Origin of the sequence: Bradyrhizobium sp. Mp27, from assembly GCF_029953005.1 — a bacterium.
In the GTDB taxonomy this organism is placed as follows: Bacteria; Pseudomonadota; Alphaproteobacteria; order Rhizobiales; family Xanthobacteraceae; genus Bradyrhizobium; species Bradyrhizobium barranii.
In genome coordinates this window covers 1-56,093 of the sequence record NZ_JASAUS010000047.1, presented here as the reverse complement: position 1 = coordinate 56,093, position 56,093 = coordinate 1, and the positions used below count along the sequence as shown (strand labels likewise).

57 protein-coding genes and 1 pseudogene (1 of these 58 running past the window's edge) are annotated in these 56,093 nt (G+C 64.5%); 44 read left to right on the top strand and 14 right to left on the bottom strand.

What is annotated here, in order from left to right; genetic code table 11:
• Positions 1-486, bottom strand: the 5' portion of a protein-coding gene (locus QJT78_RS23525) for a glycine betaine ABC transporter substrate-binding protein (protein WP_028150411.1). The gene continues 1,074 nt to the left of window position 1, outside the view; 486 of the gene's 1,560 nt are visible here — the first part of the coding sequence; its start codon is at positions 484-486; its stop codon lies beyond the left edge, outside the window.
• Entirely contained in the window at positions 483-1,265 is a 783-nt protein-coding gene (locus QJT78_RS23520) for an ABC transporter ATP-binding protein (protein ID WP_028150410.1), read from the bottom strand. Before QJT78_RS23520 ends, QJT78_RS23525 begins: the two co-directional genes overlap by 4 nt.
• Positions 1,266-1,386: 121 nt before the next feature.
• Between QJT78_RS23520 and QJT78_RS23515 the strand changes: the two genes are divergently transcribed.
• The 6 genes from QJT78_RS23515 to QJT78_RS23490 all read left to right on the top strand — a co-directional run bounded on the left by QJT78_RS23515 (position 1,387) and on the right by QJT78_RS23490 (position 6,437).
• Positions 1,387-2,205, top strand: coding sequence for an ABC transporter ATP-binding protein (locus tag QJT78_RS23515; RefSeq protein ID WP_014493075.1), 819 nt, complete (start codon positions 1,387-1,389; stop codon positions 2,203-2,205).
• A complete protein-coding gene (locus QJT78_RS23510) occupies positions 2,205-2,990 on the top strand; it encodes an ABC transporter permease (RefSeq protein ID WP_014493076.1) in 786 nt (261 codons plus the stop codon). Before QJT78_RS23515 ends, QJT78_RS23510 begins: the two co-directional genes overlap by 1 nt.
• Positions 2,991-3,092: 102 nt before the next feature.
• On the top strand, positions 3,093-3,629 hold the full coding sequence (locus tag QJT78_RS23505) for a DUF305 domain-containing protein (RefSeq protein ID WP_049807449.1): 537 nt from the start codon (positions 3,093-3,095) through the stop codon (positions 3,627-3,629).
• A gap of 9 nt (positions 3,630-3,638) precedes the next feature.
• Entirely contained in the window at positions 3,639-5,108 is a 1,470-nt protein-coding gene (locus QJT78_RS23500) for a YncE family protein (RefSeq protein WP_028150408.1), read from the top strand.
• A gap of 49 nt (positions 5,109-5,157) precedes the next feature.
• Positions 5,158-5,667, top strand: a complete 510-nt coding sequence (locus tag QJT78_RS23495; RefSeq protein ID WP_038942280.1) for a sigma-70 family RNA polymerase sigma factor — start codon at positions 5,158-5,160, stop codon at positions 5,665-5,667.
• Positions 5,664-6,437 carry an anti-sigma factor gene (locus QJT78_RS23490; RefSeq protein WP_028150406.1) on the top strand — a complete coding sequence of 258 codons (774 nt, stop codon included), beginning with the start codon at positions 5,664-5,666 and terminating at the stop codon, positions 6,435-6,437. Before QJT78_RS23495 ends, QJT78_RS23490 begins: the two co-directional genes overlap by 4 nt.
• Before the next feature lie 73 nt (positions 6,438-6,510).
• Here the strand turns inward: QJT78_RS23490 and QJT78_RS23485 are convergent, their stop codons facing one another.
• The gene (locus QJT78_RS23485; protein ID WP_028150405.1) at positions 6,511-6,960 is read right to left on the bottom strand and encodes a cupin domain-containing protein; all 450 of its coding nucleotides are present in this window, start codon (positions 6,958-6,960) and stop codon (positions 6,511-6,513) included.
• A gap of 139 nt (positions 6,961-7,099) precedes the next feature.
• Here QJT78_RS23485 and QJT78_RS23480 point away from each other — a divergent pair, with 139 nt between their 5' ends.
• From QJT78_RS23480 to QJT78_RS23435, 10 genes are all read left to right on the top strand, one after another.
• Positions 7,100-8,125, top strand: coding sequence for an ABC transporter substrate-binding protein (locus QJT78_RS23480; RefSeq protein WP_028150404.1), 1,026 nt, complete (start codon positions 7,100-7,102; stop codon positions 8,123-8,125).
• Between the two features lie 29 nt (positions 8,126-8,154).
• The gene (locus QJT78_RS23475) at positions 8,155-8,859 is read left to right on the top strand and encodes a hypothetical protein (protein WP_028150403.1); all 705 of its coding nucleotides are present in this window, start codon (positions 8,155-8,157) and stop codon (positions 8,857-8,859) included.
• Between the two features lie 95 nt (positions 8,860-8,954).
• On the top strand, positions 8,955-10,265 hold the full coding sequence (locus QJT78_RS23470; RefSeq protein WP_038953302.1) for an ABC transporter substrate-binding protein: 1,311 nt from the start codon (positions 8,955-8,957) through the stop codon (positions 10,263-10,265).
• Positions 10,266-10,280: 15 nt separating this feature from the next.
• Entirely contained in the window at positions 10,281-11,048 is a 768-nt protein-coding gene (locus tag QJT78_RS23465) for an ABC transporter ATP-binding protein (RefSeq protein WP_028150401.1), read from the top strand.
• Between the two features lie 3 nt (positions 11,049-11,051).
• Positions 11,052-11,756, top strand: coding sequence for an ABC transporter ATP-binding protein (locus QJT78_RS23460; protein WP_028150400.1), 705 nt, complete (start codon positions 11,052-11,054; stop codon positions 11,754-11,756).
• 13 nt (positions 11,757-11,769) lie between these two features.
• Positions 11,770-12,651 carry a branched-chain amino acid ABC transporter permease gene (locus tag QJT78_RS23455; RefSeq protein ID WP_028150399.1) on the top strand — a complete coding sequence of 294 codons (882 nt, stop codon included), beginning with the start codon at positions 11,770-11,772 and terminating at the stop codon, positions 12,649-12,651.
• Positions 12,648-13,667: a branched-chain amino acid ABC transporter permease gene (locus QJT78_RS23450; protein WP_038942277.1), complete on the top strand. Its 1,020-nt coding sequence runs from the start codon at positions 12,648-12,650 to the stop codon at positions 13,665-13,667. The genes QJT78_RS23455 and QJT78_RS23450 overlap by 4 nt, the downstream gene beginning before the upstream one ends.
• Positions 13,627-14,556, top strand: coding sequence for a polyphosphate kinase 2 family protein (locus tag QJT78_RS23445; RefSeq protein ID WP_028150397.1), 930 nt, complete (start codon positions 13,627-13,629; stop codon positions 14,554-14,556). The genes QJT78_RS23450 and QJT78_RS23445 overlap by 41 nt, the downstream gene beginning before the upstream one ends.
• Complete coding sequence (locus QJT78_RS23440; protein WP_028150396.1) at positions 14,553-15,590, top strand: patatin-like phospholipase family protein; 1,038 nt, start codon at positions 14,553-14,555, stop codon at positions 15,588-15,590. The genes QJT78_RS23445 and QJT78_RS23440 overlap by 4 nt, the downstream gene beginning before the upstream one ends.
• Positions 15,591-15,603: 13 nt before the next feature.
• A complete protein-coding gene (locus QJT78_RS23435; RefSeq protein WP_063629858.1) occupies positions 15,604-15,858 on the top strand; it encodes a DUF3551 domain-containing protein in 255 nt (84 codons plus the stop codon).
• A gap of 143 nt (positions 15,859-16,001) precedes the next feature.
• Here the strand turns inward: QJT78_RS23435 and QJT78_RS23430 are convergent, their stop codons facing one another.
• Positions 16,002-16,886 (bottom strand): MBL fold metallo-hydrolase, encoded by an 885-nt coding sequence (locus QJT78_RS23430; protein WP_028150394.1) that lies wholly within the window; start codon positions 16,884-16,886, stop codon positions 16,002-16,004.
• Between the two features lie 720 nt (positions 16,887-17,606).
• Here QJT78_RS23430 and QJT78_RS23425 point away from each other — a divergent pair.
• The 13 genes and pseudogenes from QJT78_RS23425 to QJT78_RS23365 all read left to right on the top strand — a co-directional run bounded on the left by QJT78_RS23425 (position 17,607) and on the right by QJT78_RS23365 (position 32,275).
• Positions 17,607-19,268, top strand: a complete 1,662-nt coding sequence (locus QJT78_RS23425; protein ID WP_240537504.1) for a hypothetical protein — start codon at positions 17,607-17,609, stop codon at positions 19,266-19,268.
• Complete coding sequence (locus QJT78_RS23420) at positions 19,265-19,939, top strand: mechanosensitive ion channel domain-containing protein (protein ID WP_240537503.1); 675 nt, start codon at positions 19,265-19,267, stop codon at positions 19,937-19,939. The genes QJT78_RS23425 and QJT78_RS23420 overlap by 4 nt, the downstream gene beginning before the upstream one ends.
• 99 nt (positions 19,940-20,038) lie before the next feature.
• Entirely contained in the window at positions 20,039-21,037 is a 999-nt protein-coding gene (locus QJT78_RS23415; RefSeq protein ID WP_038942276.1) for a tripartite tricarboxylate transporter substrate-binding protein, read from the top strand.
• A 162-nt stretch (positions 21,038-21,199) separates the two neighbouring features.
• Positions 21,200-22,852 (top strand): NAD-dependent malic enzyme, encoded by a 1,653-nt coding sequence (locus QJT78_RS23410; RefSeq protein WP_080586496.1) that lies wholly within the window; start codon positions 21,200-21,202, stop codon positions 22,850-22,852.
• A gap of 229 nt (positions 22,853-23,081) precedes the next feature.
• Positions 23,082-23,474 (top strand): BlaI/MecI/CopY family transcriptional regulator, encoded by a 393-nt coding sequence (locus QJT78_RS23405; RefSeq protein ID WP_014493096.1) that lies wholly within the window; start codon positions 23,082-23,084, stop codon positions 23,472-23,474.
• Positions 23,471-25,984, top strand: coding sequence for a M56 family metallopeptidase (locus tag QJT78_RS23400; protein ID WP_028150392.1), 2,514 nt, complete (start codon positions 23,471-23,473; stop codon positions 25,982-25,984). The genes QJT78_RS23405 and QJT78_RS23400 overlap by 4 nt, the downstream gene beginning before the upstream one ends.
• A gap of 62 nt (positions 25,985-26,046) precedes the next feature.
• Positions 26,047-28,179, top strand: a complete 2,133-nt coding sequence (locus QJT78_RS23395; RefSeq protein ID WP_244433254.1) for a serine hydrolase — start codon at positions 26,047-26,049, stop codon at positions 28,177-28,179.
• Between the two features lie 42 nt (positions 28,180-28,221).
• Positions 28,222-29,700, top strand: coding sequence for a DUF1800 domain-containing protein (locus QJT78_RS23390; protein ID WP_028150390.1), 1,479 nt, complete (start codon positions 28,222-28,224; stop codon positions 29,698-29,700).
• A gap of 2 nt (positions 29,701-29,702) precedes the next feature.
• Positions 29,703-30,954: pseudogene (locus QJT78_RS23385) on the top strand (DUF1501 domain-containing protein).
• Between the two features lie 30 nt (positions 30,955-30,984).
• Positions 30,985-31,152: a hypothetical protein gene (locus QJT78_RS23380; RefSeq protein ID WP_157790242.1), complete on the top strand. Its 168-nt coding sequence runs from the start codon at positions 30,985-30,987 to the stop codon at positions 31,150-31,152.
• Between the two features lie 153 nt (positions 31,153-31,305).
• Positions 31,306-31,821: a septal ring lytic transglycosylase RlpA family protein gene (locus QJT78_RS23375; protein ID WP_028150388.1), complete on the top strand. Its 516-nt coding sequence runs from the start codon at positions 31,306-31,308 to the stop codon at positions 31,819-31,821.
• 115 nt (positions 31,822-31,936) lie between these two features.
• Entirely contained in the window at positions 31,937-32,092 is a 156-nt protein-coding gene (locus QJT78_RS23370) for a hypothetical protein (RefSeq protein ID WP_014493103.1), read from the top strand.
• A gap of 6 nt (positions 32,093-32,098) precedes the next feature.
• Entirely contained in the window at positions 32,099-32,275 is a 177-nt protein-coding gene (locus tag QJT78_RS23365) for a hypothetical protein (RefSeq protein WP_155257855.1), read from the top strand.
• Positions 32,276-32,413: 138 nt separating this feature from the next.
• Here the strand turns inward: QJT78_RS23365 and QJT78_RS23360 are convergent, their stop codons facing one another.
• The 3 genes from QJT78_RS23360 to QJT78_RS23350 form a co-directional block, all read right to left on the bottom strand.
• A complete protein-coding gene (locus QJT78_RS23360) occupies positions 32,414-32,719 on the bottom strand; it encodes a hypothetical protein (protein WP_038942273.1) in 306 nt (101 codons plus the stop codon).
• 111 nt (positions 32,720-32,830) lie between these two features.
• The gene (locus QJT78_RS53175; RefSeq protein ID WP_028150386.1) at positions 32,831-33,103 is read right to left on the bottom strand and encodes a hypothetical protein; all 273 of its coding nucleotides are present in this window, start codon (positions 33,101-33,103) and stop codon (positions 32,831-32,833) included.
• A gap of 133 nt (positions 33,104-33,236) precedes the next feature.
• Entirely contained in the window at positions 33,237-35,927 is a 2,691-nt protein-coding gene (locus tag QJT78_RS23350; protein ID WP_038953308.1) for an alpha/beta hydrolase fold domain-containing protein, read from the bottom strand.
• 191 nt (positions 35,928-36,118) lie between these two features.
• Between QJT78_RS23350 and QJT78_RS23345 the strand changes: the two genes are divergently transcribed.
• Both QJT78_RS23345 and QJT78_RS23340 read left to right on the top strand, forming a co-directional pair.
• Positions 36,119-36,367 carry a hypothetical protein gene (locus QJT78_RS23345; protein ID WP_014493107.1) on the top strand — a complete coding sequence of 83 codons (249 nt, stop codon included), beginning with the start codon at positions 36,119-36,121 and terminating at the stop codon, positions 36,365-36,367.
• An 81-nt stretch (positions 36,368-36,448) separates the two neighbouring features.
• A complete protein-coding gene (locus QJT78_RS23340) occupies positions 36,449-37,921 on the top strand; it encodes a carboxylesterase family protein (protein ID WP_028150384.1) in 1,473 nt (490 codons plus the stop codon).
• Between the two features lie 7 nt (positions 37,922-37,928).
• On the opposite strand, the gene QJT78_RS23335 is transcribed toward QJT78_RS23340, so the two are convergent.
• Positions 37,929-38,108, bottom strand: a complete 180-nt coding sequence (locus QJT78_RS23335) for a hypothetical protein (protein WP_014493109.1) — start codon at positions 38,106-38,108, stop codon at positions 37,929-37,931.
• A gap of 160 nt (positions 38,109-38,268) precedes the next feature.
• Here QJT78_RS23335 and QJT78_RS23330 point away from each other — a divergent pair, with 160 nt between their 5' ends.
• Genes QJT78_RS23330 through QJT78_RS23320 form a run of 3 tightly spaced genes read left to right on the top strand, consistent with a single transcriptional unit; the run spans position 38,269 to position 40,350 of the window.
• On the top strand, positions 38,269-39,063 hold the full coding sequence (locus QJT78_RS23330; RefSeq protein WP_028150383.1) for a class III extradiol ring-cleavage dioxygenase: 795 nt from the start codon (positions 38,269-38,271) through the stop codon (positions 39,061-39,063).
• 44 nt (positions 39,064-39,107) lie between these two features.
• The gene (locus QJT78_RS23325; protein WP_157790243.1) at positions 39,108-39,632 is read left to right on the top strand and encodes a hypothetical protein; all 525 of its coding nucleotides are present in this window, start codon (positions 39,108-39,110) and stop codon (positions 39,630-39,632) included.
• A complete protein-coding gene (locus QJT78_RS23320) occupies positions 39,580-40,350 on the top strand; it encodes a hypothetical protein (RefSeq protein ID WP_049807957.1) in 771 nt (256 codons plus the stop codon). Before QJT78_RS23325 ends, QJT78_RS23320 begins: the two co-directional genes overlap by 53 nt.
• On the opposite strand, the gene QJT78_RS23315 is transcribed toward QJT78_RS23320, so the two are convergent.
• From QJT78_RS23315 to glgC, 4 genes are all read right to left on the bottom strand, one after another.
• Positions 40,351-41,034 (bottom strand): nucleoside deaminase, encoded by a 684-nt coding sequence (locus QJT78_RS23315; RefSeq protein ID WP_049810347.1) that lies wholly within the window; start codon positions 41,032-41,034, stop codon positions 40,351-40,353.
• Between the two features lie 312 nt (positions 41,035-41,346).
• Positions 41,347-41,607, bottom strand: a complete 261-nt coding sequence (locus tag QJT78_RS23310; protein WP_028150382.1) for a SemiSWEET transporter — start codon at positions 41,605-41,607, stop codon at positions 41,347-41,349.
• A 136-nt stretch (positions 41,608-41,743) separates the two neighbouring features.
• Positions 41,744-43,201: a glycogen synthase GlgA gene (gene glgA / locus QJT78_RS23305; RefSeq protein ID WP_028150381.1), complete on the bottom strand. Its 1,458-nt coding sequence runs from the start codon at positions 43,199-43,201 to the stop codon at positions 41,744-41,746.
• Positions 43,198-44,460: a glucose-1-phosphate adenylyltransferase gene (gene glgC / locus QJT78_RS23300; RefSeq protein WP_028150380.1), complete on the bottom strand. Its 1,263-nt coding sequence runs from the start codon at positions 44,458-44,460 to the stop codon at positions 43,198-43,200. The genes glgA and glgC overlap by 4 nt, the downstream gene beginning before the upstream one ends.
• A gap of 337 nt (positions 44,461-44,797) precedes the next feature.
• On the opposite strand from glgC, the gene QJT78_RS23295 reads away from it, so the two are divergent.
• Positions 44,798-45,265, top strand: a complete 468-nt coding sequence (locus QJT78_RS23295) for a hypothetical protein (RefSeq protein ID WP_028150379.1) — start codon at positions 44,798-44,800, stop codon at positions 45,263-45,265.
• A 128-nt stretch (positions 45,266-45,393) separates the two neighbouring features.
• Here QJT78_RS23295 and QJT78_RS23290 read toward each other — a convergent pair whose 3' ends face one another.
• Together QJT78_RS23290 and QJT78_RS23285 are read right to left on the bottom strand one after the other, a co-directional pair.
• Complete coding sequence (locus QJT78_RS23290; protein WP_028150378.1) at positions 45,394-46,374, bottom strand: ABC transporter substrate-binding protein; 981 nt, start codon at positions 46,372-46,374, stop codon at positions 45,394-45,396.
• A 95-nt stretch (positions 46,375-46,469) separates the two neighbouring features.
• Entirely contained in the window at positions 46,470-46,715 is a 246-nt protein-coding gene (locus QJT78_RS23285; RefSeq protein WP_155257853.1) for a hypothetical protein, read from the bottom strand.
• A 134-nt stretch (positions 46,716-46,849) separates the two neighbouring features.
• Between QJT78_RS23285 and QJT78_RS23280 the strand changes: the two genes are divergently transcribed.
• The 9 genes from QJT78_RS23280 to QJT78_RS23240 all read left to right on the top strand — a co-directional run bounded on the left by QJT78_RS23280 (position 46,850) and on the right by QJT78_RS23240 (position 55,858).
• A complete protein-coding gene (locus QJT78_RS23280; RefSeq protein ID WP_028150377.1) occupies positions 46,850-47,953 on the top strand; it encodes an ABC transporter substrate-binding protein in 1,104 nt (367 codons plus the stop codon).
• Complete coding sequence (locus QJT78_RS23275; RefSeq protein WP_028150376.1) at positions 47,931-48,953, top strand: ABC transporter permease subunit; 1,023 nt, start codon at positions 47,931-47,933, stop codon at positions 48,951-48,953. Before QJT78_RS23280 ends, QJT78_RS23275 begins: the two co-directional genes overlap by 23 nt.
• Positions 48,947-49,747 (top strand): ABC transporter ATP-binding protein, encoded by an 801-nt coding sequence (locus QJT78_RS23270; RefSeq protein ID WP_028150375.1) that lies wholly within the window; start codon positions 48,947-48,949, stop codon positions 49,745-49,747. The genes QJT78_RS23275 and QJT78_RS23270 overlap by 7 nt, the downstream gene beginning before the upstream one ends.
• Complete coding sequence (locus tag QJT78_RS23265) at positions 49,741-50,913, top strand: acyl-CoA dehydrogenase family protein (RefSeq protein ID WP_028150374.1); 1,173 nt, start codon at positions 49,741-49,743, stop codon at positions 50,911-50,913. Before QJT78_RS23270 ends, QJT78_RS23265 begins: the two co-directional genes overlap by 7 nt.
• A 29-nt stretch (positions 50,914-50,942) precedes the next feature.
• The gene (locus tag QJT78_RS23260; protein ID WP_028150373.1) at positions 50,943-52,043 is read left to right on the top strand and encodes an LLM class flavin-dependent oxidoreductase; all 1,101 of its coding nucleotides are present in this window, start codon (positions 50,943-50,945) and stop codon (positions 52,041-52,043) included.
• The gene (locus QJT78_RS23255; protein ID WP_028150372.1) at positions 52,040-52,978 is read left to right on the top strand and encodes an ABC transporter substrate-binding protein; all 939 of its coding nucleotides are present in this window, start codon (positions 52,040-52,042) and stop codon (positions 52,976-52,978) included. Before QJT78_RS23260 ends, QJT78_RS23255 begins: the two co-directional genes overlap by 4 nt.
• Positions 52,979-53,375: 397 nt before the next feature.
• Positions 53,376-54,221, top strand: a complete 846-nt coding sequence (locus QJT78_RS23250; RefSeq protein WP_028154371.1) for a CmcJ/NvfI family oxidoreductase — start codon at positions 53,376-53,378, stop codon at positions 54,219-54,221.
• A 102-nt stretch (positions 54,222-54,323) separates the two neighbouring features.
• Positions 54,324-54,638, top strand: coding sequence for a septal ring lytic transglycosylase RlpA family protein (locus QJT78_RS23245; RefSeq protein ID WP_038944993.1), 315 nt, complete (start codon positions 54,324-54,326; stop codon positions 54,636-54,638).
• 50 nt (positions 54,639-54,688) lie between these two features.
• The gene (locus tag QJT78_RS23240; RefSeq protein WP_028154373.1) at positions 54,689-55,858 is read left to right on the top strand and encodes a Gfo/Idh/MocA family oxidoreductase; all 1,170 of its coding nucleotides are present in this window, start codon (positions 54,689-54,691) and stop codon (positions 55,856-55,858) included.
• Positions 55,859-56,093 lie beyond the last annotated feature (235 nt).

Genomic DNA, 56,093 nt, shown 5'->3' with positions numbered 1-56,093 from the left:
CGCGGTGCGGATGCCGGCCATCATCACCGGCAGCGCCAGCGGCAGCTCGACCATGATGAGCGACTGCCGCGCGGTCATGCCGACGCCTTTGGCGGCTTCGATCAGCGCGGGATCGATGCCGTTGAGGCCCGTGATGCCGTTGCGCAGCACTGGCAGCATCGAATAGAGCGCGAGCGCGAGCATCGCCGGCAGGAAGCCGAAAGCGGAGAAGGAGATTCCGAACCAGGCGAGTGTCACGGACGCGGCCAGCAATAGCAGCGGATAGAACAGCGCGAGCAGTGCCAGGCCGGGCACCGTCTGCACGATGCTTGCGAGCGCGAGCAGGACGGCGCGCGGCGCCGGGCGGTTGCGTGTCAGGATCGCCAGCGGCAGGCTGACGGCGAGGCCGAGCGCGAGCGCGGCGAGGCTGACCCGAACATGGTTGCCGAGATAGTCGGGCAGATGCGACAGCGCCTCGCCCCAGCGCGGATCGGCGAACAGGCTCATGCCGCACCGCTCTGTGGCAGTAGTGCGTTCAGCCGCTCGACCTGGCGCCGCGGCGTGCGCAGCAGCTCCAGCACATAGGCGTCGCCGCTGTTCGAGAGTTCCGCGGGCGTGCCCTGCGCCAGCAGCTGTCCGCTGCGCATCACCGCGATACGGTCGGCGAGGAGGATCGCCTCCGTCATGTCATGGGTGATCATGACCGTGGTCAGGCCGAGCTTGCGATGCAGTTCGCGAAAATCCTCGCCGAGCGCATCGCGGGTGAGGGGATCGAGCGCGCCGAACGGCTCGTCCATCAGCACGATGCGGGGTTTTGCCGCCAGCGCCCGCGCCACGCCGACGCGCTGGCGCTGGCCGCCGGAAAGCGCCTCGGGAAGACGGTCGCGATGCGCGCGACGGTCGAGTTGCACGAGCTCGAGCAACTCGTCGACCCGCGCGGTGATGTCCGCTGGCGGTGCGCCCAGCAGCCTTGGCGTGATCCCGATATTGTCGGCGACGCTCAGATGCGGAAACAGCCCGCCGCTCTGGAAGACGTAGCCGATCCGGCGCCGCAGCGCGACCGGATCGACGGTCTGCACATCCTCGCCCTCGACCGTGATCGTGCCGGCATCGGCCTCGATCAGCCGGTTGGCGAGCCGCAGCAGCGTGGTCTTGCCGGAGCCGGAGCCGCCGACGATGGCCAGAAATTCCCCCTCAGCGATGTCGAGCGATACGTCGTCCACGGCCTTCGTAGGACCGAAGCTCCTGGAGACGTGCTGGTAGCTGATCGCTGGCTGGGAAGGCATCGCGGGTGGGCTCAAGGGAGGGGCACGGGGCGGCAAGAGCCCATGCGTAGCACGCTTGGCCGGTCGATTGAACTTGGCCGCGCGAGCGGCTAAGGCATCGGGCCAAGTTCGGAGGGAACACATGACGACGCCCACGGCAGTGGCGCTGGAAGACGCCAAGGTCGCGTTCCGGCTGGGGGACGACCGGGTCTATACGGCGGTGGAGAAGGCGCATCTTTCGGTGGCGCAGGGCGAGTTCGTCGCCATCGTCGGGCCGACCGGCTGCGGGAAATCGACCCTGCTCAACGTCGCGGCCGGCCTGCTCAAGCCCGCCGCCGGCAGCATCAAGATATTCGACCGGCCGCTCGCGGGGCTGAACCGGGACGCCGGCTACCTGTTCCAGGCCGATGCGTTGTTCCCCTGGAAGACCGCGCTCGACAATGTCGCGATCGGGCTCGAGATCGCGGGCACGCCCCGCGCCGAGGCGCTGCAACGCGCGCAAAAATGGCTGACTTCCGTCGGCCTCGGGGCTTTCGCCAACCGCTATCCGCACATGCTCTCCGGCGGCCAGCGCAAGCGCGTGGCGCTGGCGCAGGTGCTGATCCGCGACCCGAAGATACTCCTGATGGACGAGCCGTTCGGGCCGCTCGATGCGCAGACCCGCCAGGTCATGGGCAATCTGCTGCTCGACCTCTGGAATGCCGACCGCAAGGCCGTGCTGTTCGTGACCCATGATCTCGAAGAGGCGATCGCGCTTGCCGATCGCGTCGTGATCATGTCGGCGGGGCCGTCCTCGCGCATCATCGGCGACTGGCGCGTGAGCTTGCCGCGCCCGCGCGATATTTTCGAGGTGCGGCTGGACAAGGAGTTCCATGCGCTCCACCGCGAGATCTGGAGCGTGCTCAAGGACGAAGTGATGAAGGGTTACGCGCAATCGACCCAAGCGGCGGAGGCGATCTGATGTCGCGCGTGACGCTGCTTGCGCTGCAGGTCCTGGTCGCCGTCGTCTGCCTCGTACTGTGGCAGCTCTTTGCGACCGTGCCGGTGTTCGGAAAAATCCTGTTGCCGCCGTTCTTCTTCTCCAACCCGGTCGACGTGTTCAGCCAGATCGTCAAATGGTTCTCGTCCGGCGTGATCTGGAAGCATCTCGGCATTACGTTGACGGAATCGATTCTGGCGTTCGTGATCGGATCGCTCGGCGGCGTGCTGGTCGGCTTCTGGTTCGCGCGCCAGCCCCTGGTTGCCGCAGTGTTCGACCCCTACGTCAAGATGGTCAACGCGCTGCCCCGCGTCGTGCTTGCGCCGATCTTCGCGCTGTGGCTGGGCCTTGGTATCTGGTCCAAGGTCGCGCTCGGCGTGACGCTGGTGTTCTTCATCGTGTTCTTCAACGTCTATCAGGGCGTCAAGGAAGTCAGCCGCACCGTGCTCGACAATGGCCGCATGCTCGGCATGAGCGAGCGGCAGCTGATGCAGCACGTCTATTGGCCGTCGGCGCTGTCGTGGATGTTCTCCTCGCTGCACACCTCGGTCGGCTTCGCCGTGGTCGGCGCGGTCGTCGGCGAATATCTGGGATCGGCGGCGGGGCTCGGCTATCTGATCCAGCAGGCCGAAGGCATCTTCGACGTCGCCGGCGTGTTCGCCGGCATGTTCGTGTTGTCGGCCTTCGTCATCCTGATCGATTTCGGGGTGACGCTGGTTGAGCGCAGGCTGCTGGTCTGGCGGCCGACCGTGGACGGGCGGGGGTAGTCCGCCTCGCTTGCCTGCTGACGTTTATGTGATTGACCGCCCGGAATAGAACGCGCGGCCATACGTCATACCCGCATGCAACCACCTGCATGGGAGTTCAGGATGCCCCCCTCACAGTTCCGCCGCGCCGTAGCGGTGTTCGCAGGCAGATGCCGATGGCTCAGGCCCGGCCTCGGCACGGCGTTCCTTGCCGCGCCAATTCTGCTCGCGTTTGCACTCCCGCCGCTCGTGTTCGCGCATGAATCCCATCCGGCCGCCCCGCCGGCCGCGGTGAGCACGGAGGAGCGTGCGTTTTTGGAAGAAAACGAAGCGGCGATGACCAAGATGATGAACGACATGGCGGCCAAGCCGACCGGCGACATCGATCGCGACTTCGTCGCAATGATGAGCCCGCATCATCAGGGCGCGATCGACATGGCGGTGATCGAGTTGCGTTACGGCAAGAACGAGCAGCTGCGGCGCATCGCCCAGGAAATCATCGTCGACCAGATGCAGGAGATCGCGGCCATGAAGCTCGCGATCGGCGAGCCGGCGACAGACACCACGCCCGCCCCGACCCAACCGCCCTCAGCTCCCAACACAACCGTTCATCATCATCCGGACATGCAGATGGATATGTCCACGGGAATGAAGAAGTAGGAGTCGCAGATGACCACGTCACGAAGCACTATGATGAAGAGCATTTTCCTGGCGGCCACGATGCTTGCGACCGGTTCGGTCGCGTGGGCAGGGCAGGCGCCGGGCGCGCTGTCCGCTCCCGATATTCCGGTGAGCCACCACGACCGCGTCTACGCCGCGGAGCAGTTCTCGAATACGGTCTCGGTCACCGATCCCGTCGACAACAAGCTGCTTGGCGTGATCCGGCTGGGCGACCCACAGCCCGGCAATTTCAGCCCGCTCTACAAGGGCCAGGTGCTCGTTCATGGCATGGGCTTCTCGCCCGATCACAAGACGCTCGCCGTGGTGTCGATCGGCTCGAATTCGGTGAGCTTCATCGACACCGCGACCAATGCGGTCAAGCATATCACTTACGTCGGACGATCGCCGCACGAGGCGTTCTTCACGCCGGACGGCAAGGAAGTGTGGGTCACCGTTCGCGGCGAGAACTACATCTCCGTCATCGATCCGATCAGCTTCAAGGAGAAGACCCGCATCACGACCCCGAACGGGCCGGGCATGCAGATTTTCTCACCCGACGGCAAATACGGCTACATCTGCTCGTCGTTCAATCCCGAGACCGACGTCGTCGCGGTGGCCGAGCACAAGATCATCGCCACGGTGAAGCAGGAGAGCCCGTTCTGTCCGAACATCGCGGCATCGCCGGATGGGGACCAGGTATGGTTCACGCTAAAGGACACTGGCCGGACACAGGTATTCAACGCCAGGCCACCTTTCAACGCGATCAAGACCATCGATACCGGGCCGATCACCAACCACGTCAATTTCGCGCACACCGCCAAGGGCACGTTCGCCTATGTCACCATCGGTGGCCTGAACGAAGTAAAGGTGTTCCGCACCGACGATTTCTCGCAAGTCGCGACGATCCCGGTCGGCAATCTGCCGCACGGCGTCTGGCCGTCCGGCGACGGCACACGCATCTATGTGGGGCTGGAGAACGCCGACGCGCTCGCGGCCATCGACACGGCGACCAATAAAGTGGTCGGGAACGTTCCGATCGGCCAGGCGCCGCAGGCAATCGCGTATGTTCCAAATGCTGCGCCTAACCCTGATGACCGCCAGAATTTGCAGGCGCTCGGCGTCGCCGGCCAGGTCGCTCATCTCACGCTTGCGTCGAAGGACGGTGCGAAGGACGGCACGGCGCCGACCAGCGTGTCGCTGTTCGATCAGGGCCTGATTCAGATCTTGCAGGCTTCGGTGACGGGACTTCAGCCCAAGCAGAAATATGTGCTTGCCCTGGCGGAGCATGGCGACGGCAGTGGCCCGTTGCAGCCGTTGGCGGCGTTCATGACCAATCCGGCTGGATCTGCCATCGTCAATGTGGCCGGTCCGATCCGGCAGATCGTCGACCAGTCTGCCGCTGAAGCAAGGCGGTACCTGGTGATTGCGGCCGGCGACGCGGCCATGCCCGGTGAGGCGGTCCAGATCGAGGCGCGATGACGGGCCGTCCGACGTCGGCAAGGGGCAGGTGGAGCGCCTCGTGAAGGACATGCTGGTTCAGGTCGAGCCGCTTATCCCCGCGCTCCGCCGCTACGCGCGCGCGCTTTTGCGCGATCGCGTGGCTGCCGATGATCTGGTTCAGGATTGCCTGGAGCGTGCCGTCAGCCATTGGCATCAGCGGCGCGACGGCAGCGTGCGCGCCTGGCTGTTCAGCATCCTTCACAATCTGGCGGTCACGCAATTCCGCCAGGCGACGGCGCGGGGCAGGCATATGCCGATCGACGATGCAGGCGAGCGTGAGCTTGCCAGTGCCGCCGCACAGGAGCACAGGCTGATCTATCAGGATGTCCTGAAAAAGCTTGCGAGACTGCCGGAAGAGCAGCGTGCCGTGTTGTTGCTTGTTGCGGTTGAGGATCTATCCTACGCGGACGCCGCGGGAGTGCTGAAGATTCCGGTCGGGACCGTGATGTCGCGCCTGTCGCGCGCGCGGGAGAGGCTATTGCAGGAGATGGAGGGCGTGGCTCCAGGGAACGTCGTGGCATTGCGGGGCGTGAAATGAACCGGCGGCCGATCACCGAGGACGATCTCCACGCCTATGTCGACCAGGCGCTCGAGCCTGAGCGGCGCGCGGAGGTCGCATCCTATCTGGACGATCATCAGGACGTCGCTGCGCGCGTTGCGGCCTTCGCCACCCAGCGCGAGCAGCTGCGCGGGGCGTTTGCGTCGATCGCCGACGAGCCGTTGCCGGCCGAGTTGAATCTGTCGCACATCATCGAGGGCCGGAGGCGGTCTCCCATGCGGGCGTGGTGGGCGATCGCTGCGATGTTGCTTCTCGGCATCGGCGGTCTTGGCGGGTGGACCATGCGCGGCGTCTTGCAGGAGGGCTCGAATGGATTGTCTGCGCTGGCACAGGAGGCGGCCTATTCGTATGGCGTTTACGCACCGGACCGCGTGCGGCCGGTCGAGATAAGGGCGTCCGACAGTGCCGAGCTCACGCGATGGGTATCGAATCGGCTGAAACAGCCGGTCAAGGTGCCGGATCTCTCCGTATCCGGCTATCGGCTGATGGGCGGTCGCCTGGTTGCGACGTCGCACGGCCCGGCCGCGATGTTCATGTACGATGACGATCACGGCGACCGGCTTGTCGTGCTGACGCGTCCGATGAGCAACCGCAATCTGGATACGCCGATGATGCCGCAATCGACCGGCGATGTCGCGGGCTTTGTGTGGGCGGATGGCGGCATGGGTTACACGCTCGTCGGCCAGCTTCCGGGAGACACCCTCAAGCCGATCGCGAACGAGATCCGAAAGCAGACGCGCCCGATCTAGCCTCGAAACTGAGGAAATGGGCCCGCATGGCAGTGCGAGCCCGAACGTTCAACCGGCCCGAGTTGCAGGGAGCCTAGTCCAGCAGCTTGGTGTCATCGGGCGCCTGCGGCGGCGTTTTGATCGCGATGGCCTTGACCTGACCGCTGATCGGCTTGGTGCCGCCATGCGGGGTGCCCTTGGGGATGATGACGAGGTCGCCGGGTTTCACCGTCACCTCCTTGTCGCCGAGCCAGATCGTCCCGGTTCCGTCCAGGATGTACTGGATCTCGTTGGTGTTGGGATGCATGTGCTTGGGCACATTGCCGACCTGGATCGAGATGGTGGCACCGTCGGCGCTGGCGAACATCTTGGAACGGTAGCCGACATTGTTGGCGGGGCCGAGTGCGTCGCCCTCCATCTCGCCGGTGTGGATGATCTGCGCGGTGACGTTCTCGGCAGCCAGCGCCGGCCGGAGCAGTTGGTTCGCGCCGCATCCGGCGGCAAAGGCGGCGGCGATCGACAGCCCGATTGTAAGGCGATTCATGGTTGATCCTCCCCATCAAGAATTGTTGTTGTGGACCCATGCTATTGCGCCGAAAGGCCGATGGCGAGTCGCACTTTGGCAGTGCTTCTCAAGCCAATCCTGCTGCTCTATGGTGCCGCCAGCCGAACGGAGGAAACCAATGAAGAACACGATTGCCAGGCTCGCCGGTGCGCTGCTCGCGCTGACGCTCACCACGGGTCTTGCCGCGGCGCAAAGCAAGGTGACCATCGCGGTCGGCGGCGGCGCCTGCCTGTGCTATCTGCCGACGGTGCTGGCCAAGCAGCTCGGCGAATACGAGAAGGCGGGCCTTAATGTCGAGCTCGTGGACCTCAAGGGCGGCTCGGACGCGCTCAAGGCCGTGCTCGGCGGCAGCGCCGACGTGGTCTCCGGCTATTTCGACCATTGCGTCAACCTCGCCGCCAAGAAGCAGGAGCTTCAGGCCTTCGTGGTCTATGACCGCTATCCCGGCCTCGTGCTGGTGGTCGCGCCCTCGCGCACCAATGACATCAAGTCGGTCAAGGATCTCGCCGGCAAGAAGGTCGGCGTCAGCGCGCCCGGCTCCTCCACGGACTTCTTCCTCAAATATCTCCTGAAAAAGAACGGGCTCGATCCCGCCGGCACCGCCGTGATCGGCGTCGGCCTCGGCGCCACCGCCGTGGCCGCGATGGAGCAGGGGCAGATTGACGCCGCCGTGATGCTCGATCCCTCCGTCACCGTGCTTCAGGGCAGCCACAAGGATCTGCGCATCCTCAGCGACACCCGCACCCAGAAGGACACGCTCGAGACGTTCGGCGGCGAATATCCGGGCGGCGCGCTGTACTCGACCGTGGCCTGGATCAACAAGCACGAGAAGGAAACGCAGGCGCTCACCAACGCAATGCTCGCCACGATCGGCTGGATCCATTCGCATTCGCCGGAGGAGATCATGGCGAAGATGCCGGACGAGATGGTCGGCAAGAACAAGGAGCTTTATCTCGCCGCGCTGAAGAACACGATCCCGATGTTCTCCGAAACCGGCAAGATGGACCCGAAGGGCGCGGACGCGGTGCTCGCGGTGTTCAGCGTCGGCTCGCCCGAGGTGGCCGCCGCCAAGATCGACGTCAGCAAGACCTTTACCAACAAGTACGTCGATCAGGCCAAGAAGACCACGGGGAACGCCAAATAACTGACGCGAAGGCATTGTAATCAGGTGTCATGACGTCCTTGGTCATTCATCGCGTCACGACGCTAGATCTTGCCGTGCGGCCGATCGCCTGGCCGTTCGCCGAAGAGCGCCGCGCCGAGATTGCGGCGCATTTCGCCGAGAAGCAGCGCGAGCGGCCGAAGATGTGGAACGGCCGCGTCCTGCTCGGGCGCGATGCCGTGTTCACGGACGGCCATCTCGCCGCGACCTATTTCGAAACGGATTTCGCGAGCTTCCTTGCCTGGCGCGACTGGGGCTTTCCCGACAAGGCGGTGTTCAACGGCTTCGGCATGGGCGCGCTGCGCGCCTCGGATGGTGCCTTCATCATGGGCGAGATGGCGCAGCACACCGCCAATGCAGGCCGCATCTATTTCCCCTCAGGCACGCCCGATCTGGACGACGTCAGTGACGGCGCGCTCGACATTCCCGGCAGCGTCATCCGCGAACTCGGGGAAGAGACCGGCTTGACCGCGGCCGACTACCGGACCCAGCCGGACTGGCACTGTGTCGTCACCGGTCCGTCGATTGCAATGATTCAAATTATCAACCTGGACATGCCGGGTGACGTGGCCCGGGCCCGGATCGAGGCCAATCTCGCCCGCGAAGCCGATCCGGAGTTGTCGGCCATTCATCTCGTGCGCGGGATGAGTGATCTCACGCCGACCATGCCGCGATTTGTCACGGCCTTTATCGAGCAGCAGTTCGCGTCGCGCTGACGCGCGAGGCTTGACATCGCTGCGCCCAGCCCATGTGATGGGCCAAAAAGCAAGAGCAACAAGAATGCAATGCACAATCGTCCAGGGAGGTTTTGATGCGCCTGCGCATGGCTGCCCGCTTGGTACGTGGGCTGTTGGTCGCGATATCAGCAACGGGCTTGATGGCTTCGGCTCAGGCTCAAGAGAAGAAGATCAAGATCGGCGTTGTTTTCGACCTGACCGGGCCTCTCGCGGGCGGTGGATCTGAGCTCGGCTATATCGGCGCAAAAATTATTCTCGACCATTTCGCCAAGACCGGCGTCGAGGGCTACAAGATCGAGGCGGTCTATGCCGACGCGCAGAGCAAGCCCGACATCGCCATCAACGAATCCGTCCGCCTGCTCGAGCAGGAGAAGGTGGACATGGTGCTCGGCTTCTTCTCCTCGGCGCAATGCGTGCCGGTCGCCGCCCGCGTCGAGCAGCTCAAGAAGTTCATGTGGATGACGACCTGCATCTCGTCGGCCGTGTTCAACGACAAGGGCTACAAATACGTGTTCCGCCCGCAGGCGAGCGGCGATCAGTTCGGCATGATGACGATGGATTTCATCGCGCAGAATGCCAAGGCGAAGTTCGACAAGGAGCCGAAGGACCTGCGCGTCGCCATCATCCACGAGGATGGTGCCTATGGCGTCGACGTCTCCAGGGGCAACGAGGCCGGCGCGAAGAAGGCGGGCTTCAACGTCGTGATGAAGGAAGGCTATTCGGCGACGGCGCCCGATCTCTCCGCGCTGGTGACCAAGCTGAAGCGTGCCAAGCCCGATGTCATTTTCCACACCGGCTACAACCCTGACATCACGCTGCTGCTGCGCCAGGCCCGCGAGCAGGGACTGAAGTTCGGCGCGCTGATGGGCCATGGTGCCGGCTACGGCGTCTATGAGAAGCTGAGAGAAGGGATGGGGGCTGACGCCACCTACATATTCAACACCGACCCGATCTCGATCTGGCTCGCCAACCAGAAGACCATGGATCCCAAGCTCCCGCCCGTCATCAAGATGGTCGGCGAGGAGTTCGACAAAATCAGGCCCGGCGTTGCCATCCGCTCCGCGCATGTCGGCATCGGCGCGTCCAACACTTACGTGTTCATGAGTGATGTGCTGCCGCGCGCGATTAAAAAATATGGCGGCGTCGATCCCGACGCGCTGCGCAAGGCCGCGCTCGACACCGACATCCCCGAAGGCGGCACGATGCTCGGCTTCGGCGTCAAGTTCTACGGCGAGGGCACGCCGATGGCCGGGCAGAACGAGCGGTCGTTCCCGGTCGTGATCCAGTACATCGACGACAAATCCTCTGTGGTGTGGCCCAAGAGTCAGGCGCAGCGCGAGGCCGTGCTGCCGCTGCCGAAGGGTACCACCTACAGCAACCAGTAGCGGCGGAGCAGGGCGGTGCTGGAAGTCAGCGGGCTGGTGAAGCGGTTTGGTGGCTTCACCGCCGTCAACAACGTGTCGTTTCGGGTCGATCAGGGCGAGATCCTCGGCCTGATCGGCCCCAACGGCTCGGGCAAGAGCACGATCTTCAACATGCTCTCCGGCACGCTGGCGCCGACATCCGGCTCGATCCTGTTCGGGGGCGCCGAGATCGCAGGCCTTGCGCCGCACCGGATCATCAACAGCGGCATCGGCCGCACCTTCCAGATCCCGCGGCCGTTCCGACGCCTGACAATCTTCGAGAATGTCGCACTGGCCGGCTTCTACGGCCAGGGCCGCCACAGTCGTGCCAGGGCGGAGGAGGCGGCCGAGCGGTCACTTGCGATGGTGGGCCTGCCGACCGATCGCCATGCCAGCGTCGATGGCCTGGGCGCAGCCGGCCTGAAGAAGCTCGAACTCGCGAAAGCGCTCGCCACCGCGCCAAAACTGCTGCTTGCCGACGAGAGCCTCGGCGGTCTCGACGAGACCGAGATGGACCAGGCGGCCGACATGCTGCGCAACATCCGCGACGAGCTCGGCATCACCATCATCTGGGTCGAGCACATCATGGGCGTGCTGATGCGCGTCGTCGACCGCGTCATGGTGCTCGATCACGGCGAGAAGATCTCGGAAGGGTTGCCGAGCGCGGTTGCCGGCGACCCGCGCGTCATCGAGGTCTATCTCGGCACCGATGCCGAGACCACGCAGGCCGCGGCGGCGGAAGCGCGCCGCCGCTCGGGGGGCTAGACGATGCTGGAGCTTCGTTCGGTCAGCGCGGGTTACGGCACGTTCCAGGCGCTGTTCGACGTCAATCTCGACGTGAAGGCCGGCGAGGCCGTCGGCGTCATCGGCCCGAACGGCGCCGGCAAGACCACTCTGATGCGCGTCATCTCCGGCCTGATCCGTCCCACGCGGGGGTCGATCAGGATGGAGGGCGTCGACGTCGTGGCGACGCCGCCGCACAAGATCGTCAGCCTCGGCATTGCGCATGTGCCGGAGAACCGGCGGCTGTTTCCGCAGCTCACGGTCGACGACAATCTCAAGATGGGCGCCTTCATGAAGGAAGCGCGCGGCCACTATGCCGAGCGGCTGGATGTTGTGTTCGACCTGTTTCCGCGCCTGAAGGAGCGCCGCCACCAGATGGCCGGCACCATGTCCGGCGGCGAGCAGCAGATGTGCGCGATCGGCCGCGCGCTGATGTCGAATCCAAAACTTCTGCTGCTCGACGAGCCGTCGGCGGGGCTGGCGCCGGTCGTGGTGCAGCAGGTGTTCGAGCTGGTGAAGCGGATCCGCGCCCGCGGCCTGACGGTGCTGATCGTCGAGCAGAACGTGCAGCAGGTGCTGAAAGTGGTTGATCGCGCCTATCTGATCGAGGCCGGCACGATCAGAGCGTCCGGCACCTCGGCCGAGATGCTGGCGAGCGACACGGTCAAGGAAGCGTATCTCGGGGTATGAGGTTCATGCAGGCATGCAAGCTTTTTTGAGCATTTTCGACATCTATCTGCTGGAGGCCGTGATCAACGGCATCCTGCTCGGCGGCGTGCTGGCACTGCTCGCGCTCGGGCTCAATTTGATCTTTGGCGTCATCGACGTGACCTGGATCTGCTACGCAGAGCTGGTGATGATCGGCATGTACGCCATGTATTTCATCGTGCAGTATTACGGCCTCAGCTACTTCATCGCAGCGCCGTTCACCATTTTGCTCGTCGCGATCCTCGGCGCCGCGCTGCACTACCTCGTGATCGCGCCGCTGCTCACCGCGCCGCCGATCAACCAGCTGCTTGCGACAGGCGGGGTGCTGTTCGTGCTCCAGAGCTTTGCCACCGTCGCCTTCGGCATCGACTTCCGCAATCTCGGCATCCGCCTGCCGGTGCTCGCCTTCGGCGACATGAATTTCAGCTACGCGCGGCTGTTGTCCTTTCTGGCCGCGCTGGTCGGCATGGTCGCAGTGTACCTGTTCATGACCCGCACCTTCACCGGCACCGCGATCCGCGCCATCTCCCAGGATCGGCAGATCATGGCGCTGATGGGCGTCGACACGAAGAGAATGTATCTCATCACCTCCGCGCTCGGCGGCGCGCTGGCTGGGCTCGCCGCTTGCCTGCTGGTGCTGCAATATGACGTGCATCCCTTCGTCGGCCTCTCCTTCGGACCGATCACCTTCCTGATCTGCGTGCTCGGGGGGCTCGGCAATTTCATCGGCGGCTTCATCGCCGCCTTTGTGTTCGCCGAGATCATATCGCTCGGCGGCCTGTTCTCCGATCTCGAATGGGGCTACGTGCTCGCCTTCGCCTTCTTCATCGTAATGATGTTCATCCGGCCCGCGGGCCTGCTTGCGAGGCGCCGATGATGGGGCAGGGCCGGCTTGCGGCGTGGGCGGTGGGGCTGGCGGCGCTGGTCGCGCTGCCCTTCCTCTATCGCGATCCCTATCACCTGCACATCCTGGTGCTGATCCTGATCTGGTCGTTCGCCTACACCTCCTGGTCGATGATGGGACGGTTCGGCCTCGTCTCGCTCGGCCATGGCGGCTTCATGGGCATCGGCGCTTATGTCACCGCGCTGCTGTGGAATCACCTGGGCTGGTCGCCCTGGATCGGCATTCCCATCAGCATGGTTGCGGCCGGCGCGCTGGCGCTGATCGTCGGTTATCCCTGCTTCCGCTTCCGCATCACCGGACATTATTTCGTGCTGGTGACGCTGGCGCTGTCAGGGATCGTGCTCCAGGTCATCACGGCGACGCGCAACTATACCGGCGGCTCGCTCGGCTATACGCCAAATCGGGCCTCGGGCAACAAGCTGCTGGCGCTGCAATTCGACGACAAGACGACCTGGTATCTGATCGCGCTCGGGGTCTGGCTTTTCGGCATCGTGGTCTGGCACTGGGTCGACCGCAGCATGGCTCGCTATGCGCTGGAGGCGATCTCGGAGGATGAGGATGCCGCGGCCGCGGCCGGCGTCAACGTCACCGCCGAGAAGCTGAAGATCACGCTGCTCAGCGCCGTGATGACGGCGCTCGCCGGCGCAATCTACTGCCAGTACCAGATGTTCATCACCCCCGACACCGTCAGCGGCATCGCTGTGTCGCTCCAGATGGTGTTCGCGGCCATCGTCGGCGGCCTGTTCGTCTCGCTCGGCCCGACCTTTGGCGCTGTCATCACCATTTTGCTGGCGGAAACCCTGCGTATCGGCTTCGGTACCAAGGCGGTCGGCTGGGACAACCTCGTCTATGGCGTGCTGCTCGTCCTTTTCATCATATTCCTTCCCAAGGGCATCCTTGGTAGCCTGCTCGACCGATTGAAGCCGCAACGCAAGGTGCCCCGCGCTCATGAGCAAGAAGCCGTCCAAATCGCTCGCCCAGGAACTTGACCGCTACATCACGCCGTTCCGTTACGACGGATCGGGCAAGTTTCACCTCAAGGATTACAAGACCAACGAGAAGGGCGATCTCGACAAGGAGAAGGCGCAGGAGATTCTCGACGCCAACAAGAAGCGGATGATCGAGTTTCAGGAGAAGCTCTACGCCCAGGACCGCTGGTCGGTGCTGATCGTGTTCCAGGCCATGGACGCCGGCGGCAAGGATTCTGCGATCAAGGCGATCTTCGAGGGCATCAATCCGCAGGGCTGCGAGGTCCATGCTTTCAAGGCGCCGAGCACCAAGGAGCTCGACCACGATTTCCTCTGGCGCCACGCGATCGCGCTGCCCGAGCGCGGCCATATCGGCATCTTCAACCGCTCGCATTACGAGGAGTGCCTGGTCACGCGGGTGCACCCGGAGATTCTCGCCAGGCAGAAGTTGCCGCAAAGGCTCGTCACCAAGAACATCTGGAAGGAGCGGTTCGAGGACATCTCCGCCTTCGAGCGCCATCTCAGCCGCAACGGCACGGTGGTCCTGAAATTCTTCCTCAATCTATCCAAGGAGGAGCAGCGCGAGCGCTTCCTTGAGCGGCTCGAGGAACCGGCCAAGCAATGGAAATTCTCGATGGACGACATCAAGGAGCGCGCGCTGTGGCCGCGCTACCAGGCGGTCTATCAGGACATCGTCCGGCATACGGCAACGTCGCACGCGCCATGGTATGTCGTGCCGGCCGACCACAAATGGTTCGCGCGCGTCGTGATCGGCTCGGCGATCGTCGCGGCGCTCGAAAAGCTGGACCTGCGCTTTCCCCGCGCCGACAAGGCCTCGCTTGGCGAATTCGACGAGGTGCGCAAGGCGCTGGAGCGCGAGGGGAAGGGAGGCAGGAAGCCCGCAAAGTGACCGCCCGTGAGACCAGCAACCAGAAGAACGTCAACTTCGCGCTTCAGGGCGGCGGCGCGCACGGCGCCTTCGTCTGGGGCGTGCTGGACCACGTGCTCGAGGACGGCAGGCTCGCCATCGAGGCGATCAGCGCTACAAGCGCGGGCGCGATGAATGCGGTGGTGCTGGCCTCAGGCATGGCCATCGGCGGAGCCGAGGGGGCGCGGCAGAACCTGCATGCGTTCTGGTACGAGGTCTCGCGGATGGATCAGGTCTATGACCTGTTCTCGCCACTCAACCAGTTGATCCAGGCCCTCAAGCTGCCGCCGGAATATCACCCTGTCCATGCTTTCATCCACACGCTGACGCACACGGTGCCGCCGAACCTGCTCAACCCCCTCCACTTCAATCCGCTCCGGTCGTTGCTGCTACGCGTGGTCGATTTCGATCGGCTCAATTCATCGCCGGACGCACCGCAGCTATTTCTCAACGCCACGAATGTCCGTACCGGCAAGATCAAGGTGTTCCAGACGCCGCTGCTCAGCGCGGAGACCGTGCTCGCCTCGGCCTGTCTGCCGCCATATTTCCAGGCGGTCGAGATCGACGGCGAGCATTATTGGGATGGCGGCTATCTCGGAAATCCCGCGATCTTTCCGCTGATCTATCGAAAAGGTAGCCAAGACGTCATCATCGTGCAGGTGACCGCGATCCGGCGTGACGAACTGCCGACGAGTGCCGCCGACGTTCTCCATCGCATCAACGAGATCAGCTTCAATTCGTCACTGATGCGTGAGATGCGCGCGATTGCCTTCACGACCCGGTTGATCGATAATGGCGAGCTCGATCGCAACACGCACAGCCGCATGTTCATGCACTGGATTGGAAACGACCAATTGATGTCGCAGCTCGGAACGGCCACGCAGTTCCATCCCGAATGGAGCCTCTTGTGCCGCCTGCGTGACGAGGGGCGTGAGGCCGCGCGAATCTGGCTGACGCAAAACTTTGACTGGATCGGCAGCTCGTCGACGGTTGATTTGACTGAAATGTTTCTCTGATTTCGAGTTTGTCGTGTACAAGCCTGCTGTCGTCGTTTCCCTGTTCGCTGCGCTCTTGATCGCCGGTTCCGCGCGCGCCCAGACCTATGGGGGCGATGCGCCGGTCTGCCTGCACGTCTTCGGCGAGTTGGAGGGCGAACGGATGGACTGCATTTTCTCCTCGTTCGCCCAGTGCCGGGCAAGCGCGCAGGGGCGTCCGGCGACATGTCTGACGAATCCGTATTTCGCGCAGGCGCCGTCGGCGAGGACAGGGCGCCGCGTTCGCTAGCGGCGATCCCGTAGGGTGGGCAAAGCAAAGCGTGCCCACCAATCTTCGTCCGGCGAGAGGTGGTGAGCACGGCGCAAGAGCGCCTTTGCCCACCCTACGATCTCAGCGCGAGCGAAGCTCGTCGCGTCTGAGCAAGCCGACCCTCAATACCCGCGGCCCCACCAGTAGCAGAAGCGCTCGACATTGGCGGGAAGGGCGGTCTCGTAATTCGCCCATTTCTCGTATTTCGGCAGCTTCACTTCCTTCATCGCGGTGTCGAAGCATTTGCCGGCATCGGCGGCCTTCTTCACCTCTGCAGATAGATCTTCCATGTAGGCGATGTCGTCCTCGACGTCCTTCTTGGTGCCGAAGCGGCCGCCGGCATAGGGATGGCCGGGGATCATTCGTTCCCAGTCGAGCGATGCGAGCTTCTTCAGCGAGGCGATATACTCGATCGGCGAGGCGTTATCGGGGATGTTGCGGAACTGCACGGACTCGATCGGTGCGAAATCGACGACGAAGACGATCTTCTCCTTCGGCAGCCGCATCACCAGCGAATTGTCGGAATGGTTGCGGCCGACATAGTTCAGCTCCAGCGTGGTGCCGCCGAGCGTGATGCTCTTCTTGTCGCCGATCACCTGGTCCGGCATCACGACATCGGCGAGCAGCGAATTCTGCTTCTTCAGCTCGAGCAGGCGCTCCTTGGTCCGCCGGTGTGCGATGAAGGTGGCACCGAGATCCTTGAAGGGCTGGCCGCCGGCGATGTGGTCGTAATGGTGGTGGCTGTAGATGACGTATTTGATCGGCTTGTCGGTGACGGCCTTGATGGCGTCGATATAGGGCTTTGCCGGACGCAAATACGAGATCGGGTCGGTCGCGATCACGCCCTGCGGTGTCACGATGAACATCGACTGATGACCGCCATAGCGGAAGACGTAGACGTTCTCGGTGCCGTCGACCTTCTTGGTCGAGGTCTGCGGCGGGGTCTGCGCGAAGGCCGATCCAGTCAGGAGGGCCGCGACAGCGGCGATGCAAAGCAATGCTTTCATGTCTGGCTTTCTGGAAATGGATGGAATGCGGAAGGCGAATGGACTCTCTGACACAAACGCGGCGGGAGGGAATTTATTCCCTGATCCACTGCGATCAATCTATCGCGGTGGAGGGAACACGTCCTCAAATGTGATACCGGCACCATTGATCCTGCTTGACAGTTTTATGTCACGGGAGGAGCATGCCGTTGGTCGCAAACAAGCGACGCGTCGTCCACCTCAGAGCAAGGGGAGGTCTATGACTCCACCTCCGCAGATCCAGCCGCGTTAAGTGCGATGGAGCTCGTTCGGACTATCGCATAGCGGCAGAAACCGCGAACGGCACGCCGGGTCAAGGTTTAGCGGGCTGCATCAGTGAGGCAAAGCCCCTACCTTCCCGGCGCTGTATTTTGCATCACACCGATCGTGTCGGATGGCCGTGATGCGGCCGCCGTGACAGGCGCTTTGACATCCTGCTTTCTCCTCCTCCTCGCCGTCATTCCGGGCCGACTCCCGGAATGACGGGAGGATTTTGTTGTGAGCATCGCACTCGGTTGATGTTCGGCCGCGCGGAGCCGACGGTTCCCGTTCCTGCATTGCGGCAAATGCCAAGAGAATGTCGCCTCGTTGGCCAACTTCCGACACAGCGCCGGGGCGAATAGCGTCGATACGACATGACGCAGTGCTTCGGCGGCGACAGTCCCGACTCCGCCGGCGCATGCGCTTTTCCAGGGAATCCTCGTGTCGCACAAGCTTGCCCCGGCGTTCCTCGCCGCTCTCTTCATCGCGATCTCGTCTCTTTCCACCGTCCGCGCCGAGCCGCCGGCCGCCAACAGGGCTGCCGCACTGTCGCCGGAGGACGCCAAGCGGGCGCTGGAGACGCTCCAGGACGACAAAAAACGTGCGCAGATGATCGATACGCTGCGCGTGATCGCGAATGTGCCCGGCCAGCAGCAGCCGGTGCCCGCGGCGCCCGAGCAGAAATCGCCGATCCCGCTCTCGGCCGACGGCCTTGGCGCACAGCTCCTGCTCACGGTGTCGGAAGAGATCGGCGAGATCTCGCGCGAGATCGCCGACGTGGCGCGGACGCTGACGCATTTCCCCGCATTCTATTACTGGATCGTACGGACCGCCAACGATCCCGCCGCCTACAACCTCCTGATCGAGATCGCCTGGAAGCTCGCGCTGGTGTTCGGCTGCGCCCTTGCGGCGGAATGGGTGATCTTCCGCGCGATCCGGCGACCGGTTGCCTTCCTGGAAGGACGCGTCCCGCAAACCGCGCGCCTGCCGGCGCAGGTGCTGCCCATCGCAGATCCACCGTCGTCGGTCGCCGATGTCACGCCCGCGCCCGAGCTGCACAAGCGCCGCCACAGTCTCGCACGTGTCTGGCAATTGCTGCTGCGGCTGCCCTTCGTGCTCGGGCGTCTCCTGCTCGAGCTGCTCCCCGTGTTCGTTTTCATCGGCGTCGCAACCGCTCTGCTCGGCACGGAGATCGGCGATCCCGCAACCGTGCGCCTCGTGATCCTCGCCGTCGTCAATGCCTACGCGTTCTCGCGCGGGCTCATCTGCGTCGTCCGCGCGCTGGCGGGGCCGTTTGGCCTCGTTCCGGTTCGGGCAGAAACCGCGGCCTATGTCGAGATCTGGGCGCGGCGCATCGTCGGCGTCGGCGTCTCCGGCATCGCCTTCGCCAATGTGGCGCTGCTGCTCGGCCTGCACCGCGCCGGCTATGCGGCGCTGCTGCGTATGGTGTTGTTGGTCGTGCATCTCTTCGTCGTCGTCATCATCCTGCAATGCCGCCGCCAGGTCGCCGATGCCATCCGCGCGCCGGCGGAGCGGCAGGGGATCGCGGCGCGACTGCGCAACCGCATTGCCGGCGGCTGGCACTATCTCGCCATCGCGCTCGACCTCGCGCTGTGGGCGGTCTGGGCGCTCAACATCCGCAATGGCTATTCGCTGCTGCTGCAATATTTCGTCGGCACCGTCGTGGTGGCGCTGATCACGCGCGTCGCCATCATGGTGACGCTGAGCCTGATCGACCGCGGCTTCCGCATCAAGCCGGAGATACTGCAGCGCTTTCCGGGCCTCGAGATCCGCGCCAACCGCTATCTGCCGCTGTTGCGCAAGATCGTATCCAGCGTGATCGCGTTCATCGGCTTCGTGGCCGTGCTCGAAGTCTGGGGCGTCGACGCCATGGTCTGGTTCTATGGAGGCCAGATCGGCGGCCGGCTGATTCGGCGGTGGCGACCATCGGCATCGCTGTGCTCATTGCTGCCGCCGTCTGGGAAGCCAGCAACGCGCTGCTGGACCGCCAGATCAATACGCTGTCGCGCGATGGGCACTACGCCCGCGCGGCGCGCCTGCGCACCTTCCAGCCGATGCTGCGAACGGCGCTGCTTTGCTTGATCGCCACTGTCGTCGGCCTCACCGCGCTGAGCGAGATCGGCGTCAACGTCGCGCCGCTGCTGGCCGGCGCCGGTATCGTCGGCATCGCCATCGGCTTCGGCTCGCAAAAGCTGGTGCAGGATCTCATCACCGGCCTGTTCCTGCTGCTGGAGAACACGGTCCAGGTCGGCGATAACGTCAGCGTTTCGGGGCTGTCCGGCGTGGTCGAGAATGTCTCGATCCGCACCATTCGTCTGCGCGCAGGCGATGGCGCGGTGCACATCGTGCCGTTCAGCGCGGTGACGACCATCACCAATGCGAGCCGCGGCGCCGGCAATGCGTCCGTCAGCGTCAATGTCGCCTACAGGGAAGACACCGACCGCGCCGGCCAGATCCTCAAGGACATCGTCGAGGAGATGCGCCGCGAGCCGGAGTTTCGCGCGGCAATTCGCGGCGACCTTGATCTGTGGGGCATCGACAAGGTCGATGGTGCCATGGTGTCGATCGTCGGCCAGATCCGCTGCACGGAGGCGGGCCGCTGGCCGGTGCAGCGCGAATTCAATCGCCGCATGAAGCTGCGCTTCCAGCAGAACGGCATCGAGGTCGCATCCCCGGTCCAGACCATCCTGATGCAGATCGCGCCGCCGGCTGATGGCGCCGCCAATCTGGCCCCGCGGCGGGCGGCTGGTTAGCGCTCGGCATAATTTCCAGCTTGCCTCTGCCCGCCCGGCAGCGTTCACTCCGGCCCCAGCCCGCTAACAACATGCGGGCGATGAAAAAGGGTGGATGGAATGCAGGGGCTGTGGGCCGGACTACGCGGTCATGTGATCGTCATTTGCGCATTGATCGGATCCGCGGTGTGGGCCGGACCGGCGGGCGCCCAGCCGTTTCCGTCGCGCCCCATCACCCTCGTGGTGCCGTTCGCGGCGGGCGGCCCGACCGACACGCTGGCGCGGATCCTGTCCGAGCGGATCGCCGCTCAGCTGCACACGACCGTCGTGGTCGAAAATGTCGCCGGTGCCTCCGGCAGCATTGCGGGCGCCCGCGTCGCGCGCGCGACGCCTGACGGCACGACGATCACGATCGGCCATTGGGGCACGCATGTGCTGAACGGCGCGATCTTCAAGCTGCCCTATGATGTGATCGCCGATTTCGAGCCGGTCGCGACGATCGCGATGGGAACGCAGCTGATCGTCGGCCGGAAGTCGCTCGAGGCCAACAATCTGAAAGAGATGATTGCGTGGCTGAAGGCCAGCCCCGGCAAGGCGACTGCTGGCACAGCCGGTGCCGGCACGGGCGCGCACGTCGCAGGCGTCTTCTTCAAGGAGAAGACCGGCACCGATTTCCAGTTCGTGCCTTATCGCGGCGCCGGACCCGCCATGATCGATCTCGTCGCAGGCCAGATCGACATCATGTTCGACCAGGCCTCGAACTCGCTGCCGCAATACAAGAACGGCGCGATCAAGGCGTTCGCAGTGACGTCGCCGACGCGGCTCGCCTCCGCGCCCGACATCCCGACCGTCGACGAGGCGGGCCTGCCCGGTCTCTACATCTCCTACTGGCACGGCATCTGGGCACCGAAGAACACGCCGAAGGACATCGTCACGAAGCTCAACGCGGCCATCGTCGCGGTGCTCGCCGATCCATCCGTGAAGCAGCGCTTCGGCGAATTGGGGCAGGAGATACCGCCGACCGAGCAGCAGACGCCCGCAGCGCTTGCGGCCTTCCAGAAGGCCGAGACCGAGAAATGGTGGCCGATCGTGAAGGCCGCCGACATCAAGCCCGAGTAGTCGTGCTGCGTTTACCTCTTCTCGCGCGCAAATGCCGGCTTTTCGCGAAATCTCGCTGCGGTGCGAGATCACAATCGAGCCTTGAGTCGCTACGTCCTTGATCTCGGGTGAGCACTGGCCGACAATGCTTGCCCTTCAATAAGAAACTCCCTGGGGGAATTCGTGAATAGACCTGCTCGGGTCAGCGCCCAACCGACATCATCCGACCCCGCTCACGGCATGACGCTGCTGCGCGATCCCTTGCTCAACAAGGGCACCGCCTTCACCGAACAGGAGCGCGACGCGCTGGGCCTGCGCGGCCTGCTGCCGCCTTGCGTGCTGACGATGGAGACCCAGGTCGAGCGCGTGCTCACCAATCTGCGTACGCTGCCGACGGATCTGGAAAAATACGTCGCGCTGAATGCGCTGCATGACCGCAACGAGGCGCTGTTCTTCCGCGTCGTCGTCGACAATATCGACGAGATTCAGCCTATCATCTACACCCCGACGGTCGGGCTCGCCTGCCAGAAATACGGTCTGATCTTCCAACGGCCGCGCGGCATGTTCATCTCATCGCGCGATCGCGGCCAGATCGCCGAGATCCTGGAGAACTGGCCTTATCCGGCCAAGCTGATCGTCGTGACCGATGGCGAACGCATCCTTGGGCTGGGCGATCTCGGCGCCAACGGCATGGGCATCCCGGTCGGAAAGCTCTCGCTCTATTCCGCCTGTGCCGGCGTGCATCCCGAGCATTGCCTGCCGATCGTGCTCGACGTCGGCACCAACAACGAAGAGCTCTTGAACGATCCCTATTATCTCGGACTGCGCGAGCGGCGGCTCACTGGCGAGGCCTATGACAGCTTCGTCGACGAGTTCATGCAGGCTGCGCGAAAGACGTTTCCGGGCGTGCTGATCCAGTTTGAGGATTTCGCCAATCACTCGGCGTTCAAGCTGCTGCACAAATATCGGGACGAGGCCTGCGTCTTCAACGACGACATCCAGGGCACCGCGGCCGTGGCGCTCGCCGGCCTGTTCTCGGCGCTGCGCGTCAATGGCGGCAAGCTCAGGGATCAGCGCATCCTGTTCCTCGGTGCAGGCGAGGCGGCAACCGGCATCGCCGATCTCGTCGTCTCGGCCATGATGGCGGAGGGGATTTCCGAGGCGGAAGCTCTCCGGCGCAACTGGCTGGTGGATTCCCGCGGCCTCGTCGTCGGCGGCCGTGACGGCCTCTCTGGCCACAAGCTGCGCTATGCCCATGCCGGCCAGGCGCCGATCGCCGATTTCCTCACCGCGATCAAGACGCTGAAGCCGACGGCGATCATCGGTGTCGCCGCGGTCGGCGGCGCCTTCACACCCGACGTGCTCAAGGCGATGGCCGCGCTCAACGAGCAGCCGATCGTGTTCGCGCTCTCCAACCCGACCTCGAAGGCCGAATGCTCGGCCGAGGATGCCTACCGCTATACCGAGGGCCGCGCACTGTTCGCCTGCGGCAGTCCCTATGATCCGGTGACGCTCAACGGCCGTACCTTCGTGCCGCGCCAGGGCAACAACTCCTACATCTTCCCCGGCGTCGGCCTCGGCGTCATCGCCAGCCGATCGCGCCTGGTGACGGACGAGATGTTCATGGCGGCCGCCCATACGCTCGCCGATTGCGTCGGCAAGGAGGACCTCGCGCAGGGCAGCCTCTATCCGGCACTCCCTCGCATTCGCGAGGTTTCGGCCCGCATCGCCGTTGCGGTGGCGGACGTCGCCTATCAACGCGGTCTCGCCGACGGCCCCGCTCCCAACGACGTGAAGGGCCTGGTCCAGTCCGAGATGTACGAGCCGAAGTATTGAGCGTGCTGCACCCAAAACGGCGCGGTTAATGCGCTGACGTCTCCACATCGTCATGGCCGGGCCTGTCCCGGCCATCCACGCCCCTTGCCGCGTGATACGAAGAACGTGGATGCCCGGGACAAGCCCGGGCATGACGGCACGGCGAGGTGGAATCGCCGTTGCGCGGCGCGGCCGCATATGCGACGATCTGTAGCGTTACAAGAAAACTCAATCCGCAAGGTCAGATGCCATGGACGATCGTTTGCCCGAACTGGGCGACCTCGAGCACGAGGTCATGCAATTGGTTTGGGCCCATGGTCCCGTTACGGCCGAGGTCGTGCGCGAGCGGCTGTCGCGGCGTCTGAAGGAATCCACGGTGCGCACGGTGCTGCGCCGGCTCGAAGAAAAGGGCTATGCTCGGCACACCGTGGACGGACGCACCTATGTCTACCACGCTGCGGAAGAGCGCGCGCGGGTCGCGGCCAAGGCGGTGCAGCGTATCGTCGACTGGTTCTGCAACGGCTCGATGGAGGAAGTCCTCGTCGGCATGGTGGACAATGCGATGCTCGACCAGCAGCAGCTGCGTACACTGGCCGACCAGGTGGCCAAGGCGAAGAAGGCGAGGGGAGTGAAGAAAGAATGATCGCAACTCTGGCTGAGGCGGCGCTACGCTCCTTCGTGCTGGGAGGCGTCGTCTGGTTCGGTCTCAACCTGTTTCGCGTGCGCAATCCGCACGTCCACATGACGGCGTGGGTCGTCGTGCTGCTGGCATCGCTGGCGATGCCCTTCGTCATGCATTGGCCGACGCTGACGATCACCCGGATGCCTTTGCCGGTATCCGTGCCGGATGATTTCCTGCCGGCCGACATCTCGATGTTGGAGGCCCCGCAACCCGCGCTGCCGATTCCGCCGGGCGTCGTGGCGCCGGCAAAAGCTGTTGTATCGATCAATTGGTGGCTGGTCGCCACCATCGTCTATGCCGGCGTCGCCGGCGCGCTGCTGCTGCGGCTGGCCATCGGTCTCTGCCTGACCTGGCGTCTGGCACGCGCGGCAAGGCCGATGAGCGGCCCGCAGCTGATCGACGCCGACGTGCGCGTCAGCCGCGAGGTCGGCGGTCCGGTCACGTTCGGCTCGACCATTCTGGTGCCGCCGCAGTTCTCCGGCTGGGATGCGAAGAAGCGCCTCGCGGTGCTCGCGCATGAGGGCGCGCACGTCGCCAATCGCGATTTCTACGTCCTGCTGCTTGCCTCGCTCAACCGTGCAGTGTTCTGGTTCAGTCCGTTCTCGTGGTGGCAGCTCGCGCGCCTTGCCGAGCTCGCCGAGATCATCAGCGACGCCGAGGCTATCGAAGTCATCGACGACCGCTGGTCCTATGCCGAAATCCTGCTCGATGTCGCAACCAGCGTAAATCCGCGGCCGGTGGAGCTCGCGATGGCGCGGGTATCGACCGTGCGCGCACGCGTCGAGCGCATCATCGCGGCCGCCGCCATGCCCGTCGCGGTCGGCTGGCGCAAGCGGCTGTGGATCGCGGCCGCGATCATTCCGGCTGTGATCGTGTCCGCCGGCATGATCGCCTATCGCACCCCGGATCCCGTGCCCGTCGCCGCGGATACCGGCGAGGTGCCGGCCCAGCATTACCGCCCCTTCGTCAATTTCTACGCCATGGGTCCGGGCTCGGTGTTCGCCATCTTCCGCGAGGGCGACGACCTCTATGGCCAGCTCACCGGACAGCGCAGGCTGCGCCTGACGGTTGGCAGTGACGGCACCGCGGCCTACGCGGCCCCGTCCGGCGAGATCACGTTCCCGCTCGATGCGGAGCGCCGCTCCTCCGAGCTGACGCTGCGCATGAACGGCCGCGATATCCGCGCGGTTCGGGTCGCCGAGATGCCCACGGCAGCCGTCGATCCCGCGTCGCTCGATCAATATGTCGGATGGTACAGGATCGCGCCGAACCGCGTGCTCACGCTGCGGCGTGACGGCGATCGTCTCTGGTTGCGTGAGACGGGACAGGGCGCAACGCAGGTCCTCGCCGAGGGCGCTGACGCCTTCTCCTTCCGCGGCGACCATCTCTTGATCTTCCTGCGCGACGAGCAGTCGAAGGTTGCACGCGTGCTGGTGCAGAGCGCGACGTTCGGCGCGCGCCTCGCGCCTCGCGTCGATGCGGCGGTGGCGCAGGCGGTCGAGGCGGACTTCACGCGCCGCCTTGCGGAAGTTCCTGACAGGTTCAGGGAGCAGGTCCCGGTCGCGGGCGGCAAAGAGATGATCTTGCGCGGGATCGAAGACCTGCGCGCCGGAACGCCGAACTACGATCGCACGAGCGCGCCGCTAGCGGCCAAGGTCCACCGGCAGCTCAATGAAATGCGCGAGGCGTTCCAGGCGCTCGGCGTGGTGGAATCGATCTTCTTCCGCGGCGTCGGTCCGGGCGGCTATGACATCTATGGCGCGAAGTTCGAGAACGGCACGGCCGAATTCCGCCTGATGATCGAGCCCGACGGCAAGGCCGGCGACGTGATCTTCCGGCCCGACGGCAACGACGAGCTCGGCGGTATAGTGCCTTGCTCGGAGGAAGCGCGCGTGCGCGGCCGCGCCGGCACTTCGCCGATCAGGATCATGGTCTATAACGAGATGGGCGACGACATCCAGGTCTTCAATCTCGACGCCGATGGCAATCGCAGGATGCAGAGCACCGTCAGGCCCAACGTGTCTTGGGCTTCCACGACCACCGTGAACAATCCCTGGGTGATTGCCGACAAGTCTGGGCGGTGCCTTGAAGTCCTGCTGCCGGGGCGGCAGACCCGCTTCCACAATGTCGAAGCGTCGAACATCGGCGCGCGGCCGGGGCGCGCGGCGCGCCGCGCCGTTCCGATCGCCAATGGCGAGGAGATGCTGCGCCGCTATATCGAAGGCGTCGGCAAGGGCCAGCCGGACTACGAGCGCATGACGTCGGAGGTGGCCGACATCACGCGTCAGCAGCTTCCGTTCGACCAGGCGATCCTGGCGCGGCTCGGCGCATTGCGCGCGGTTTCGTTCCGTGGCGTCACCGCGCTCGACAGCGACATCTATGTCGCCCAGTTCGCCAACGGCTCGGCGGAATGGCGCATCGGCGTCAGGAACGGCACGATCACGAAGATCGCGCTCGGACCCAATTTCTAGCGGCTCACGTCTGCCGCAGGAGTGCCTGCTCAGATTTGTTGTGCTTCTGCGGAGACTGCGGAATGAGACTCGTCGCATCGATGTGGGCGATTCCCGTCGTGCTTTGCCTGTCGGGGACGGCACTCGCCGATGACCTCGCGACACCAGGCGATGCAAAAAGCCTGGGATTCTCGGCCGCGCGTCTGGCGCGGATCGCGCCATGGTATCAGGCGCGCTTCGATTCTTTCTCGCCGTCGGACGGCCTTCTCCCCGGTGCGGTCATCGCAATCGCGAAGGGCGGCAAGCTCGCCTATTTGCAGGCCATCGGATTTCAGGACCGCGCCAAGACCGTCCCGATGAAGACGAATTCCATCTTCTGGATCGCCTCGATGTCCAAGCCGGTGGCCAGTGTCGCCGCCATGATTCTGGTGGACGAGGGCAAGCTCGACCTCGACGCGCCCGTCTCGCAATATCTGCCGGAGCTTGCGAACATGCGGGTCGCTTTTCAGAAGGCGGACCCGGCGACAGGCGAAATGGAGTACGGGCTCGGTCTGCCAAAACCAGCAAAACGTCCGATGACGGTTCGCGATCTGTTGCGCCATACGTCTGGCCTGATCTATCCGGAGCTCGATTTTGCCTACCCGGAACGGGGCCTTGCCGACGCAAGCGCCGACTTCGGGATCCGGACGATCCATGGGCTCTACGGCTTGAGGGCCGTGCGGAGACGCGACACGACGTTGGCGGAATTCGTGTCGAGCCTGGCCCGCCTGCCGCTCGCGCACGAGCCCGGCGAGGTCCATGAATATGGCTGGAGCGTCGAAGTGCTGAGCCGGGTCGTTGAAGTGGCGTCTGGTCAGCCCTTCGATCGGTTCCTGGAGAGCCGCATCTTTGGTCCGCTGCATATGGTCGACACCGGCTTCTTTGTGCCGAAGGAGAAGCTCGATCGGCTCGTCGATTCTCCCATGCCGGAACGGCCGCCGATCTGGGATGTCACGACGCCGCCAAAGTTGTTTTCCGGCGACGGCGGACTCGTATCGACCGCGCCCGACTATCTCCGCTTTTGCCAGATGCTGCTCAATGGCGGCGAGCTCGATGGCGTGCGCGTGCTCAGCCCGCATGCGGTGAAGCAGATGACGACGAACGCACTGCCATCGGGTGTCACCATCTTCGGAGGTGACGAGGTTGGCGCCCGCGCCGGAACAACCTTCGGGCTTGGCTTCGCCATCCGCACCGATCCGGTCCAAAGCTGGATCCCGGGAGCGGTCGGGAGCTTTTCCTGGGCGGGACATTGGAGCACGTATTTCTGGATCGATCCGGCGGAGCAATTGATCGGCGTACAGATGGTCCAGACGACGCCCGGCAGCAAAGGGCGCCAGGCGGTGCTGTATTCGGGGATCAATCACCTCGTCTATGGCGCATTGACGATTCCCGAGTCGACCGCCGTCCCGCCGGCTGCGCCGGCGACCCTGAGCACGGAAGCGCTCGCCGATTATGCCGGGACCTATGACTTCGGCGCTACGGTGAGCTCGCGTGACAGACAGGGCCTCGCTGATGGCAAGACCGGATGGCTTGGAATCGGCAATTTCGTCGCCATGGAGCAGGAGGGGCTGAGGATCAACAAGCCGAACCCTGGCGGCGGCCCCGCAACCAAAGCCGGTGTGACGGCGGGCGACCTCATCACTGAAATTGACGGCGCGCCGCTGAGAGGCCTCGCACTCGCCGATGTCCTGGCCAAGCTGCGAGGGCCAGTCGACTCGACGATCAAGATGAAAATCGTCCACAGGGGTCAAAGCAGCGCCGGCGATCTCAGCGTCGTAAGAGCCACCCGCCGTGCCAATTCGGTCCAGCTTCAACTTCGCGTCGAGCAAGGCAGGCTCATCGCGGAGGCGACGGGGGCTTGGCCGATCCTCGCATTCGAGAAGGGCAACGCGACGCCGCTCGTGGGCGACATCAAGCAACGAATTCACCGTAGACGACCAAGATCATACCCGGATCGCTTTCATCAGGGACGCAGCAGGCAAAGTCTCGGGGCTCATCCTGAATCCTGGGCCTTGGGAGCAGCATGCGGCCAAGAGCGCGCTTGGGCCCAATTTCTAGGACTGCCGCGGGTGCCCGTCTGTCGCGGCTCCCGACTTCTTGACCATCGCGTTTCAATCTCCGCTTGCGAGCGCATTTCCGTAATGCTACGATTTGTAGCATTACGGTTGGTAGCCTAGCGCGACACCGGTCGGCGGGCTTGAAAGAGTTGGGCGTTCGCCATGAGCAATTCCGCAAAGGCCGAGGCCGTGCTGGCGCTTCATCGCTTCGGGATGGGGCCGCGACCGGGATCACTTGCGGCTGTCGGGACCGATCCGCGCGGCGCGTTGATCGCAGAGCTTGATCGGCCGCTCGCATTGAGCGCCGCCGCCAGCCTTCCCACCAGTGCGAAGGCCTATCGCACCGTGGCCGATGCCAATGCACGGCGAGCCGCGCGTGCCAAGCAGGCGCAGCAGCAGGCCAAGAAGCAGCAGATGGCTGCGACACCAGTTGCTGCGGGCGAGCAGGGTCAGGCTCAGGCGCAGACCGAGGGGGCGCCAGCACAGGGCCAGGAGAAGGATGCTGCCGAGATAGCGGCCAAGCAGGCGGCTGACGCCGTTCCTGATCCCGGCCGTCCGATCTACTTGCAGGAAGCCAAGCTGCGCTCGGAAGCCGCGCTCGCCGCCGACATCGGCTTCGCCGAGCGGCTGGTGTGGTTCTGGTCGAACCATTTCTGCGTCTCGGCCAACCGGATCCAGAGCATGTCCGGTGCCTATGAACGCGAAGCCGTTCGCGCCAATGCGCTCGGCCGCTTCGTCGATCTCTTGCTGGCCGTCGAAGGCCATCCGGCGATGCTGTTCTATCTCGACAATCTCGGCTCGATGGGCGCGAACTCGATCGCCGGCATCAACCGCAGCAGTGGCCTCAACGAGAACTTTGCGCGCGAGATCATGGAGCTGCATACGCTCGGCGTGCGCACCGGCTACACCCAAGACGACGTGATCGGCTTCGCCAACGTGCTGACCGGCTGGACGCTGGTGCCGCCGGGCGCCGATCCCCAGCATGGCGGCGAGTTCACCTTCAATCCGCGGCTGCACGAGCCCGGCGGGCAGACCGTGCTCGGCAAGCGCTACGAGCAGGAAGACGCCGAGCAGGGCCGCGCCGTGCTGCGCGACCTCGCCGCGCATCCGGCGACGGCGACGCATGTCGCAACCAAGCTCGCGCGCCATTTCGTCGCCGACGAGCCGCCGCCGGCTCTCGTCGAGCAGATGGCCAAGACCTTTCGCGACACCGAAGGCGATCTCAAGCAGGTCGCGATTTCGATGGTGTCGTCGGACGACGCGTGGCGCGGGCCGCCGTCAAAACTGAAGCGTCCCGGCGAATGGGTCGTCGGCATGGTGCGCGCGACCGGCATCACGACCGTCGATCCCGTGCGCTTCACCGGCGGTCAGGAGCTGCTGGGCGAGGCGCTGTGGCGTCCGTCCGCGCCGAAGGGCTATCCGGACGACGAAGCGAGCTGGGTCGACGGTATCGGCCGGCGGCTCGACGTCGCCAACAATTTTGCCGAGCGCATCACCGGCACCGCGGATCCGCAAGTCATCATCGAGGATGTCTTCGCATCCGAGATCGCGCCCGAGGTGAAGCAGGCGGTCGGACGCGCCGAGAGCCGGCAGCAGGCACTGGCGCTATTGTTTATGTCGGCGGATTTTCAGAGGAGGTGAGCATGGGCTTCGTCAATCATTTGCCCACGCGGCGCGAGCTTCTGGTCGGCTCAGGTGCGCTGTTCGCGTGGAGCCAGATGCCGCGGATCGCACGTGCCGAAGGGCGCGATCCGCGCCTTCTCGTCGTCGTCCTGCGTGGCGCGCTCGATGGTCTCGGTGCGGTCGCGCCGGTCGGCGATCCCGACTGGATCGGCTTGCGCGGCGATCGCGCGCTGGTGCTGGACGGCAAGCCGCCGGCGCTGCCGCTCGATTCCTTCTTCGCGCTCAATCCGGCGATGCCGAACCTGCACCGGCTCTACAAGACCGGCAACGCCGCAATCGTCCATGCTGCCGCGACGCCCTATCGCGAGCGCTCGCATTTCGATGGCCAGGACGTGCTGGAGAGCGGCATTTCGAAGCCCGGCGTGACCGCTTCGGGATGGCTCAACCGCGCGCTGTTCGCGATGGAGTCGGGTGGGCGCGTCGATCCGCGCGGCAGCCGCGCGCTTGGCATCGGCTCGGTGACGCCGCTGGTGGTGCGCGGCTCGGCGCCCGTGATGACATGGGTGCCGCAAAAACTGTTACCGGCGAGCGAGGACACGCAAAACGGCCTGCTCGATCTCTACCAGCACACCGATCCGAAGCTTGCGACCGTGCTCCAGGCGCGCATGAAGCTCGCCTCGCTCGGCGGCGCGCCCGGCACGGGCGATCCGATGTCGGACGATCCGACATTGATGCCGCCCGGCATCGCGCGCGTGCGCGCCTACTTCGCCGAAGCAGCCGGCACCGCCGCGCGCTATCTCGCCAAGGCCGACGGCCCGCGCGTCGGCGCCATGGGCTTCGTCGGCTGGGACACGCATATCGCCGAAGGCGCGGCCTCGGGCCAGCTCTACAATCTGCTCGGTGCGCTCGATGGCGCCTTCGCGGCGATCGAGACCAACATGGGCGAGGCCTGGCGGGAGACGGTCGTCGCCGTCGTCACCGAGTTCGGGCGCACCGCGCGCATCAATGGTACGCAGGGCACGGATCACGGCACGGGCACGGTCGCCTTCCTCATTGGCGGCGCGCTCGCCGGCGGCCGCGTGATCGCGGACTGGCCGGGCCTCAAGCCGGCGCAACTGTTCGAGGAATCGCGACCTCAAGCCGACCAACGATCTTCGCGCCGTGCTGAAGGGCCTGCTCAGGGACCATCTGCGCGTCGAGGAGAAGGTGCTGGCGGATGCGGTCTTCCCCGGCAGCGCGGACGTCAAGCCGATGGGAGGCCTCGTCGGCTGACGGCGCGGCCGTCACAACCGGATCGGGTCCATGATGTGCACGCTGACGCAACGGGAACTCGACTTTCTCGCCAGCCTGAAAACCGGATGGCGGCGGCTCTATCAGCGCGAGCTGATGCGGCTCCTGAAGGGGGACACCGAGGCGAGCGGAACGCAGATGGAGACGCCCCCGATCGCCTGGCGCGTTGTATCGGGCTAGTTTTCCGCGAGTCTGCCTCGATTCACGACACGCCACTGTGGTGGAATCGCCACAGCCGGCGCGAAACGGTCGTGGCCCTAACCCTGCTTTCCTTCAGCCAAGGTTCTGCCCTCATTGCCCACCGAAACTCCAGGCAGTTCGGAGGGGCGTACCATGTCTCGCTTTGCACGTGCCGAAAGTGCCCGAATTTCCCTCGCAACCTCTTGCCGGTTGCTGCTCGCCATCATCGCCGCCGCATCGCTCGCCGCCTGCGCGCAATCGCCGGTCGGCCGCCAGAAGGCCGATCTTGGCACCAATCGGCAGGCTGCGGTGCAGCGGCCCCATAGGGTCGCGGCCCTGCATCCACGGCCGATCAGCCGGGCACGCGTCCCCGACCGTGATGCAAAGCAAACCGCTTCGCACGGCGTTGCCAGCTTCTATTCGGACACGGAGACCGCGAGCGGCGAGAGGTTCGACAAGAACGAATTGACCGCGGCGCATCCCAGCCTGCCGTTCGGCACCAAGCTGCGCGTCACTGATGTCTCCTCAGGCCGCTTCGTGACCGTCAGGGTCAACGATCGCGGGCCCTATGTTCGCGGACGCGTGGTCGACGTCTCGCCGTCCGCGGCCGAGGCGCTCGGCATGGTCGACAAGGGCATCACCAATGTCCGGCTCGACGTGGTGCGATAGAGCGCGATTGATTGACTTGAGCCGCCCCGCTTAACCGAGTGTTAGTCGCCCTGGCGCACCATGGGTGCCCAAACAAGTCGGGGCTCCAATTTGGGGTCCTCGGGGGAGGCGGCGTTTGAACACGATCCAGTATCTCGAAGATCAGGCCGCGCGCGCCGAGCGGCTCGCCAAACGGATCACGGATACGCTGACGATCGAAAAGCTCCTGACCTTCGCCGGCGAACGTCGCCGCGAAATCGAGGTCATCGCCGGCAAGTACCGGCGCGCCTGATAAACCATGCACTGGACGCATTCGCCCTCGCTGCGAGGCGCGGAACTTCTGTTCGTCTCTGGCGTCATGTCAATGATGAATGTGGAGGAGGAAGTCATGGGTTTTGGACGAGGTGCTTTGCTTTGGCTGCTTGGCGTGCCGCTGCCGATCGTTCTGCTGCTGGCATTGTTCTGGCACCACTAGAGCATGATCCGGAAAAGCGTGACGTGGTTTTCCAATAAGATCACGAATCAAACAATGATGTTGCCACACGTAAAGCGCCGCGGAAGCGGCGCTTTTTTTGCCTGCGATTCGAAACGTATCAACGAGGACGAGGCGCGATCAGGTATGGCTCTCGACGAAGTCGCTGAGATAGTCGGGAAGCCGGACGCCATCGATGTCGCAGCGCGACTTGATCTCACCGGCGACATCGGTCGAGATGTCCTTCATCCAGTGTTCGAGCGTGTTGAACGAGATCACCTTGATCGGATCGTTGAAGCAGCCGGCGACGAGCTCGCCGATCGTGGCTTCAAGATCGCTTCGTTCGATGCGGATTTCAGTCGCCTTGTCGCGGCGATCAATCACCACGAACAGGGTCTGGTCTGCGCCATAGGGCACGACCGCGGATGGTACGCCGGCTTCAAGCATCTTGGGGCTCTCGTCTCGACTTCCGATCCCGGTTAACGGGAAAATCCGGTAGAAGGTTCCTGCCTCATGAAAAGCTTGTCGCGCGCGTGCAGCTTCCGCGTCTGCACGCAATCAGAGAAATTCTCTCAACCGCGATAGCTCGATGACGTGCTCGGGCGAGAGGATATCGGTAACCAGCGGCGGCTGCGCAATCGTGTGAATCTCATAGAGATGCCTGGTCGTGGCCGGCTTCTCCATGAAGGCCGATATGCACTGGTCGAGCGTACCTTCGCTCACCTGATAAGAATCCCTATCCGGTCGGCGCTGGTTCGCAAGCGACGGCCATTTATGCAGCGTTGCAGGCGCTCCGAAATCGACCTTTGAATCCGCAATCACGTCTCCCACCGTCCCGCCTCACGCAATAAAAATTGCCCCAACACGCGGATCTGCGTGCCGGGGCCCACACCTATCGCTGCATCTTAATGCCAAGCGCTTAACGCGGCAGCCGGGAAAAGGTTCCCGGCCGCCTTGTCGCAAATCAGCTCGCGGCCGCTGCGATCCTGTGGCCCGGGCTGGTATGATCGTGGCTATCCTCATCGCCGCGGCTGACTTCCGGCGGAAGCCCGGCGAAGCGCCGCAGGGCTTCGGCCATCTGCACCCGGCCAGCTACACCGGTGATCACCACGTCGACCATCGCAAAGGACGAGTGGAAATGGCCGCGCGCCCTGAGCTGCTCGACCGGGACGCCGGCGGCCGCCATTGCCTCGGCATAGGCGATGCCCTCGTCCCGCAACGGGTCGAATTCGCAGGTGACGACCAAGGCCGGCGGCAGGCCGGCGACGTTGCCGCGCAGCGGCGAGACGCGCGGATCGGTGCGGTCGGCCGGTGAGCAGTAGAGGTCCCAGAACCAGTACATCAGCGAGCGCGTCAGGAAATAGCCCGTCGCATTGTCGTTGTAGGAGGGCCGGTCGAAGGTGCAGTCGGTGACCGGGCAGACCAGGAGCTGGCCGGCGATCTCAGGCCCGCCGCGATCGCGCGCAAGTTGGCAGGTGACGGCGGCGATGTTGCCGCCGGCGCTCCAGCCCGCGACCAGCACCGGGCCCGGCCTGCCGCCAAGCTCGGTCGCGTGCTCGGCGATCCAGCGCGTTGCCGCATAGCCGTCCTCGGCCGCGGTCGGGAAACGATGCTCGGGCGCGTGGCGATAGCCGACGCTGACGAACATCATGCCGGTCCGCCGCACCAGATCGCGGCACAGCGGCTCGTCCGATTGCTCGTCGCCGAGCACCCAGCCGCCGCCGTGGAAATAGACCACGACCGGATGCGGCCCCGGCGTTGCCGGCTTGTAGATCCGGTAAGGCAGCGGGCCGTCCGCGCCGGGCAGCGTGCCGTCGACGATCTCGCCGATCAGCCGTCCCGCGGGCCGGCCCTTGTTGAATTCGTTGACGAAGGCGCGTGCGCCGAGCGCGCCCATCGACTCGATCGGCGGCAGGTTCAGCGATGCCAGCAGATTCAGCACGAGCCGCACATCCGGCTGCAGGCATACCACCTCGCCGTCGTTGCACTGCGCGGCGCCGTTGGGGCCGGTCAGCTTGAAGCCGAGCATGCCGCGGGCCGTGACCTCGTCGCAAATGCTGCGATAGGGGCCGACGCCGCCGGTGTAAGGCATCAGGCCCTGCACCTTGCCGGGCACGTTGGCGCCCGTGTACCAAGTGTTGGCGAGCCGGTGCAGGGTCACCATCGAACAGTCCGTCATGTGCCGACCCCAGCCGGCCTGCGCCGCTTCGGTCGGCTCGATCGTGGTGAAGCCGGCGTCGCGCAGCGCAGCGATGCGGTCGACGACCCAGTCGACATGCTGCTCGATCGACACCGCCATGTTCGACAGCACCGACGGACTGCCGGGCCCGGTGATCATGAAGAAGTTGGGGAAGCCCTCGACCGTGACTCCGAGATAGGTCTGCGGCCCCTGCGCCCAGACATCGGTCAGCGACTTGCCGCCGCGTCCGGTGATCGGATGCACGGCGCGGATCGCGCCGGTCATCGCGTCGAAGCCGGTCGCGAACACGATGACGTCGACATCGACGCTGCGCTTGGCCGTGGTGATGCCGCTGGCGGTGATCGCCTTGATCGGCTCCTGGCGCAGATTGACCAGCGTGACGTTCGGCCGGTTGTAGGTCGCGTAGTAATTGGTATCGAGGCAGGGGCGCTTGGCGCCGAAAGGATGATCGTGCGGCGTGAGTGCCGCAGCGGTCTCGGGGTCGTTGACGGTGGCGCGGATCTTCTCGCGGATCAGGTCCTGGACGATCTTGTTGCCGTCGACGTCGACGGCCTGGTCGGCCCAGAGCTGCGTCAGGATGTGGACGAGGTCGCCGGCTGCCCAGGCACGTTCGAACCGCTCACGACGTTCGGCATCGCTCAATTGCCAGCTCACGACGGTCTGCTGCGGATAGGGCACGCCGGTCATCGACTGTCGCGCCTGCTCGCGATAGGCCGCGCGGTCGCTCTGGAAAATATCCATGCGATCAGATGGCGAGGGGCCGTTGTGCGCCGGCAGCGCGAAGTTCGGCGTGCGCTGGAACACGGTCAGATGCGCGGCCTGCTCGGCGATCAGCGGGATCGACTGGATGGCTGACGAGCCCGTGCCGATCACGGCGACGCGCTTGCCGGCGAGATCGACGCCGTCATGCGGCCAGCGCCCGGTGAAATAGACTTTGCCCTCGAAATCCTTGACACCGTCGATCTCGGGCGGCTTCGGCGCGGAGAGGCAGCCTGTGGCCATGATGTAGTGGCGGCAGGAGACCGGCGTGCCGCTGCTGGTGGTGAGCTGCCAGCGCTCAGCCGCTTCGTCCCATTTGGCTTCGGTGACCTTGGTCTTGAAGCGGATGTCGCGGCGCAGATCGTGGCGGTCGGCAACGAAGCCGAGATAGCGCAGGATCTCGGGCTGGGTCGCGTATTTCTCCGACCAGGTCCAGGCGTTATCGAGCTCCGGATCGAAAGTGTAGCTGTAGTCGATGGTCTGGATATCGCAGCGGGCGCCGGGATAGCGGTTCCAGTACCAGGTGCCGCCGACATCGCCGGCTTCCTCGAGGGCGACCGCCGTGAGGCCGGACTTGCGCAGGCGATGGAGAAGATAAAGGCCGGCAAATCCGGCGCCGACCACGGCAACGTCGACTTGTTGGGTTGTTCCACTCGCCGCTTTGGACTCACGTGCGGCGACCATTGCGTCTGGCATGGTATTTCCTCCCGTGTCTTTTGTTTTGCCGGCAGGCTATCGCCGCAGGCTTGGCTTGTCATCAGGACAGGTACAATCTTCGGTAGTCGTTTGCGGCGCCATCGTGGCCGCGCGAAGGTTGCGGCGATACACGCACCGCGATGCACAACCGCCGGGATTGTCCGGGCTAATCAGACCACATCCTTCTGTGTATGCTTGCGGTTACAAGCCACGCGTACCGACCGGACGTCATGACAGAGTTGAGCGAGCGGACGAAAGCCAACATGGACGTCGTCCTGGAGCAGACGTGCCGCCAATTGCCGCACGGCGGCGATCACGACAGCCGCAGGTTCATCGCCGAGCGCCTGATCGAGGCGGCGCAATCGGGCCATTCCACGCTTGGTGAGCTCGGCATCGTCGCGCGCCGCGCGCTGGCGGAGATCGTCGCCAAGGGCGGTTAGCCGGCGCCGCCGAGCTTGCCTCATCGCGGGCCGCAGACGTAACCTGTCGGGGAACCTTTTGGCGCATCGAGATCCCCCAGGATGCGGCTCCAGTTTGCGCTCGTTGTGGCGTCTTCACTCCTTTGTTGGGACGGTGCTGCCGTCGCTCAGGCAGTGGGGCAGTTTCCGTTCGCGCTGACGCGTGAAGGACAGATGCTCGGCGCCGTCGAGGGCGAGGTGGCGTCGTTCAAGGGGCTGGCCTACGCGGCGACTCCGGTCGGCGCGCTGCGCTGGCGCCCACCGCAGGCAACGGCCGAGAACCCCGAGATGCGCACCGCCTATGAGTACGGCGCGCCGTGTCTTCAGCCCTCGCTGCCTGATACGAGCGAGGACTGCCTCACGCTGAACGTATTCCGTCCCTTCGGCGTCGACGGCCCGCTGCCGGTGATGGTCTTCATCCATGACGGCGGCTTCGTCAGTGGCACCGCGAACGATCCGCTGTTCGACGGTGCAAAGCTCGCGCAAGCGGGCCTCATCGTGGTCACCGTGAATTATCGTCTCGGCGTGCTCGGCTGGCTCACTCATTCCGCGCTGTCGGAAGGTGGCTCCGGCAATTACGGCCTGATGGACCAGATCGCGGCGCTGCATTGGGTGCACGACAACATCGCGGCCTTCGGTGGCGATCCGAACAACGTCACCTTGTTCGGCGGGGGCGCAGGCGCGACGTCGATCGCGCTGCTGATGCTGTGTGCGCAATCGCGCGACCTGTTCCAGAAAGCCATTCTGCAATCGCTGCCCGGCCGCGCGCGCCTGCGCCCGGTGCAGGAGGCGGAGGCCGTGGGCCGGCAATTCGTGGCGGCGCTTGGGCAGGAGACGGATTTGCGCGTCGCCGCGCCGGCGCGGCTGCTTGCGGCCGAACAAAAACTGCTCGCCAAATCCGAACGCAGCTTCGCGCCCGCGATGGATGGAATCCTGGTGCGCGAAGACGTGGCTACTGGATTTGCGGCGGGACATGAAAGCCGCATTCCCCTCATGATCGGCTCGAATGACGACGAGACGCGTTTCGACGGCGAGCGGGAGATCAAGGAGACGCTGGCATCCTCGGGCGAGAGCAGCGACGAGCTGCGCCAGCTCTACCCTGAGATCGCCAGGCCATCGGAGCGCGCAGCCAAATTCTATACCGACAAGGTTTTCTCCGAGCCGGTCAGGCTGCTTGCCCGCCTCCATGCGGCAACGGGTGCGCCAACGTTTCGCTATCGCTTCGCTTACGTGACCGAGGCCCGGCGCACAAATCCCGACGAAGGGCACGGGCGCGAACTGCAATTCATCTTCGGCGCGGAAGGCGTGCTCGGTGCGGGACCGCTCACATGGGGGGATCGCGAGGTCGCGAACCGCATGCGCGGTTACTGGATCAACTTTGCGAAGACTGGCAATCCCAACGGCCCGGACCTGCCGCGTTGGGACGCGGCCGCAGACCGCGATCGCCTGCTGCTGATCACGAACGATCGCATCGCGAGCGGAGACGACCCCTGGTCGGATCGCCTGGACCGGCTCGCAAGCGAGAGCAGAAAATGAGTTGGGCTTAGGCCGCGAGCTCGACGCGCGGCGCCGGGCTGAGCCGGTGTTCTTCCAGATGGTCCATCGCGCCGTCCTTCTCGACGGCGTAGAACTGCTGGCCGTCCTTGGACCTGTAGGCGGCGCGAACGACGCCGCGGCGGCCCTTGTCACTGTTGACGACGTCCCCCAGCGCAAACTTCTTCATCTCACGTCCCGCTTGTCTTCAGGCCGACTCCTTCGGCCACGGCCGGATTGTGGGCGGCAAATCGTTAACGACTTGCTAACCATACCGGTTTGCCTATGCTCGCCGCCGTTCGCGCGGGCAGCTCGCACGCGCATGTTGTCAACGAGACGAGCCGGCATCCATGACGCGATTTCCAACCCTCTTCCTGTCGCATGGCGGCGGCCCCTGGCCCTTCATGGAGGACCGGCGGGTGCAATACGCGAAGACGGCCGAGGAGTTCGGCCGGCTGCCGCAGCTTCTCCCCGAGAAGCCCAAGGCCGTGCTCGTCATCACCGGCCATTGGGAGGCCGAAGCCTTCACCGTGTCGACCTCGGCGCATCCGCCGATGGTGTACGACTATTACGGTTTCCCCGAGCATACCTATCACCTCAAATATCCGGCGCCTGGCAAGCCCGAGCTCGCTGCGGAGGTGAAGGCGCTGCTCAAGCACGCCGGCCTCGATTGCCGGGAGGATCCCAATCAGGGTTTCGATCACGGCACCTTCGTGCCGCTCGGCCTGATGTATCCGAACGCGGACATGCCGATCGTGCTGTTGTCACTGAAGGCGAGCTACGATGCGGCCGAGCACATCAAGGTCGGGCAGGCGATCGCATCGCTACGCGACGAAGGTATTTTGATCGTCGGCAGCGGGCTGACCTATCACAACATGCGCGGGTTCAACCGGCCGGAGTCGAAGCCCGTCTCGTATGATTTCGAGGCCTATCTGAACGAGGCGATCAGCAACCCGGATGCGGCGCGCCGCAACGCGATGCTGGTCGACTGGGAGAACGCGCCGAGCGCGCGCCTCGCGCATCCCCGCGAGGACCATCTGTTGCCGTTGATGGTGGCGGCAGGTGCCGCCGGCAGCGACGTTGGCAAGCGCGTCTTCGTCGACGAGGTCGCGAACGTCGCGATGGCGTCGTATGTGTTTGGATGAATCTCAGGGTGGATTAGCGCAGCGTAATCCACCATCGAGCCGCAATGAAGGTGGTGGATTACGCTGGCGGACTGCGCTTCGCGCAGCCGCGGGCTAATCCACCCTACGGGGTTCCGACTAAAAATGTCGAAAACAACCCCATGCACAGTAGAACGGCCCAGCAAATAGAATGGCTTAGCAGAGTACTTTTGCCGGGCAGGATACGCGAGCGGTATTTCGACGGGTTTGACACGTCGGGCAAAACAGCGGCAAAATTCGATCATGGCACCGCTCTCGCTGAAGCACAGCGATTCACGGCATTTGCGAGGAGTCCGCTTTGGGTTCGTCGCGCCATTGAAGGTGCGAGTCTCCGCCGCGATCAGGCGGCAGCTGTGGTGTCCGAGGCACAGTTCTCCAACAACTGGCTTCCAATCGGGAGGCCTGTCGATTTTGTCTATACGGACAGTGCTAGCGTCGGCTTACTCTTGATTGTCCGAGTCTGGAAATACTTCGGTTTTGGGATTATCGACGCCTCTGATGACGCTGCATGTCACGGTCAACGACGCTCAAACTGGCGCCCCCCGCTGTGACGTGAAAGCGGTCATCGCCGTAGTTGGACTTGCGATCGAGGCCAGAATTGCCGGTGCGCCAGCGATGATCGCTGAAGGTGACCGGACCGCCTTTTACTTGCGTGACGCCATCAGACATGGCGCGCGCGGCATTATAAGTTTCGGGGTGTGCGGCGGGCTAGATCCGAAGCTCCGACCAGGTGACATTGTCATCGCCTCGGCGGTATTTGCCGCGAAAGATGAAGCTTATCCAGCTGACCTCCCCTGGGCCGAGGAGCTCCTTCGGATGATCCCGGGTGCCAGCTACTCTGCGATAGCTGGTGTCGCTTCCCCGATGACAAGTCTTGAAGAGAGACGGGATTTCCATGGCATCACCGGGGCGGTTGCCGCCGATATGGAGTCGCAGATCGTCGCTCGAATTGCTTCCGAACTCAGAATTCCCTTTGCCGTCTGTCGTGTTGTTCTAAACCCCGCTCATCGAAAACTTCCGAGGGCAGCGCTCATAGATATCGGGCCAGCAGGTAAGCCTGAGCTGCGCAAGATTGGACGTTCGCTTGTCCAAGACCCGGGGCAACTCCCTGGTCTTGGCCGGCTCGCCGTTGACTCCGTCATGGCGGTGATGGCTTTGCGCAGCGCCAAGCGACGGCTCGGAGCTCACTTTGGTTTCCCGCACCTGTGTTCACGAGACCGAGTCTCCATTCCGACGCGTGCACTTGAAACGATAGCCACACGCGCCTGATCAGACTCCAGGCTTGTCCAGGTCCGAGATGGTGTTTGAATCTGCACGCCGGCGCAGGAAGACGTTACTCACCGAAAGAGCCGGTGCGGCCAAAATATCCGCCAGCGCGTTCCAGGAAAACGTTGGCCGAGGCGCGCCCGCGTGGCACGAAGTCTGCTCGGCCGCTCGTCCGAAGCAGCCTCGTCGTCTCATAAATCGCCAGGCGAGCGGGTTCCAGTCGCGCCAAACCTGCTCGGCCCTTTGGGATAGCAAGCCCGAGACGATTTCCGGCGCAGGTCCGAAGACCTCAGGCAGTTTGCTCGACAAACCGTTGTCCGACAGAACGTCCCATCTCGAAAATCCGCCCATGATCGGAGATGAGATGGCGAACACCACGCGACCAATCCGCGCCTCCCGTGCCGGGAAAGAACACATCGGGCAAGGTTCGACGATTGAATACAAGGTGCAATCCGGCAAACGCTTTTGTCTTAGAATCTTCTGCGCCTCTGAAAGAGCCACGAGTTCCGCGTGTCGGGTCACGTCGCATTCCGATGAAACGTGGTTGGTCGCTTCTGCGATGACCTGTCCTCGAAACGCGATTACGGCACCGAATGGCAGCTCTCCTTGCTTCACCCCTTGCCGAGCGAGCTCGAGGCATCTTTCCATCATTCGCAGATCTTGGACGTCAGCTTCTGATCTACCCATAGGCGCCCCCTTGGGAACGCGAGATCGGTGTTGAGAATGCGTCTGTCGCTGCCCCTTCATATTACGGCGGCGTCGTAGCGACGAAGAATGTTTCCGGCGCCGCTACGTCGGCGGCTCCTGCGGCCTGGCATATTGGCAATAAGCAGCGGGCTACAAACAGTCTGACTTGATCTGGATCAAGGACCGTTACCTTTTAGGTACCGCACGGACCACACGATGATCGATTGTCTATGTCGGCTCCGGGGTCCCTCGAAAACAGACATCCCGGATTTTATGGGTACACGCGCCAATCCGCTCTACGCGGCGTCAACCTCACCCATACCTCAGCTTCATGAACAGGATACCGCCGGCGAGCACCATGGTGATGGCGTTGGCCGCGACCAGCGGGGCGTCGCCAGAGAGCAGGCCGTAGATGAGCCAGAGCGCCAGGCCCAGCACCATGACCAGGAACATGCCGAGCGAAATGTCGCGCGCCGAGCGGGTCTTCCAGACCTTGATGAACTGCGGCGCGTAGGCGACGGTGGTGCAGGTTGCGGCGGCAAAGCCGATCAGCTTGATCGCGAAAGGGTCCATGCCGGCTCTATAGCATGGATTCGGTGGTGATCATGGCTAGAGCCTTTTCCGTTCCGATGAAATCGGAACGGGGCTCTGGATTCTTGTTTTGACGCGTTTTCTTTACGCGAACCGGTATCCACTTCGCTCGAAAACGCTACGTCTGGCGCGCCGCTATGAGATCGCGATAGAGCACGGCGTAGTCGCCGGCGCGGTTGCGCCAGGAGACGTCGGTCGCAAGGCCGCTCAATTGCAGCCGGCGCCAGGTCGCCTTGTTGCGGAAGGCGGTGTTGGCCTTGCGCAGCGTTCCGGTGAGGGCCTCTACGGTGACGGGCGCGAACTTGAAGCCGGTCGCGTCGCGGTCCGATGTGTCGGCCTCGCCGATATCGACGATGGTGTCTTCGAGGCCGCCGACGCGCGACACGATCGGGACGGCGCCGTAGCGCAGCGCGTAGAGCTGGGTCAGGCCGCACGGCTCGAACCGCGAGGGTACGATGAGCGCGTCCGATCCGGCCTGGATCAGGTGCGCCAGAATCTCGTCATAGCCGATCACGACGCCGATCCGCCCGGGGTTCGCGCGGGCGACGGCCTGATAGCGATCCTGGAGATCGCGATCGCCGCTGCCGAGCAGCGCGAGCTGCATGCCGTCGCCCAAAATGGTCGGGATGGCCTCGAGCAGGAGATCGAGCCCCTTCTGCCAGGACAGGCGGCTGATGACGCCGAGCAACGGTGCCTCGTCCGAGGAATCGAGATTGAACTGTTGCTGAAGCACCGCCTTGTTCGCGGCGCGGAACGTGAGATCCTCCGCGCCGAAGCGGTAGGCGATGTGCGGATCGGTTTGCGGATTCCACACGTCGGTGTCGATGCCGTTGAGGATGCCGCTCAGCACATCAGCGCGCTCGCGCAGCAGGCCGCCGAGCCCCATGCCGCCTTCATCGCTCTGGATCTCCTGCGCATAGGTCGGCGATACCGTGGTGATGCGATCGGCGAGTTGAAGCCCCGCCTTGAGGAAGCTGATGCCGCCGAAATATTCGAGGCCGCGAACGTTGAAGGAGTCCCAGGGCAGGCCGATCGAACCGATCAGCTCGGGAGCGAACTTGCCCTGATAGGCCATGTTGTGGACGGTCATCACGGTGCCGGGCCGCGGACGGTTGTCATAGTGCAGATAAGCCGGCGCAAGCCCCGCCTGCCAGTCGTGGGCGTGCACGACATCGGGCACGAATGCGGGGACGAGGCCGTGGCCGATGTCGGCGGCAATGCGTGACAGTGCGGCAAAGCGCAGGCCATTGTCGGGCCAGTCGACGCCCTCGGGAGTGACGTAGGGATTGCCCGGTCGATCATAGAGATGCGGCACGTCGAGCACGAACAGATCGAGCCCGTCATGCGAGCCCGCGAGCAGGCGTCCGGGGCCGCCGAAATAATCCGGCCAGCGCCGGATTTCGCCGGCTCCCCCCAGCATCCGCATCACGTCGGGGTAGCCGGGCATCAGCGTGCGCATCTCGACGCCGTGCGCCTTCAGCGCAAGCGGAAGTGCGCCGGCGACATCCGCGAGGCCGCCGGTCTTGACGATCGGGTAGACTTCGGAGGCGACCGCGAGGACGCGAACAGGCGTCATGTATTGAGCCTGTCGAGCATTGTCTGGGTGATGAGCGAAATGCCCTGCTCCGTGGTGCGGAAGCGCTTGGCGTCGAGTTCGGGGTCGTCGCCGACGACGAGCCCCTCGGGGATTTCGACGCCGCGGTCGATCACGACGTTCTTCAAGCGTGCGCCGCGGCCGACGTTCACGTAGGGCATGATCACGGCGTTCTCGACATTGGCGTAGGAGTTGACGCGCACGCCGGTGAACAGCAGCGAGCGGCGCAGCGAGGCGCCGGAGATGATGCAGCCGCCCGAGACCAGCGAGCTCACGGCCTGACCGCGCCGGTTCTCCTCGTCATGGACGAACTTGGCGGGCGGCGTGATCTCCGCATAGGACCAGATCGGCCAGGCGCGGTCGAACAGGTCGAGCTCCGGCACGACGTCGGTGAGGTCGATGTTCGCGGCCCAATAGGCGTCGACCGTGCCGGCATCGCGCCAGTAAGCGCGGGGATCGCTGCCCGAGCGTACGCACGAGGTCGAGAATTGATGCGCGATGGCGCGGCCGTTCTTGACGATATAGGGGATGATGTCCTTGCCGAAATCGTGACTGGAGTTCGTATCCTCGGCGTCGCGCTTGAGCTGGTCGAACAGGAATTTCGTATCGAACACGTAGATGCCCATGCTGGCGAGCGAGACGTCTGGTTTGCCCGGCATCGGCGGCGGATCCTTGGGCTTCTCGAGGAACTGCTGGATCCAGCCGTTCTCGTCGATGTGCATAATGCCGAAGCCGGAAGATTCTTGGCGCGGCATTTCGAGGCAGCCGACCGTGACGTCGGCGCCGCTGTCGACATGCTGGCGCAGCATCACCTCGTAGTCCATCTTGTAGATGTGGTCGCCGGCGAGCACGACGATGAAGCGTGCGTTGTGCGACTCGATGATGTCGATGTTCTGATAGATCGCATCCGCCGTGCCGACATACCACATGTTCTCCGACACGCGCTGACTGGCCGGGAGGATGTCAAAGCTCTCGTTGCGTTCGGGGCGGAAGAAGTTCCAGCCCATCTGAAGGTGCCGGATCAGGCTGTGCGCCTTGTACTGGGTCGCGACCGCGATCCGGCGGATACCGGAATTCACCGCATTGGACAGCGCGAAATCGATGATGCGGGACTTGCCGCCGAAATAGACCGCGGGCTTGGCGCGCCGGTCGGTCAGTTCCAGGAGCCGGCTGCCGCGTCCGCCGGCCAGGACGAACGCCAGCGCCTGACGGGCAAGCGGCTCGGGTCTCGCGGCACTCATGTCATCCTCCCACACCTCTGGCGCTTTGCGAGAAGCCTCCCGGCCGCGCACATTGGAACCGATAGTAACGGTACGAATAGTAAATCGGAAAGGTGCTTGTTGGTTGCGAACGCCCGGGAAGCTTAATGCTTTGCTGTGGCCTGTGGCTCCGTCGCACCGGTGTCATGTCCGTGCGGGCGCTGGCGTTGGCCGGACCACAATCGAGGCATGCGCGGGTATTCTTGTGCGGCGCACGCAATGCAGGCTGTGACTTTCGGAGGCTTTGACTTGGGGCAAGGATGCCCGATCATGGCCTTGCGATCCTTTTCCAAACGAACGTCAGACAGGGAGCAAGACGATGAGTATCTGGAAAACCGCAATTGCCTGTTCGCTGGCGGGCGCAGTGATGGCCGGCCAAATCGAGCAGGCGGCAGCGGCTCCGCTGCCGACCAACGTCGCGACTATGAAGGCCGCCGTCGGTGACGATGTCACCCCGGTGTATTGGCGCGGCCGTGGCTGGGGCGGAGGAGGCTGGGGATGGGGCGCAGGAGGCCTCCTCGCCGGAGCCATTATCGGCGGCGCCATCGCGAGCAGCGCGCCCTATGGTTACTATGGCGGCGGTCCGTATTACGGCGGTTATGGTTATGGGCCGGGCTACGGCTATGGTTATGCGCCGGCCTATTACGGCGGCTATGGGCCGAGCTATGGGTATGGTGGCTACTACGCTGGTCCCCGCTACTACGGCTATCGGGCCTATCGTCCATACTACGGCCCTCGCTACGGCTACTACCGGCCGTACCGGGGCTATTATGGCGGATACTGGTGACGGTCTTGCAGGCCTAGAGCGAGAGCCACACGATCAGGCTCATGCAGGCGAGATGCGCGAGCACGATCGCGGCGAGATGCAACGGGCCGGCCTTGAGGCTGGACTTGCGCATCCCGCCGCGCCCCGCGCTAGTTTGACCCCGCGGCCGCGGCCGTGAAGCTGCGGTCGACGGCTTTACTCACGTCGAGCGTCTTCGGCAGGATGCCGTAGCGCGTCGAGCGGTCGGAGGCTTCCTGCACCTCCTTCACCACATTCTGGTCGATCACGATCGGGCTGGTGCGCTGCGCGGTGTAGGCCGACAGCAGCACGTCCTCGGGCAGCTTGGTCAGCTCGGCCGTGCTCTTGGCGTATTCGGCAACATGATCGAGCGACCACAGCCGCGCCTTGTTCAGCCGCTGCACGAGGTCCTGCACCGCCGCGCGCTTGGTGGCGATGGCGTTGTCGGAGGCCACGATGAAGGTGATGGTCGGCGTCAGGCCTTCGCCGTCGGCGATCACGCGGGCCTTGTCCTTCAGCGTCGCGAACGAGACGTAGGGCTCCCACACCGCCCAGGCATCGATCGAGCCGGCGACGAGCGCGATCTTGGCGTCGACCGGGCCGAGCGGCGCGAAGGCCGCGTCCTCCAGCTTGATCTGCGCTTTCTCCAGCGTCGCGTCGATCAGGAACTGGCCCCAGCCGCCGCGCGTGCCGGCGAGGCGTTTTCCCTTGAGATCGGCGGCCGACTTGATCGGCGAATCCTGGCGCACGAGGATCGCTTGCGTCTTCGCATCCGACCTGGTGCCGCCGATCGCCTTGATCGGCGCGCCGGCCGCATAGACCGAGAGGAAGGAGAGATCGCCGGTGTAGCCGACGTCGAGCGCGCCGGCGTTCAGCGCTTCCAGGATCGGGGCGGCGGCGGGGAATTCCGACCATTCGATTCTGTAGGGCAGGTCCTTCGCATAGCCGGAGATTTCGAGCAGCGAGCGGTTGCCGCCCTTCTGGTCGCCGACGCGCAGCACGACGGTGTCGGCCGCGAACGAGGCGGCAGCCGTCGACAAGGTGATGGCTGCGGCGAACAGCGATGCTGCGAGCCGGCGTGTGATGGAATGGTCGTCGGAGTTGATGCTCATGTGGCCTGTCTTGTTGCTTTGCTCACGACGCGTGAGCGAGCGATGCAGCGAGACGATCAAGTCTATGACGGCGCGATGCGCAGTCAATGAAATGGCTATCCGTATTGCAGATGCGTCGGGCAATGACGTTTCAGCGCAGCGCCGCTTTCGAGAACGCGCCGCATGCGTGGCGGATGATGCGCAGGAATGATGCAGGCTGCGGAGTCGCGGCGCATCCTTGCAAGATGATGCAGCAACGAAAATCGTTTCATCGCTGTCTCGTGCGCTGATGGAGAGAATGACCTCGCTTCGCGCCACATTCGAAATTCCATTTCATTGACGATGCGGCGACCGCGCCGCATGATTTGCGCATCGCATCAAAGCCGCGCGTGAAGCGTCGGCGAAAAATATTCTCTCAACGCAGATCCACGCGGAACATGCGCAACGCGAAGCGCTGCGCGAACGGCGGAGCTGTGCCAACTCAGGAGTGGGGCTGATGGACAACGACAACAAGCGCGGCGGATCGGCCCTCGATCGGCGTCATCTGCTCCAGGCAGGGCTTGCGGCGGCGTTCGCCGCGCCGCTGGGTGCCTTCGGTGCGGCGCAGGCCTTTGCGCCGAAGGCAATCGCGCCGGGTGTCGATCTCTCTGAGTTTCCGCTGTGCCGGACGGCTTCGGATGCGCCCGCGCTCACCGGCGCGCCGCGCAAGCTCAAGCTGTCGTGGAATGCCGGTGCGGTGTGCCTCGCGCCGGTGCCGGTCGCGATCGAGCACGGCTTCTTCCAGAAGCACAATCTCGACATCGAGCTCATCAACTATTCCGGCTCGACCGACCAGCTGCTCGAGGCGATCGCGACGGGAAAGAGCGATGCCGGGCTCGGCATGGCGCTGCGTTGGCTGAAGCCGCTGGAGCAGGGCTTTGACGTCAAGATCGCCGCCGGCACCCATGGCGGCTGCATGCGCGTCCTGACCCGCGCCGACTCCAGCGTGAGCAAGCTCGCCGACCTCAAGGGCAAGATCGTCGCGGTCGGCGACCTCGGTGGCCCCGACAAGAACTTCTTCTCCATTCAGCTCGCCAAGCTCGGTATCGACCCGGTCAAGGATGTCGACTGGCGCGCCTATCCCGGCAACCTGCTGGACGTCGCGGTCCAGAAGGGTGAGGTGCAGGCCTTCCTGTCGTCTGATCCGCTCGGATATCTCTGGCTCAAGGACAGCCAGTACAAGGAAGTCGCCTCGAACCTTGACGGCGAATATCGCGACAAGAGCTGCTGCATCCTCGGCCTGCGCGGCTCGCTTGTTCGCGAAGAACCTCAAGTCGCGCGTGCCCTGACGCAGGCGCTGCTCGATGCCGCGATGTTCACCGCGCAGAATCCGGCCGTGACGGCAAAATCGTTCCAGCCTTACGCGCCGAAGACGGCGTCGCTCGCCGATATCGAGGGCATGGTGCGCTACCACACCCACCATCATCATCCCGTAGGTGAGGTGCTGAAGCGCGAGCTCAAGGCCTATGCCGACGATTTGAAGAGCGTCCAGGTCTTCAAGCAGAGCACCGATACGGCCAAATTCGCGGAGCGCATCTATGTCGACGTATTCGCTGTCTGACGGCCTCGCCTCCGGCGCGCCGCGCCTCTCGCGCACGCCGGTCCTTGCGAGCTGGGTCCGGGAATCCGGCGTCGGCATTCTCGCCAGCGTCGCGTGGATCGCGTTCGGCCTGTCCTGCCTGTGGTGGGAGGATGTCGGCGACTGGTCGCGGACGCACTCGCTCGGCATCGCCGCCTTCATCGTTGCCGCAGTCGCCTTGTTCGGCACCGTCGGCGCCGACTATCTGGGCACCGCGGGGAAGGCCTTGCGACAGCGCGCGCCCTGGCTCGTGGCGCTCGGCGCATTCCTGACGTTGTGGGAGGTCGCGACCGCAAAGTTTGCGTGGCTGCCGCTGCCGTTCTTCCCGCCGCCGCAGTCGATCATCGAGGTTTATACCGACGATTTGCCAAAACTGCTCGACAGCGTCTTCGCCTCGGTGAGGCTCCAGCTTGGCGGCTATCTGATCGGCGCCACGGTCGGATTCCTGACCGGCGTCTCGATCGGCTGGTCTCGCGCGGTCGGCTATTGGGTGCATCCGGTGCTGCGCTTCATCGGCCCGCTGCCGGCAACCGCCTGGCTGCCGATTGCCTTCTTCACCTTTCCGTCGAGCTGGAGCGCCTCGACCTTCCTGATCGCGCTCGCGACCGGCTTCCCAGTCACGGTGCTGACGTGGTCCGGTGTCGCGAGCGTCAGCAACGCCTATTACGACGTCGCACGCACGCTCGGCGCAAAGCCGTCCTTCCTGGTGCTGAAGGTCGCGATTCCCGCGGCACTCCCGCACGTCTGCGTCGGCCTGTTCATGGGCCTCGGCTCGTCCTTCGCCGTGCTCGTCGTGGCCGAGATGATTGGCGTGAAGGCCGGGCTCGGCTGGTACCTGCAATGGGCGCAGGGCTGGGCCGCCTACGCCAACATGTATGCGGCGCTGATCGTGATGTCGCTGCTCTGCTCCGGCGCCATCACGCTGCTGTTCGCCATCCGCGATCGCCTGCTGGTCTGGCAGAAGGGGACCGTGAAATGGTAGCCGCAACCGCACTGGCCGAGGTTACCACCCCGCCGGCCGCCGGCGCCGCGCTCGACATCGAGCAGGTCAGCCACGCCTTCGACATCGATGGCACTGAGCTGCCTGTTCTCAGCGACGTCAGCATCTCCGTTGAGCCGGGCGAGTTCGTCGCGCTGCTCGGCCCCTCCGGCTGCGGCAAGTCCACGCTCCTGAGGCTCGTCGCCGGCCTCGATAAGCCCAAGGCTGGAACGTTGCGCGAGGACGAAGGCCGCATCACCCGGCCGCATCCGTCGCGCGTCGTCGTGTTCCAGGATCCGACCCTGTTTCCCTGGCGGTCGGTCTGGGACAACGTCGCCCTGGGCCTTGAGGCCCAGGGCATCCTTAAGAGCCAGCGGAAGCGTGTCGATGACGCGCTCGATCTCGTTGGGCTGTCGTCGTTCCGCAATGCTTATCCGCATCAGCTCTCCGGCGGCATGGCGCAACGCGTCGCGCTCGCCCGCGCGCTCGTGAACGATCCAAAAATCCTGATCCTCGACGAGCCGCTCGGCAAGCTCGACTCGCTGACCCGCATCACCATGCAGGCCGAGCTCGTCTCGCTCTGGCAGCGCAAGGGTTTTACCACGCTGCTGGTGACCCATGACGCCGAGGAGGCTTTGGTGCTCGCCAACCGCGTCATCGTATTCAGCGACCGCCCGGCGCGGGTGAAGGCCGACATCCGTGTCGACCGGCCCTATCCGCGCCATCGCGGCGATCCATATCTGGCGGATCTGCGCCGCCAGATTCTTGGTCTCCTGGGGTTAGACGCCACATGGTAACGTCTGTAGCCAAGGGCCGGACGGCCCATAGCGAGCCCGACTACATCGCGCGCGCCGAGGCGCTGGCCGAAGGCTTCGCTGCGCGTGCAGCCGAGCATGATCGCGCCGGCAGCTTTCCCTTCGAGAATTTTCGCGAGCTCTCCGAGGCGGGCCTGCTGTCGCTGACGGTGCCGGCCGTTCATGGCGGCGCCGGGGCGGGCGCACGATATGCCGCGCGGGTCATCGGCATCATCGGCAAGGCCGATTCCTCGACCGCGCTGGTGCTGTCGATGCACTACATCAACCATCTGGTGATGGGGCGCAGCCCGACCTGGCCGGCGAAGCTCTCGCGCAAGCTTGCGCGTGAGAGCGTCGAGGGCCTCGCGCTCGTCAACGCGCTCCGCGTCGAGCCCGAGCTCGGCTCGCCCGCGCGCGGCGGCCTGCCGGCGACGATCGCACGCCGCACCGAGACCGGCTGGCGCCTGACCGGTCACAAGATCTATTCGACGGGATCGCCGATCCTGAAATGGTATCTGGTCTGGGCGCGGACCGACGAAGCCGAGCCGCGCGTCGGGCAGTTCCTGGTACCGGCGGGACTGCCGGGCATCCGCATCGTCGAGACCTGGGATCATCATGGCCTGCGCGCCAGCGGCAGCCATGATGTCATCTTCGACGACGTCGTGATCCCGCTCGATGCCGAGGTCGATGTCCGCAAGCCCCAGGATTGGCGTGCGCCCGACGTTGCGCAGGCGACCGTCCACACGGTGTTCGTCGCCGCGATCTATGACGGCATTGCCCGTGCCGCGCGCGACTGGTTCGTCCAGTTCCTGAAGCAGCGCGTCCCCGCCAGCCTCGGCGCGCCGCTTGCGACCTTGCCGCGGGCGCAGGAGATCCTCGGTGCCATCGAGGCCAGGCTCGCAGTCAATGCACGGTTGATCGAGACGTTCGCCCGCGACTTCGACGACGGTGTCGCTCTCTCCACCGGCGAGTCCAACGTGATCAAGCTGACGGTGACTAACAACGCCGTCGCCGTGGTCGAGGATGCACTGTCGCTGACCGGCAATCATGGCCTGTCCCGCACCAATCCGCTGGAGCGGCACTATCGCGACGTGTTGTGCGGCCGCGTGCACACGCCGCAGGACGATGCCACCCGCGCCGGCCTCGGCCGCGCCGCATTGGGCCTCTAGCTTTCAGGACAACAAACAGGGAGACGATCATGTCGGTCGAGTTCATCGGCTTTATCGCTAACAGCAATGCTTCCGAGACCATCGTGCGCCAGGGTCCGGTGCTCGATCCGCCCTATATCGAGACGGTCGCGAAGGCGCACGAGCTTGCCGGTTTCGACCGCGCGCTGCTGGCGTTCCATTCGACCACGCCGGATGCACTCCAGGTGGCCCAGCATGTGCTGACCATCACCAAGAAGCTCAAGGTGATGATCGCGCAGCGGCCCGGCTTTACCGCGCCGACGCTCTTGGCACGCCAACTCGCGACGCTTGACCAATTCTATGGCGGCCGCGTCTCACTGCACGTCATCACCGGTGGCAATGCGACCGAGCTCAGGCAGGACGGCAACACGCTCGACGACAAGGACGAGCGTTACGCCCGCACCAGCGAATTCCTCGACGTGGTGCGGCTGGAATGGACCAGCGAAAAGCCGTTCAACTACAGCGGCAAGTACTACAACGTCGAGAACGGCTTTTCGCAGGTCAAGCCGCTCCAGAAGGGTGGCATCTACACCTTCGTTGGCGGCGGCTCCGACGCCGCGATCGAGGTTGCGGGCAAGCATGCCGATACTTTTGCGCTGTGGGGCGAATCCTACGCGCAGGTACGCGACGTCACCTCCCGCGTTCACAATGCCGCCGTCAGGCAGGGACGGCCGACGCCGCGCTTCAGCCTCTCGGTGCGGCCGATCATTGCCCCGACCGAGAAGCAGGCCTGGGAGAAGGCCGAAGAAATCCTGGCGCGCGCCACAGCGCTCCAGGACAAGACCGGCTATCGCAAGCCCGCCGATGGCCACGCCACCGCCGGTGCACGGCGCCTGCTCTCGCTCGCCGACCAGGGCAGCCGGATCGACAAGCGGCTTTGGACCGAGATCGCAAAGCTCACCGGCGCCAACAGTAACACCACCGCGCTGGTCGGCACGCCCGAGCAGGTCGCCGAAGTCTTCGCCGACTATTACGACCTCGGCGTCAGCCACTTCCTGATCCGCGGCTTCGATCCGCTTCCCGATGCCATCGACTATGGCCGCGAGTTGATCCCGCTGACGCGCGAGCTCGCCGCCAAGCGTCAGGCCGTTCGCGGCGAGGCGGCGGAATGATCCGCCTCATGCTGGCCGGTGCGCTGCTGTTCGGCTCGTTGGAGCTCGCGGCGGCGCAAACCACTTTGCGCGTTGGCGACCAGAAGGGCAACTCGCAGGCCGTGATGGAAGCGGCAGGCGTGCTCAAGGACGTGCCTTACAAGATCGAGTGGAAAGAGTTTCCGGCCGCGGCACCTCTGCTCGAGGCGCTCAGCGCCGGCGCGATCGAGACCGGGCTCGTCGGCGATGCGCCCTTCACCTTCGCCGCCGCCTCCGGCGCGCCGGTGAAGGCGATCGCCGCGATCCGTCAGACCCGCGAGGGGCTCGCCATCCTCGTGCCCGAGAATTCGCCGATCAGGAGCTTCGCTGATTTGCGCGGCAAGAAGATCGCGACGGGGCGCGGCTCGATCGGCCATCAGCTGATCCTCGCTGCGCTCGAGAAGAACGGCTGGAGTGCGAGCGACGTGCAGATCGCGTTCCTGGCGCCGTCCGATGCCAAGATCGCCTATACCCAAGGCTCGGTCGATGCATGGTCGACGTGGGAGCCCTATGTGAGCCAGGAAGAGGTGCTGTTCAAATCGCGCCGCGTCATCACCTCGGAGGGCCTGACGCCGGGGCTGAGCTTCCAGGTCGCGCGGCCCGACGCGATCCGCGACAAGCGCGCGGAGCTGACGGACTTCATCCGGCGCCTTACGGGAGCGCGGGCGTGGTCGCTGAGCAACGTCGACAGCTATGCCGCGACCTGGGGCAAGCTGATGAACATCCCGACCGCCGTGCCGCAAAACTGGCTGTCGCGTGCAAAGATCCGCATCGCGCCGATCGACGACGGCGTGGTCGCGGACGAACAGAGCACGATCGACCTCTATTTCCGCTGGGGCCTGATCAAGCAGAAGCTCGATGCGGCCGAGATCGTCGACCGTTCATTTGCGGACGCGATTGCGAAGGCGGGGCTGTAGTGCGCGCTTTCCCTCTCCCCTTGTGGGAGAGGGTGGCTCGCCGCGTAGCGGCGAGACGGGGTCTCCCTCTGCGCACTCATCTCTCGCGATCGAGCTCGCGGATAGATACCCCTCATCCGGCGCCGTAGCCGATGCGAAGCATCGGCGTTCTTAGGGACGGCGGCCGAAGGCCGCCTATGCCACCTTCTCCCACAAGGGGAGAAGGAAGAACGCTCTCACGGGCGCTTCAAGGGATCGTGAGAAAAGGAGGACGTTTCCAGCGCAATCGCCTTCCTCGAAACATTCCTTCTGCATTTCGAACTGCCGACAACACCCTCATTGCTATTTACACCGCCTCCCTTGCGGCACGCCGCATCCCGTCAAAAATCATTCAGACGACCACATCGGGAGACCGGCCATGGGCCTGCAAGAAACAAAAATCGAATCGCTTCCCTTCGTCACTGCTGAACTCAACTACCTCGCGCCGGTCTCCGGCAAGCCGCGCACCTATGCTTTCGATCCGCCGCCGGGCGAGCCCAAGAGCACGTCGTTGCCGGAGCCGCATCAGGTCCCGATCTTCGATGCGCGCCTGATCGCGGACAATCTCTCGCTGGATCGCGAGGGCTTTGCGTTGGTGCGTCACCCGACGCAGGTGAAGGACTTTTACAACGACGAGGAAATCCGCACCGTCTATTATCCCGCCGTCGAGGCGTTCCTGCGCGCGACGCTGAAGGCCGACCGGGTCGTCATCTTCGATCACACCGTGCGCAGGCGCGTCGAAGGCGCTCCTGATATTCGCGATGGTGGCCCGCGCCAGCCTGCGACGCGCGTCCATGTCGACCAGACCGCCGTCTCCGGCGCCAACCGCGTGCGTGAGCATCTGCCCGACGAAGCCGAAGCGCTGTTGAAGGGGCGTGTGCAGGTGATCAATCTCTGGCGGCCGATCCGCGGACCCTTGCGCGATTCACCGCTGGCGATGGCCGACGGCACGACGGTTGCGCCCAATGATCTCGTCGCCTCCGATCTGATCTATCCCAATCGCCGCGGCGAGACCTATTCGGTGAAATACAATCCGAACCATCGCTGGTTCTATTTCCCCGAGATGACGCCGGACGAGGCGCTGCTGCTCAAGTGCTATGATTCCGCAACCGACGGCCGGACCCGGTTCGGGCCGCATACGGCCTTCGTCGATCCGACCACGCCGGCCGATGCGGCTCCACGCGAAAGCATCGAGGTCCGCACGCTGGTGTTCCATAAACAGTAACAATGTGTGATGGCACTGCCGGGCGCGCCCGGCAGTGTTCCCGGAACTTACCGGAACAAATCGACGTTTGCAGCGCCGGGCAGGGCAACCGGGAGCGGTGCCGTGCGAACGCAGACGACGCTTTTCTTCAGTCTGGCCACTTTTTCGCTTTCTGCATTTTCCGTCGCGCAAGCCGAAAGCGGGCTTGCCTCATACGACGGCTACGGAAAAGCCGGTAAGGGCGGCGAGCTGACATGCGCCCACCGCACGCGCCAGTTCGGCACCGTGCTGAGGGTGTCCTATGGCAGCCGGTCGATCCAGTGCCGCGTCAATGATCGCGGCCCCTTCATCCGCGGCCGGATCGTCGATCTCTCGGTGCCGGCGGCCAAAGCGCTCGGCATGATGAGCGCCGGCGTGGTGCGGGTCTCGGTGGAATAGGCCTGCCAGCGCGCTATAGTACCGCCCAACGCAAGGGTATGGGGGGTGCTATGGCCAGGATTCGGGTGGGACTTGTCGGCTGCGGCTTCGTGTCGGAGCTGCACATGTATGCGTTCCGCCGCGTCTACGGTGTGGATGTCGAGGTCGCGGCGGTCGCGGCGCGCGGCGATCATGTCGTCGAATTCGCCGGCCGCCACGGGATTCCACGGGTCTATCGCAGCTTCGCCGAACTGATCGCGGACCGCGAGCTCGATGTCATCGACATCTGCACCCCGCCCAATCTCCATGCCGACATGATCGTCGCCAGCATGCAGGCCGGCAAGCACGTGATCTGCGAGAAGCCGTTCGCCGGCTATTTCGGCCGGGCAGGCGACGCGCAGCCGATCGGCAAGCATGTGCCGAAGGCGCTGATGTACGAGCGGGTGCTGGAGGAGATGGACGCGACCCGCGCCGCGATCGAGCGCACCGGAAAACTCTTCATGTATGCCGAGGACTGGATCTACGCGCCAGCGGTGACCAAGACCGCGGAGATCATCAGGGCGACGAAAGACAAGATCCTGTTCATGAAGGGCGAGGAGAGTCATTCCGGCTCGCACGCCGCGCATGCCGCGCAATGGGCGATGACCGGCGGCGGCTCGCTGATCCGCATGGGCTGCCATCCGCTCTCGGCCGTGCTTTATCTCAAGCAGGTGGAGGCCAAAGCGCGCGGCGAAACCATCCGCGTCGCCAGCGTCACTGGCGACGTCGGCAACGTCACGGCCGTCCTGAAGCCCGAGGAGCGCACTTATATCAAGGCCAATCCGGTCGATGTCGAAGATTGGGGCACGCTGACGGCGACCTTCTCCGACGGCACCAAGGCGACCGTGTTTTCCGGCGACATGATCATGGGCGGCGTGCGCAATCTGATCGAAACCTACACCTCCGGCGGTTCGCTGTTCGCCAACATCACCCCGAACACGCATCTGATGAGCTACCAGACCAGCGAGGAGAAGCTCGCCAGCGTCTACATCACCGAGAAGGTCGACCGCAAAACCGGCTGGCAATATGTCTGCCTCGAGGAGGAGTGGACGCGCGGGTACTTGCAGGAGATCCAGGACTTCATGGAATGCGCCGCGAGCGGGAGGCAGCCGCTGTCGGACCTGGCGCTGGCGTATGAGACGATCAAGGTGAACTACGCGGGCTACTGGGCCGCGGAGGAGGGACGGCGGGTGGTGTTGTAGGGCGCTGAAGAGACCGCAGGCACGCTGCCATCCCTTCTCCCCTTGTGGGAGAAGGTGGCGCGAAGCGCCGGATGAGGGGTCTCCCTCCGCGAGTTCGAACGTAAGAGATGTGCTTGCGGAGATAACCCCTTGTAAGTCGAAGCGCCGCAGGTCAGCTATTGTAGACGTTGCGGTGACGGACGGGAGCCCGCAAACCCCCAGGTCGTTGCAGGCCGTGGGTGAGAGAGGTGCCCCG

Coding starts and splice junctions, on each gene's coding strand:
- QJT78_RS23510 (WP_014493076.1), top strand. CDS start 2,205: ATGTCGCGCGTGACGCTGCTTGCGCTGCAGGTCCTGGTCGCCGTCGTC.
- QJT78_RS23405 (WP_014493096.1), top strand. CDS start 23,082: ATGGACGATCGTTTGCCCGAACTGGGCGACCTCGAGCACGAGGTCATG.
- QJT78_RS23330 (WP_028150383.1), top strand. CDS start 38,269: ATGACGCGATTTCCAACCCTCTTCCTGTCGCATGGCGGCGGCCCCTGG.
- QJT78_RS23270 (WP_028150375.1), top strand. CDS start 48,947: ATGGTAGCCGCAACCGCACTGGCCGAGGTTACCACCCCGCCGGCCGCC.
- QJT78_RS23260 (WP_028150373.1), top strand. CDS start 50,943: ATGTCGGTCGAGTTCATCGGCTTTATCGCTAACAGCAATGCTTCCGAG.
- QJT78_RS23360 (WP_038942273.1), bottom strand. CDS start 32,719: ATGCTTGAAGCCGGCGTACCATCCGCGGTCGTGCCCTATGGCGCAGAC.
- QJT78_RS23430 (WP_028150394.1), bottom strand. CDS start 16,886: ATGAAAGCATTGCTTTGCATCGCCGCTGTCGCGGCCCTCCTGACTGGA.
- glgA (WP_028150381.1), bottom strand. CDS start 43,201: ATGACGCCTGTTCGCGTCCTCGCGGTCGCCTCCGAAGTCTACCCGATC.
- QJT78_RS23395 (WP_244433254.1), top strand. CDS start 26,047: ATGAGACTCGTCGCATCGATGTGGGCGATTCCCGTCGTGCTTTGCCTG.
- QJT78_RS23450 (WP_038942277.1), top strand. CDS start 12,648: ATGATGGGGCAGGGCCGGCTTGCGGCGTGGGCGGTGGGGCTGGCGGCG.
- QJT78_RS23285 (WP_155257853.1), bottom strand. CDS start 46,715: ATGCGGCGCGGTCGCCGCATCGTCAATGAAATGGAATTTCGAATGTGG.
- QJT78_RS23455 (WP_028150399.1), top strand. CDS start 11,770: ATGCAAGCTTTTTTGAGCATTTTCGACATCTATCTGCTGGAGGCCGTG.
- QJT78_RS23445 (WP_028150397.1), top strand. CDS start 13,627: ATGAGCAAGAAGCCGTCCAAATCGCTCGCCCAGGAACTTGACCGCTAC.
- QJT78_RS23250 (WP_028154371.1), top strand. CDS start 53,376: ATGGGCCTGCAAGAAACAAAAATCGAATCGCTTCCCTTCGTCACTGCT.
- QJT78_RS23515 (WP_014493075.1), top strand. CDS start 1,387: ATGACGACGCCCACGGCAGTGGCGCTGGAAGACGCCAAGGTCGCGTTC.
- QJT78_RS23380 (WP_157790242.1), top strand. CDS start 30,985: ATGATGTGCACGCTGACGCAACGGGAACTCGACTTTCTCGCCAGCCTG.
- QJT78_RS23470 (WP_038953302.1), top strand. CDS start 8,955: ATGCGCCTGCGCATGGCTGCCCGCTTGGTACGTGGGCTGTTGGTCGCG.
- QJT78_RS23475 (WP_028150403.1), top strand. CDS start 8,155: ATGACGTCCTTGGTCATTCATCGCGTCACGACGCTAGATCTTGCCGTG.
- QJT78_RS23320 (WP_049807957.1), top strand. CDS start 39,580: ATGACGCTGCATGTCACGGTCAACGACGCTCAAACTGGCGCCCCCCGC.
- QJT78_RS23315 (WP_049810347.1), bottom strand. CDS start 41,034: ATGGGTAGATCAGAAGCTGACGTCCAAGATCTGCGAATGATGGAAAGA.
- QJT78_RS23415 (WP_038942276.1), top strand. CDS start 20,039: ATGCAGGGGCTGTGGGCCGGACTACGCGGTCATGTGATCGTCATTTGC.
- QJT78_RS23365 (WP_155257855.1), top strand. CDS start 32,099: ATGCACTGGACGCATTCGCCCTCGCTGCGAGGCGCGGAACTTCTGTTC.
- QJT78_RS23335 (WP_014493109.1), bottom strand. CDS start 38,108: ATGAAGAAGTTTGCGCTGGGGGACGTCGTCAACAGTGACAAGGGCCGC.
- QJT78_RS23310 (WP_028150382.1), bottom strand. CDS start 41,607: ATGGACCCTTTCGCGATCAAGCTGATCGGCTTTGCCGCCGCAACCTGC.
- QJT78_RS23280 (WP_028150377.1), top strand. CDS start 46,850: ATGGACAACGACAACAAGCGCGGCGGATCGGCCCTCGATCGGCGTCAT.
- QJT78_RS23375 (WP_028150388.1), top strand. CDS start 31,306: ATGTCTCGCTTTGCACGTGCCGAAAGTGCCCGAATTTCCCTCGCAACC.
- QJT78_RS23240 (WP_028154373.1), top strand. CDS start 54,689: ATGGCCAGGATTCGGGTGGGACTTGTCGGCTGCGGCTTCGTGTCGGAG.
- QJT78_RS23490 (WP_028150406.1), top strand. CDS start 5,664: ATGAACCGGCGGCCGATCACCGAGGACGATCTCCACGCCTATGTCGAC.
- QJT78_RS23345 (WP_014493107.1), top strand. CDS start 36,119: ATGCTTGCGGTTACAAGCCACGCGTACCGACCGGACGTCATGACAGAG.
- QJT78_RS23340 (WP_028150384.1), top strand. CDS start 36,449: ATGCGGCTCCAGTTTGCGCTCGTTGTGGCGTCTTCACTCCTTTGTTGG.
- QJT78_RS23520 (WP_028150410.1), bottom strand. CDS start 1,265: ATGCCTTCCCAGCCAGCGATCAGCTACCAGCACGTCTCCAGGAGCTTC.
- QJT78_RS23290 (WP_028150378.1), bottom strand. CDS start 46,374: ATGAGCATCAACTCCGACGACCATTCCATCACACGCCGGCTCGCAGCA.
- QJT78_RS23500 (WP_028150408.1), top strand. CDS start 3,639: ATGACCACGTCACGAAGCACTATGATGAAGAGCATTTTCCTGGCGGCC.
- QJT78_RS23460 (WP_028150400.1), top strand. CDS start 11,052: ATGCTGGAGCTTCGTTCGGTCAGCGCGGGTTACGGCACGTTCCAGGCG.
- QJT78_RS23390 (WP_028150390.1), top strand. CDS start 28,222: ATGAGCAATTCCGCAAAGGCCGAGGCCGTGCTGGCGCTTCATCGCTTC.
- QJT78_RS23325 (WP_157790243.1), top strand. CDS start 39,108: ATGAAGGTGGTGGATTACGCTGGCGGACTGCGCTTCGCGCAGCCGCGG.
- QJT78_RS23265 (WP_028150374.1), top strand. CDS start 49,741: ATGGTAACGTCTGTAGCCAAGGGCCGGACGGCCCATAGCGAGCCCGAC.
- QJT78_RS23505 (WP_049807449.1), top strand. CDS start 3,093: ATGCCCCCCTCACAGTTCCGCCGCGCCGTAGCGGTGTTCGCAGGCAGA.
- QJT78_RS23255 (WP_028150372.1), top strand. CDS start 52,040: ATGATCCGCCTCATGCTGGCCGGTGCGCTGCTGTTCGGCTCGTTGGAG.
- QJT78_RS23350 (WP_038953308.1), bottom strand. CDS start 35,927: ATGCCAGACGCAATGGTCGCCGCACGTGAGTCCAAAGCGGCGAGTGGA.
- QJT78_RS23400 (WP_028150392.1), top strand. CDS start 23,471: ATGATCGCAACTCTGGCTGAGGCGGCGCTACGCTCCTTCGTGCTGGGA.
- glgC (WP_028150380.1), bottom strand. CDS start 44,460: ATGAGTGCCGCGAGACCCGAGCCGCTTGCCCGTCAGGCGCTGGCGTTC.
- QJT78_RS23275 (WP_028150376.1), top strand. CDS start 47,931: ATGTCGACGTATTCGCTGTCTGACGGCCTCGCCTCCGGCGCGCCGCGC.
- QJT78_RS23485 (WP_028150405.1), bottom strand. CDS start 6,960: ATGAATCGCCTTACAATCGGGCTGTCGATCGCCGCCGCCTTTGCCGCC.
- QJT78_RS23295 (WP_028150379.1), top strand. CDS start 44,798: ATGAGTATCTGGAAAACCGCAATTGCCTGTTCGCTGGCGGGCGCAGTG.
- QJT78_RS23495 (WP_038942280.1), top strand. CDS start 5,158: ATGCTGGTTCAGGTCGAGCCGCTTATCCCCGCGCTCCGCCGCTACGCG.
- QJT78_RS23480 (WP_028150404.1), top strand. CDS start 7,100: ATGAAGAACACGATTGCCAGGCTCGCCGGTGCGCTGCTCGCGCTGACG.